The organism is Pseudonocardia wallangbongensis (assembly GCF_054486945.1).
In genome coordinates this window covers 113,392-170,622 of the sequence record NZ_JBRERS010000001.1, presented here as the reverse complement: position 1 = coordinate 170,622, position 57,231 = coordinate 113,392, and the positions used below count along the sequence as shown (strand labels likewise).

54 protein-coding genes (1 of these 54 only partly in view) are annotated in these 57,231 nt (G+C 73.3%); 29 read left to right on the top strand and 25 right to left on the bottom strand.

The window, feature by feature from the left end; all coding sequences use genetic code 11:
* Positions 1-51: 51 nt before the first annotated feature.
* A complete protein-coding gene (locus ACU436_RS00830; protein WP_459020665.1) occupies positions 52-732 on the bottom strand; it encodes a TerD family protein in 681 nt (226 codons plus the stop codon).
* A 9-nt stretch (positions 733-741) separates the two neighbouring features.
* Positions 742-1,317, bottom strand: a complete 576-nt coding sequence (locus ACU436_RS00825) for a TerD family protein (protein WP_459020664.1) — start codon at positions 1,315-1,317, stop codon at positions 742-744.
* 222 nt (positions 1,318-1,539) lie between these two features.
* Between ACU436_RS00825 and ACU436_RS00820 the strand changes: the two genes are divergently transcribed.
* From ACU436_RS00820 to polA, 3 genes are all read left to right on the top strand, one after another.
* Complete coding sequence (locus ACU436_RS00820) at positions 1,540-1,722, top strand: hypothetical protein (protein WP_459020663.1); 183 nt, start codon at positions 1,540-1,542, stop codon at positions 1,720-1,722.
* Positions 1,723-1,744: 22 nt separating this feature from the next.
* Positions 1,745-3,205, top strand: coding sequence for a flotillin family protein (locus ACU436_RS00815; protein WP_459020662.1), 1,461 nt, complete (start codon positions 1,745-1,747; stop codon positions 3,203-3,205).
* Between the two features lie 78 nt (positions 3,206-3,283).
* Entirely contained in the window at positions 3,284-6,070 is a 2,787-nt protein-coding gene (polA, locus tag ACU436_RS00810; protein ID WP_459020661.1) for a DNA polymerase I, read from the top strand.
* Positions 6,071-6,152: 82 nt separating this feature from the next.
* On the opposite strand, the gene ACU436_RS00805 is transcribed toward polA, so the two are convergent.
* From ACU436_RS00805 to ACU436_RS00790, 4 genes are all read right to left on the bottom strand, one after another.
* Positions 6,153-6,698 (bottom strand): MOSC domain-containing protein, encoded by a 546-nt coding sequence (locus ACU436_RS00805; RefSeq protein ID WP_459020660.1) that lies wholly within the window; start codon positions 6,696-6,698, stop codon positions 6,153-6,155.
* Positions 6,699-6,715: 17 nt separating this feature from the next.
* Positions 6,716-7,207 (bottom strand): pyridoxamine 5'-phosphate oxidase family protein, encoded by a 492-nt coding sequence (locus tag ACU436_RS00800; RefSeq protein WP_459020659.1) that lies wholly within the window; start codon positions 7,205-7,207, stop codon positions 6,716-6,718.
* Positions 7,208-7,329: 122 nt separating this feature from the next.
* Positions 7,330-7,905, bottom strand: a complete 576-nt coding sequence (locus ACU436_RS00795; RefSeq protein ID WP_459020658.1) for a class I SAM-dependent methyltransferase — start codon at positions 7,903-7,905, stop codon at positions 7,330-7,332.
* 64 nt (positions 7,906-7,969) lie between these two features.
* Positions 7,970-9,478, bottom strand: coding sequence for a PucR family transcriptional regulator (locus tag ACU436_RS00790; protein WP_459020657.1), 1,509 nt, complete (start codon positions 9,476-9,478; stop codon positions 7,970-7,972).
* A gap of 92 nt (positions 9,479-9,570) precedes the next feature.
* Here ACU436_RS00790 and speB point away from each other — a divergent pair, with 92 nt between their 5' ends.
* The 14 genes from speB (at position 9,571) to ACU436_RS00720 (ending at position 23,783) form a co-directional block, all read left to right on the top strand.
* Positions 9,571-10,503 (top strand): agmatinase, encoded by a 933-nt coding sequence (speB, locus tag ACU436_RS00785; RefSeq protein WP_459020656.1) that lies wholly within the window; start codon positions 9,571-9,573, stop codon positions 10,501-10,503.
* Entirely contained in the window at positions 10,500-12,080 is a 1,581-nt protein-coding gene (locus ACU436_RS00780; protein ID WP_459020655.1) for a 5-guanidino-2-oxopentanoate decarboxylase, read from the top strand. Before speB ends, ACU436_RS00780 begins: the two co-directional genes overlap by 4 nt.
* 3 nt (positions 12,081-12,083) lie before the next feature.
* Positions 12,084-13,502 (top strand): sodium:solute symporter family protein, encoded by a 1,419-nt coding sequence (locus tag ACU436_RS00775; RefSeq protein WP_459020654.1) that lies wholly within the window; start codon positions 12,084-12,086, stop codon positions 13,500-13,502.
* A gap of 13 nt (positions 13,503-13,515) precedes the next feature.
* Positions 13,516-13,956 (top strand): helix-turn-helix domain-containing protein, encoded by a 441-nt coding sequence (locus ACU436_RS00770; RefSeq protein ID WP_459022573.1) that lies wholly within the window; start codon positions 13,516-13,518, stop codon positions 13,954-13,956.
* Positions 13,957-13,983: 27 nt separating this feature from the next.
* Positions 13,984-14,412, top strand: coding sequence for a VOC family protein (locus ACU436_RS00765; protein ID WP_459020653.1), 429 nt, complete (start codon positions 13,984-13,986; stop codon positions 14,410-14,412).
* Positions 14,413-14,533: 121 nt separating this feature from the next.
* The gene (ruvC, locus tag ACU436_RS00760; protein ID WP_459020652.1) at positions 14,534-15,109 is read left to right on the top strand and encodes a crossover junction endodeoxyribonuclease RuvC; all 576 of its coding nucleotides are present in this window, start codon (positions 14,534-14,536) and stop codon (positions 15,107-15,109) included.
* Positions 15,106-15,711, top strand: coding sequence for a Holliday junction branch migration protein RuvA (gene ruvA, locus ACU436_RS00755; RefSeq protein WP_459020651.1), 606 nt, complete (start codon positions 15,106-15,108; stop codon positions 15,709-15,711). Before ruvC ends, ruvA begins: the two co-directional genes overlap by 4 nt.
* On the top strand, positions 15,708-16,739 hold the full coding sequence (gene ruvB, locus ACU436_RS00750; RefSeq protein ID WP_459020650.1) for a Holliday junction branch migration DNA helicase RuvB: 1,032 nt from the start codon (positions 15,708-15,710) through the stop codon (positions 16,737-16,739). Before ruvA ends, ruvB begins: the two co-directional genes overlap by 4 nt.
* A gap of 59 nt (positions 16,740-16,798) precedes the next feature.
* A complete protein-coding gene (gene yajC / locus ACU436_RS00745) occupies positions 16,799-17,203 on the top strand; it encodes a preprotein translocase subunit YajC (RefSeq protein ID WP_459020649.1) in 405 nt (134 codons plus the stop codon).
* Positions 17,204-17,267: 64 nt separating this feature from the next.
* Positions 17,268-18,986 carry a protein translocase subunit SecD gene (gene secD / locus ACU436_RS00740; protein ID WP_459020648.1) on the top strand — a complete coding sequence of 573 codons (1,719 nt, stop codon included), beginning with the start codon at positions 17,268-17,270 and terminating at the stop codon, positions 18,984-18,986.
* 1 nt (position 18,987) lies between these two features.
* On the top strand, positions 18,988-20,196 hold the full coding sequence (secF, locus tag ACU436_RS00735; protein WP_459020647.1) for a protein translocase subunit SecF: 1,209 nt from the start codon (positions 18,988-18,990) through the stop codon (positions 20,194-20,196).
* Positions 20,193-20,753 (top strand): adenine phosphoribosyltransferase, encoded by a 561-nt coding sequence (locus tag ACU436_RS00730; RefSeq protein WP_459020646.1) that lies wholly within the window; start codon positions 20,193-20,195, stop codon positions 20,751-20,753. Before secF ends, ACU436_RS00730 begins: the two co-directional genes overlap by 4 nt.
* A 41-nt stretch (positions 20,754-20,794) precedes the next feature.
* Positions 20,795-23,134 (top strand): RelA/SpoT family protein, encoded by a 2,340-nt coding sequence (locus ACU436_RS00725; protein WP_459020645.1) that lies wholly within the window; start codon positions 20,795-20,797, stop codon positions 23,132-23,134.
* A gap of 52 nt (positions 23,135-23,186) precedes the next feature.
* Entirely contained in the window at positions 23,187-23,783 is a 597-nt protein-coding gene (locus tag ACU436_RS00720) for a hypothetical protein (RefSeq protein WP_459020644.1), read from the top strand.
* A gap of 151 nt (positions 23,784-23,934) precedes the next feature.
* On the opposite strand, the gene ACU436_RS00715 is transcribed toward ACU436_RS00720, so the two are convergent.
* Positions 23,935-25,590: a carboxylesterase/lipase family protein gene (locus tag ACU436_RS00715; RefSeq protein ID WP_459020643.1), complete on the bottom strand. Its 1,656-nt coding sequence runs from the start codon at positions 25,588-25,590 to the stop codon at positions 23,935-23,937.
* A gap of 13 nt (positions 25,591-25,603) precedes the next feature.
* Entirely contained in the window at positions 25,604-26,476 is an 873-nt protein-coding gene (locus ACU436_RS00710; RefSeq protein WP_459020642.1) for a peptidylprolyl isomerase, read from the bottom strand.
* Positions 26,477-26,564: 88 nt separating this feature from the next.
* Between ACU436_RS00710 and ACU436_RS00705 the strand changes: the two genes are divergently transcribed.
* Both ACU436_RS00705 and hisS read left to right on the top strand, forming a co-directional pair.
* Positions 26,565-27,254 carry an MBL fold metallo-hydrolase gene (locus ACU436_RS00705; protein ID WP_459020641.1) on the top strand — a complete coding sequence of 230 codons (690 nt, stop codon included), beginning with the start codon at positions 26,565-26,567 and terminating at the stop codon, positions 27,252-27,254.
* A 17-nt stretch (positions 27,255-27,271) separates the two neighbouring features.
* A complete protein-coding gene (gene hisS / locus ACU436_RS00700) occupies positions 27,272-28,531 on the top strand; it encodes a histidine--tRNA ligase (RefSeq protein WP_459022571.1) in 1,260 nt (419 codons plus the stop codon).
* Positions 28,532-28,639: 108 nt separating this feature from the next.
* On the opposite strand, the gene ACU436_RS00695 is transcribed toward hisS, so the two are convergent.
* A complete protein-coding gene (locus ACU436_RS00695) occupies positions 28,640-29,215 on the bottom strand; it encodes a TetR/AcrR family transcriptional regulator (protein WP_459020640.1) in 576 nt (191 codons plus the stop codon).
* A gap of 168 nt (positions 29,216-29,383) precedes the next feature.
* Between ACU436_RS00695 and ACU436_RS00690 the strand changes: the two genes are divergently transcribed.
* The 4 genes from ACU436_RS00690 to ACU436_RS00675 all read left to right on the top strand — a co-directional run bounded on the left by ACU436_RS00690 (position 29,384) and on the right by ACU436_RS00675 (position 33,650).
* On the top strand, positions 29,384-29,848 hold the full coding sequence (locus ACU436_RS00690; protein ID WP_459020639.1) for a (2Fe-2S)-binding protein: 465 nt from the start codon (positions 29,384-29,386) through the stop codon (positions 29,846-29,848).
* Positions 29,835-30,797, top strand: a complete 963-nt coding sequence (locus ACU436_RS00685) for an FAD binding domain-containing protein (protein WP_459020638.1) — start codon at positions 29,835-29,837, stop codon at positions 30,795-30,797. The genes ACU436_RS00690 and ACU436_RS00685 overlap by 14 nt, the downstream gene beginning before the upstream one ends.
* Positions 30,794-32,965: a xanthine dehydrogenase family protein molybdopterin-binding subunit gene (locus tag ACU436_RS00680; RefSeq protein WP_459020637.1), complete on the top strand. Its 2,172-nt coding sequence runs from the start codon at positions 30,794-30,796 to the stop codon at positions 32,963-32,965. The genes ACU436_RS00685 and ACU436_RS00680 overlap by 4 nt, the downstream gene beginning before the upstream one ends.
* A gap of 118 nt (positions 32,966-33,083) precedes the next feature.
* Positions 33,084-33,650: a class I SAM-dependent methyltransferase gene (locus tag ACU436_RS00675; RefSeq protein ID WP_459020636.1), complete on the top strand. Its 567-nt coding sequence runs from the start codon at positions 33,084-33,086 to the stop codon at positions 33,648-33,650.
* Here the strand turns inward: ACU436_RS00675 and ACU436_RS00670 are convergent.
* The 6 genes from ACU436_RS00670 to ACU436_RS00645 all read right to left on the bottom strand — a co-directional run bounded on the left by ACU436_RS00670 (position 33,616) and on the right by ACU436_RS00645 (position 41,625).
* A complete protein-coding gene (locus tag ACU436_RS00670) occupies positions 33,616-34,920 on the bottom strand; it encodes an MFS transporter (protein ID WP_459020635.1) in 1,305 nt (434 codons plus the stop codon). The two genes, ACU436_RS00675 and ACU436_RS00670, sit on opposite strands and share 35 nt — an antisense overlap.
* On the bottom strand, positions 34,917-36,032 hold the full coding sequence (locus ACU436_RS00665) for a Gfo/Idh/MocA family protein (protein ID WP_459020634.1): 1,116 nt from the start codon (positions 36,030-36,032) through the stop codon (positions 34,917-34,919). Before ACU436_RS00665 ends, ACU436_RS00670 begins: the two co-directional genes overlap by 4 nt.
* Positions 36,029-36,769, bottom strand: coding sequence for a sugar phosphate isomerase/epimerase family protein (locus ACU436_RS00660; protein WP_459020633.1), 741 nt, complete (start codon positions 36,767-36,769; stop codon positions 36,029-36,031). The genes ACU436_RS00665 and ACU436_RS00660 overlap by 4 nt, the downstream gene beginning before the upstream one ends.
* Positions 36,770-36,832: 63 nt before the next feature.
* On the bottom strand, positions 36,833-38,854 hold the full coding sequence (locus tag ACU436_RS00655) for a YibE/F family protein (RefSeq protein WP_459020632.1): 2,022 nt from the start codon (positions 38,852-38,854) through the stop codon (positions 36,833-36,835).
* Between the two features lie 111 nt (positions 38,855-38,965).
* A complete protein-coding gene (locus ACU436_RS00650) occupies positions 38,966-39,508 on the bottom strand; it encodes a gluconokinase (protein ID WP_459020631.1) in 543 nt (180 codons plus the stop codon).
* 53 nt (positions 39,509-39,561) lie between these two features.
* Entirely contained in the window at positions 39,562-41,625 is a 2,064-nt protein-coding gene (locus tag ACU436_RS00645; RefSeq protein ID WP_459020630.1) for an intein-containing Rv2578c family radical SAM protein, read from the bottom strand.
* Positions 41,626-41,755: 130 nt separating this feature from the next.
* On the opposite strand from ACU436_RS00645, the gene aspS reads away from it, so the two are divergent.
* The 4 genes from aspS to ACU436_RS00625 all read left to right on the top strand — a co-directional run bounded on the left by aspS (position 41,756) and on the right by ACU436_RS00625 (position 46,716).
* On the top strand, positions 41,756-43,543 hold the full coding sequence (aspS, locus tag ACU436_RS00640) for an aspartate--tRNA ligase (protein WP_459020629.1): 1,788 nt from the start codon (positions 41,756-41,758) through the stop codon (positions 43,541-43,543).
* Positions 43,544-43,670: 127 nt separating this feature from the next.
* Complete coding sequence (locus ACU436_RS00635) at positions 43,671-44,606, top strand: DUF389 domain-containing protein (protein ID WP_459020628.1); 936 nt, start codon at positions 43,671-43,673, stop codon at positions 44,604-44,606.
* A 10-nt stretch (positions 44,607-44,616) separates the two neighbouring features.
* Positions 44,617-45,810, top strand: coding sequence for a hypothetical protein (locus ACU436_RS00630; RefSeq protein ID WP_459020627.1), 1,194 nt, complete (start codon positions 44,617-44,619; stop codon positions 45,808-45,810).
* 90 nt (positions 45,811-45,900) lie between these two features.
* Positions 45,901-46,716: an SGNH/GDSL hydrolase family protein gene (locus tag ACU436_RS00625; protein WP_459020626.1), complete on the top strand. Its 816-nt coding sequence runs from the start codon at positions 45,901-45,903 to the stop codon at positions 46,714-46,716.
* Between the two features lie 4 nt (positions 46,717-46,720).
* On the opposite strand, the gene ACU436_RS00620 is transcribed toward ACU436_RS00625, so the two are convergent.
* The 4 genes from ACU436_RS00620 to ACU436_RS00605 form a co-directional block, all read right to left on the bottom strand.
* The gene (locus ACU436_RS00620) at positions 46,721-46,927 is read right to left on the bottom strand and encodes a hypothetical protein (RefSeq protein ID WP_459020625.1); all 207 of its coding nucleotides are present in this window, start codon (positions 46,925-46,927) and stop codon (positions 46,721-46,723) included.
* A gap of 74 nt (positions 46,928-47,001) precedes the next feature.
* Positions 47,002-48,168: an aminotransferase class I/II-fold pyridoxal phosphate-dependent enzyme gene (locus tag ACU436_RS00615; RefSeq protein WP_459020624.1), complete on the bottom strand. Its 1,167-nt coding sequence runs from the start codon at positions 48,166-48,168 to the stop codon at positions 47,002-47,004.
* Positions 48,165-48,656, bottom strand: coding sequence for an Lrp/AsnC family transcriptional regulator (locus tag ACU436_RS00610; RefSeq protein WP_459020623.1), 492 nt, complete (start codon positions 48,654-48,656; stop codon positions 48,165-48,167). The genes ACU436_RS00615 and ACU436_RS00610 overlap by 4 nt, the downstream gene beginning before the upstream one ends.
* Positions 48,657-48,666: 10 nt before the next feature.
* The gene (locus ACU436_RS00605; RefSeq protein ID WP_459020622.1) at positions 48,667-49,845 is read right to left on the bottom strand and encodes an aminotransferase-like domain-containing protein; all 1,179 of its coding nucleotides are present in this window, start codon (positions 49,843-49,845) and stop codon (positions 48,667-48,669) included.
* Positions 49,846-50,006: 161 nt separating this feature from the next.
* Between ACU436_RS00605 and ACU436_RS00600 the strand changes: the two genes are divergently transcribed.
* Positions 50,007-50,609, top strand: a complete 603-nt coding sequence (locus ACU436_RS00600; protein WP_459020621.1) for an AAA family ATPase — start codon at positions 50,007-50,009, stop codon at positions 50,607-50,609.
* Between the two features lie 5 nt (positions 50,610-50,614).
* Here ACU436_RS00600 and ACU436_RS00595 read toward each other — a convergent pair whose 3' ends face one another.
* The 3 genes from ACU436_RS00595 to ACU436_RS00585 form a co-directional block, all read right to left on the bottom strand.
* Positions 50,615-51,172, bottom strand: coding sequence for a Uma2 family endonuclease (locus ACU436_RS00595; protein ID WP_459020620.1), 558 nt, complete (start codon positions 51,170-51,172; stop codon positions 50,615-50,617).
* Between the two features lie 72 nt (positions 51,173-51,244).
* A complete protein-coding gene (locus ACU436_RS00590; protein WP_459020619.1) occupies positions 51,245-52,051 on the bottom strand; it encodes a helix-turn-helix domain-containing protein in 807 nt (268 codons plus the stop codon).
* 34 nt (positions 52,052-52,085) lie between these two features.
* A complete protein-coding gene (locus ACU436_RS00585) occupies positions 52,086-52,322 on the bottom strand; it encodes a DUF6879 family protein (protein ID WP_459020618.1) in 237 nt (78 codons plus the stop codon).
* A gap of 619 nt (positions 52,323-52,941) precedes the next feature.
* On the opposite strand from ACU436_RS00585, the gene ACU436_RS00580 reads away from it, so the two are divergent.
* Complete coding sequence (locus ACU436_RS00580; RefSeq protein WP_459020617.1) at positions 52,942-53,925, top strand: hypothetical protein; 984 nt, start codon at positions 52,942-52,944, stop codon at positions 53,923-53,925.
* A gap of 191 nt (positions 53,926-54,116) precedes the next feature.
* Here the strand turns inward: ACU436_RS00580 and ACU436_RS00575 are convergent, their stop codons facing one another.
* The 3 genes in view from ACU436_RS00575 to ACU436_RS00565 are tightly spaced (at most 21 nt apart) and all read right to left on the bottom strand, a layout consistent with a single transcriptional unit that may run on beyond the window.
* Complete coding sequence (locus tag ACU436_RS00575; RefSeq protein WP_459020616.1) at positions 54,117-55,151, bottom strand: amidohydrolase family protein; 1,035 nt, start codon at positions 55,149-55,151, stop codon at positions 54,117-54,119.
* On the bottom strand, positions 55,142-55,846 hold the full coding sequence (locus tag ACU436_RS00570; RefSeq protein ID WP_459020615.1) for a nuclear transport factor 2 family protein: 705 nt from the start codon (positions 55,844-55,846) through the stop codon (positions 55,142-55,144). The genes ACU436_RS00575 and ACU436_RS00570 overlap by 10 nt, the downstream gene beginning before the upstream one ends.
* A 21-nt stretch (positions 55,847-55,867) precedes the next feature.
* A protein-coding gene (locus tag ACU436_RS00565) for a carotenoid oxygenase family protein (RefSeq protein ID WP_459020614.1) crosses the window boundary here: on the bottom strand, positions 55,868-57,231 show its 3' portion. It continues 91 nt past the right edge of the window; only the last 1,364 of its 1,455 coding nucleotides appear in the window; its start codon lies off the right edge, out of view — the gene reads right to left on this strand; it ends in the stop codon at positions 55,868-55,870.

Below are 57,231 nucleotides of genomic sequence, written 5' to 3'. Positions count from 1 at the left end.
TCCCTCGACGACGCCACCCGGGTGGCACGACCTGAACCGGTGGAGAGGGCGTCACTTGCGCCCGCGCGCCCACTCCATTCCCCAGCCGTACGCCGCGTCGATGTCGGCCTGGCCGCCCCGGACGTAGCGCACCTCCCGGCGCACCACGAGGTCGCCACCCTTGTTCTCCAGCAACGCGATGACGCACGTCGGCGAGCTGGGGTCGGGCTCGTCGAGCCGCACCTCGACCTCGGGCCCGCTGGCCGGGTGGAGGGTGACCACCCCGTCCGCGCTGGCCCAGTTCGGCACCCCCTCGTAGATGAAGGTGAAGACGAGGATGCGGCGGATCTCGGCGACCCGGGACAGGTCGATGAACATGTTCTCGCCGCCCGCGGCCGAGCCGGACCGGTCGTCGCCGTCGAGCCGGATGATCGGCGCGCCCTGGTAGGGCGCCTGGAACGCGTTGCCGAGTGCCTGCACCACGCCCTTGCTGCCGTCGGAGAACTCCCACAGGCAGCCGAGGTCGAGGTCGACCGCGCCGCCGCCACCGCCACCGCGGAGCTTGGCGAACAGGCCGCGGCCCTGCTGCTCGCCCGCGCTCCACCGGAGGTTGACCCGCAGCTGCCCGCCGGTCGCCCCCCGCTTGGTGAGCGAGATGCTCGGTGCGGACTTGGTGAGCGTGATCTTGGACGGGGAGGCCCCGCCCGTGTCGGCCCCGGCGGCCGAAGGCCGTTTGTTGTAGTCGATCGCCACGGCGGGCGGTCAGAGGTTGACGCCGTAGTCGCGGGCGATGCCCGCGAGCCCGGACGCGTAGCCCTGGCCGACCGCGCGGAACTTCCAGTCGGCGCCGTTGCGGTAGACCTCGCCGAACACCATCGCGGTCTCCGTGGAGGCGTCCTCGGAGAGGTCGTAGCGGGCGAGCTCCTTGGAGTCGGCGGCGTTGACGACGCGGATGAAGGCGTTGCGGACCTGGCCGAAGCTCTGCCCGCGCTCGTCGCCCTGGTAGATGCTGACCATAAAGACGATCTTGTCGGCGCCGGCGGGGAGGCCGGCCAGGTTGATCTTGACCTGCTCGTCGTCGCCCTCACCCTCGCCGGTGAGGTTGTCGCCGGAGTGCTCGACGGTGCCGTCGGGGCTCACGAGGTTGTTGAAGAAGATGAAGTGCTTGTCGGACACGACCTTCCCGGCGGTGTCGGCGACGATCGCGGACGCGTCCAGGTCGAACTCCGCGCCGGTGGTGGTGCGGGTGTCCCATCCGAGGCCGACGACCACGTTCGTGAGGCCCGGGGCCTCCTTGCTGAGGCTGACGTTCCCACCCTTGGTGAGGCTGACGCTCACGTACTGCTCCGCATCTGTCACGGGGGGTTCGAACCCCCCTGGTTCCGAGCTGGGCGCGGCGAGCATAACGGGATGAACCGGACTCATCGCCATGTATGCCACATCGGTAACGGAGCACCCATCTCTCCGGTTCCCGCGCTGCGCTCCCGCCCCGCGCGAAGGTCCATTAGGCTGCGTGCGCTCGAGGATGCGGGGGGTGGCGTGATCGGCAAGGTGGGGCGGGTGACCGGCCGGGTGGGTCCGGGGCTCGTCGGCGAGATCATGGTGTCGGTGCGGGGCGGGTCGGAGGCGTTCTACGCCCATCCGCAGCGGCCGGACGAGGTGATCGAGCCGGGCACCCAGGTGCTGATCGTCGACTTCCAGGCCCCCCGCACGGCGTACGTGGAACGCTTCAGCTCGAGCTGATCCGCATCTCCGGGGGGACGTCGTGGAACTGCTCATCACCGTCGGCGCGGTCGTCGTCGGCATCATCGTGCTGGCCCTCGTGCTCAAGGGGCTCTGGCGCGTGGCGGAGCCGAACGAGGCACTGATCATCTCCGGATTCCGGGCGCGCAGCAGCCCCGGCGACTCGGCAGACAGCCTCGGATTCAAGATCGTGACCGGCAAGGGGACGATGGTCCTGCCGGGTTTCCAGGCGGCCCGGCGGCTCTCCCTCGACACCCGCGGCACGAGCCTGCAGGTCTCCTGCGTGACCAAGCAGGGCATCCCGGTCGCCGTCCGCGGCGTGGTGATCTACAAGGTCGGTGACGACTTCGTGTCGATCGCCAACGCCGCGCGCCGCTTCCTCGACCAGCAGAACACGATGAACGACACGATCCACGAGCTGTTCGCGGGCCACCTGCGCTCGATCTGCGGCGGGCTCACGATCGAGGACATGATCCACAACCGGGAGGCGCTCACCGGGGAGGTGCGGCGCAGCTCGGCCGACGAGATGAGCAAGCTCGGCCTCGTCATCGACTCCCTGCAGATCCAGGAGATCGACGACGCGTCCGGCTACATCGTCAACCTCGGCAAGCCGCACGCCGCGGCGATCGCCGCCTCGGCCCGCATCGCGGAGGCCCAGCGCGACCAGGAGGCCACCGAGGCCGAGCAGGTCGCCGAGGCGAAGAAGGCCGCCGCGATCCGCGACAGCCGGATCCAGCAAGCCGGCTACCAGGCCGAGATCGACGAGGCGTCGGCGAAGGCCACCCAGGCCGGCCCGCTGTCACAGGCCACCGCCCGCCAGGAGGTCGTGGTCCAGGAGACGCGCGCCGCCCAGTTGGAGGCCGACCTCGCCGAGCAGCGGCTGCAGTCGCAGGTGCGCAAGCCCGCCGACGCGAAGGCGTACGAGACCCGCACGCTCGCCGACGCCGAGCGCGACGCCCAGATCGCGCGGGCCCAGGCGCAGGCCCGGGAGACCGAGCTGTCCGCGGGCGCCGACGCCACCCGCGTGAAGACGACGGCGCAGGCCGAGGCCGAGGCCACCAAGGCGCGCGGCGAGGCCGCGGCCACCGCCACCCGGCTCACCGGTGAGGCCGACGGCGACGCCGCAAGGGCCCGGGGTCTCGCGGAGGCCGACGCGGCCAAGGCACGCGGCCTCGCCGAGGCCCAGGCCATCAAGGCCCGCGCCGACGCGCTCGCGCAGAACCAGGAGGCGGTCATCGCCCAGCAGCTCGCCGAGAACTGGCCGGAGATCGTCCGCGCCGGGGCCGGCGCGCTGGGCAGCGTCGACCACATGGTGGTGCTCAACGGCGCCGACGGGATGGCGGACATGCTCACCAAGGCCCTGGCCATGGGCGGCACCGGGCTGGGCCTGGCCCGCCAGCTGCTCGCGTCGATGGGGGAGAAGCCGGAGGCGCCCTCGGAGAACGGCGCCGTTCCGTCGCCGACCCCGCGCCCGGTCGACTAGTGGCGGGGACCGCTAGTAGGCCGACCGGTGTGACAGGCGCGGTCACACTGTCGGGGACCGGTCCTACACTCGCGTCCCGTGAGCACCGCCACCACCTCCTCCAGCAAGCCCGGCGCCGCGCAGGACGCGCCGCCGTCCACGGGGCGGCGGTTGCTGCTGCTCGACGGCCACTCGTTGGCCTACCGCGCGTTCTTCGCGCTGCCCGCCGAGAACTTCCGCACGGGCACCGGGCAGACCACCAACGCGGTCTACGGCTTCACCTCGATGCTGATCAACCTGCTGCGCGACGAGCAGCCCACCCACCTCGCGGTGTGCTTCGACGTCTCGCGGGTCACGTTCCGCAACGAGCGTTACGCGGAGTACAAGGCCAACCGCACCACGACTCCCGATGACTTCCGGGGCCAGGTCGACCTCATCAAGGAGGTCCTGCGCGCGCTCAACATCCCCGAGTTCGGGGTCGAGGGCTACGAGGCCGACGACCTGATCGCCACCCTGGCCACCCAGGCCGAGGCCGACGGCTTCCAGGTGTTCATCACCAGCGGCGACCGCGACGCGTTCCAGCTGGTCAGCGACAACGTGATGGTGCTCTACCCGAAGCGCGGCGTCTCCGAGCTCTCCCGGGTCGACCCGGGAGAGGTGATGAACCGCTACGGCCTCACCCCGACGCAGTACCCCGACTTCGCCGCGCTGCGCGGCGACCCCAGCGACAACCTGCCGAACATCCCCGGCGTGGGGGAGAAGACGGCGGCCAAGTGGGTGCGCGAGTTCGGCTCGCTCGCCGAGCTCACCGACCGCGTCGACGAGGTCAAGGGCAAGGCGGGTGACGCGCTGCGCGCCCACCTGGCGGGCGTGCTGCTCAACCGCCAGCTCACCGAGCTCGTCCGGGACGTTCCGCTCGACGCGGTCCCGGCCGACCTCGTCGTGCGGCCATGGGACCGCGACGCCGTGCACCGGCTGTTCGACGAGCTGGAGTTCCGGGTGCTGCGCGAGCGGCTGTTCGCCACGCTGCAGAGCGCCGAGCCGGAGGCCGAGGGCGGCATCGAGGTGCAGGGCGGCGCGATCGAGCCGGGTGGCGTGCGGGCCTGGCTCGACGAGCACGCCCGCGACGGCCGGCGCGTCGGGCTGGCCTTCGCCGGCGTCCACGGCGGTGTCACCACCGCCGACCTGGCCGGCATCGGCCTCGCTGTCGGCGAGCCCACCGTCGAGGCCCGCGCGGAAGGCGCCGAGGCGGGCGTGCCGCAGGCCGGCTTCCTGGACGTCACGCGGCTCGTCCCCGACGACGAGGCCGCGCTGGGCGAGTGGCTCGCCGACCCGGCTGTGCCGAAGGCCGCCCACGACGCCAAGGCCGCCATGCACGCGCTGCGCGGGCGCGGGTGGGCGCTCGCCGGGCTCGAGAGCGACACCGCGCTCGCGGCCTACCTCGCCCGGCCGGGGCAGCGCAGCTTCGACCTCGCCGACCTCGCCCTGCGCTACCTGCGGCGCGAGCTGCGCTCCGACGGCGAGGCGGAGTCGGGGCAGCTGTCCCTGCTCGGTGGCGAGGAGGAGGCCGACGCGCAGCGGGCGCACGCCCAGATGGTGGCCGCGTCCGCGGTGGCGGAGCTGGCCGACGCGCTCGACGCCGAGCTCGCCGAGCGCGGCGGCACCGAGCTCCTCGCCGAGCTGGAGCTGCCCCTCGAGTACGTGCTGGCCGACCTGGAGACCGCCGGCATCGCCGTCGACGGCGATGCCCTCTCCGCGCTGGAGGCGGAGTTCGGCGGGCAGGTCCGCCAAGCCGCCCAGGACGCCTACTCGGTGATCGGCAAGGAGATCAACCTCGGGTCGCCCAAGCAGCTACAGGTCGTGCTGTTCGACGAGCTGGGCATGCCGAAGACCAAGCGCACCAAGACCGGCTACACCACCGACGCCGACGCCCTGCAGACGCTGTTCGAGCAGACCGGCCACGAGTTCCTGTCCCACCTGCTCCTGCACCGCGACGCCACCCGGCTCAAGGTCACCGTCGAGGGCCTGCTCAAGTCGGTCGCCGACGACGGGCGCATCCACACCACCTACAGCCAGACCATCGCCGCCACCGGCCGGCTCTCGTCCACCGAGCCCAACCTGCAGAACGTCCCGATCCGCACGGCCGCCGGTCGCCGGATCCGCGAGACGTTCGTCGTCGGGCCGGAGCACGCGGAGCTGATGACCGCCGACTACAGCCAGATCGAGATGCGGATCATGGCGCACCTGTCGGAGGACAGCGCGCTCATCGAGGCGTTCCGGTCCAGCCACGACTTCCACGCCGACACCGCGGCGCGCGTCTTCGCCTGCGAACCCACCGACGTGTCGATCGAGCAGCGCGCCAAGATCAAGGCGATGAACTACGGGCTGGCCTACGGCCTGTCGGCGTTCGGTCTCTCCGGCCAGCTGCGGATCTCCACCGAGGAGGCCCGCGGCCTGATGGACGACTACTTCGAGGTGTTCGGCGGGGTGCGCGGCTACCTGCGCAGCATCGTCGACGTCGCCCGCAAGGAGGGCTACACGGCCACGATCATGGGCCGCCGCCGCTACCTGCCCGACCTCACCAGCGACAACCGCCAGCGCCGCGAGATGGCCGAGCGGATGGCCCTCAACGCCCCCATCCAGGGCAGCGCCGCCGACATCATCAAGGTCGCCATGCTCGGCGTCCACCGCGCCCTCGCCGCCGAGGGCCTGCGCAGCCGAATGCTCCTGCAGGTGCACGACGAGCTCGTGCTCGAGGTCGCCGAGGGCGAGCGCGAGCACGTCGAGGAGCTCGTCCGGCGCGAGATGGGGGTGGCGGCGAAGCTGTCGGTGCCGCTGGAGGTGTCGGTCGGCTACGGGCGCACCTGGGACGACGCGGCCCACTGATCGATCACGCCGGCGAGGCGGCATGATCGTGCGTTCGGTGCGTGAGCGGCCGGATGTGGCCGGGCGTGCACCGGGCGGGTGATCACGCGTCGGCGCGCGCGGCCTCCAGGATGGACAGGCGGGCCGGGCCGAGCCGGAGCACGCCGTCGTCGAGCGGCTCGCACCGCACCCCGCCGCGGCCGCGCAGCGCCCGGAAGGCGCCGGGGGCGAGCACGACGTCCATCCAGCGGCACGGGTTGGCCGGACGGTGGGCCCGGAAGCGCACGGGGCCGTCGCCCGAGTCGAGGCCGAACAGGGCGCCCGGGTGGTCCCGGGTGGCGGCGAGCTCGTCGACCGGGAAGCCGCGCAACACGATGTTGCGGCGGGTCAGGAGGGGGTCGGGCGGGTGGGGGAGGTCCAGTTCGCGGGCGATCGCGTCGATCGACTCCGCCGCGAACACGGTCACCTCCGCCCGCCGGTGCGCCTGCCGGCCGAAGTAGCGGTCGCCGACGAGCCCGAGCCCGGCGCGCACCTCGACGGCCGCGGGACGGACGCCGTCCGGGTCGGGGCGCGGGCCGTCGTCGGGGCGGCCCTCGAAGGCGTGAACCGGGGATGTGAGGAGGCCGACGATCTCGACCGGGATCTCCACCGCCTCGACGCTACCCGTCAGCCCTTGCGGACCACCCGCTCCGGCTCGCCGGGCTTCCAGATCGTCACCTCCATCGCGCCGTCCACGATCTCCACGGACGACGCCCCGGTCAGGTCCGCGACGTAGAAGGGCCGGAACACGCGTCCCCGCAGGTCGAACCCGATCTGCGCGTAGAGCCAGTCGGCGTACCGCTGGTGCAGGGCGTCGTCCTGCTCGTCGTGGACGCGTCCGAAGAGCTTCGCGTCGCCGTCGGCCACGTGGGTGTCGACGGTGGCGGTGTGCAGGCAGAACCGCGGGTCGCGGGCGAGGTCGGAGAACTTCGTGGTGCCCGGCATGCCGCCGACGACCAGCCGGCCCTCGAAGGTCCGCGGCTCGATCGGGCTGATCCGCGGGAAGCCGTCGGAGCGAAGCGTGGCCAGCATGCAGAGGTTCCCGGTCTTCGCGTGACGGCGCATGAAGACCTCGGCGATCCGCGGGGCGCCCTCGGTGAACTCGTCCCAGGTGCTCATGGGTGGTGACGCTAGGGGCGAACGTCGCCAACCGCTGTCAGGAATGCCGTCACACACCAACATCCGCGCCCACACACGAACTGCAGTTGGTGTGTCAGCGCCACGGTTGGTGTGTGAGCGTCTCAGCGGGGATCGCGGGCGATCAACACGCGCGCCGGGGGGAGGTTTCGCCACACCGTCGGGCTCGCGGTGAGTGAGCCGAACGCCGCCCGCAGGTCCCGCGCCTGCTCCCGGGCGGGCGGGAGCAGGTGGAAGCCGCGCAGCGTGGCCTGGGTGAACGTGCCGGACGGCGCGAGGGCGTCCGCGACGAGCCGGGGCACGGGTGCGGCCGCGTACGCCGCCCACGGCAGCAGGCTCACGATGGCGTCCACCCGCTCGATGCCGTGCTCGCGCAGGACGTCCGGCAGCCGGGCCGCGTCGGCGCAGGCCACGGTGACGGCCGGGTGCCGGGCGGCGAGCCGCTCGGCGAGCACCGGGTTGATCTCGACGGCGAGGTGCCGCCCGGTGCCGCCGAGGCGGTGCGCCAGCGCGTCGGTGACGCGCCCGGTGCCGGCGCCCAGCTCGACGACGACCCGCGAGCCGTCGAGCCGGTGGGGCGCGAGCAGGGCCGTGACCAGTGCCTCCGAGCTGGCGGTCACGGTCGCGACGCGCGTCGGTGCGCGGAGGAACTCCTGGAACAGAACCCGGCCATCAGCCACGCCGAGACCCTAGGGACCGTGGTGGGCGCCGAGGTGACGCGCAGCGGAACAGTCAGGTGGAACATCAGCCGTCGGATGCGCGGGCGAGGTCGCGGGCGCGCAGCGCGAGCCACAGCTCCTGCCGGTCGTGCGCGGAGCCCAGCCGGCGGCCGGTGAGCCGCTCCACCGTCGCGATCCGGTTCCGCACCGTGTGGCGGTGGACCTGCAACGCCGCCGCGGCCGCCTCCCAGTGGCCGTTGTGCTCGAGGAACGCGGTGAGGGTGCGCACGAGCTCGGCGGACCGCTCGCCGGCGTCGAGGGGGCCGAGCACGGCGTCGGCGTAGCCCTGCAGGCGCTTCCCGGGCACGGCGGCGAGGAGCCGGCGGCTGCTCGCGATGTCGGCGGCGTGCACGTGGCGGCCGGCGATCCGGCTCTCCGGCAGGGCGGAGCGCGCCTGGCGCAGCGACACGGCGAGCGCCCCGGGCCGGACCGCGGTCCCGATGCCGGCGGGGCGCGCCGGGGCGAGCGTGCCCAGGACCGCGGCGAGGTCCACGCTGTCGGGCACCGCCATCTCGACGCAGGGCTCCTGCGCGACGTCGACCACGCGGGTCAGCGCGTCGGGCAGCGCTCCGGCGATGTCGGCGGCGAGCTCCGCCGGGTGGGCCGCGGCGACGACGGCGGCCCGCAGGTCGCCGTCGGGCAGGCCCACCGCGTCCAGCAGGCGCGCGGCGGCGACGTCGTCGACGGTGCCCCGGGCCAGCCGGGCCAACACCTGCGCGCGATCGCGCTGCCGCGCCGCCCCGAGACCGTGCACGCGTTCGAGCTCGAGCGACAGCAACGAGACGAGGTCGCCGGTGACCAGGTTGGATCCGGCCCGCTCGGCCGGGCCGGTGACGAGCAGCCAGGCGCGCAGCCTGCGCGACCCGAGCGGGTGCACCTCGCGCCGCTGCGCCGCGGTGGCGTCGACGGCGGCGCCGAGCAGGCCCTGGGCGCGGACCCGGGCGAGCATGCCGGTGAACCCGTCGGCGAGGGCCTCGTGGCCGGGGCGGGAGCTCGCGATGGGGCGCTCCAGCAGGTCGACGACGAGGGCGGCGCGGCCGGTGGCCCGCTCGTACGCGCCGAGGATGCCGGCGAGCCCGCCGGGCTGGACGGCGGCCGCGGTGAGCGCGCGCTGGGTGTGCAGCGCCCACTCCAGCTGGTGGCGTTCCTCGCGGGCCCGCCACGCGAAGACCGCCTTCGTGACGGCGATGAACGGCACCCCGTCCGGCACGGTGAGCAGCGGCAGGCCGGCGTCCGCCGCCGCGCGGACGAGGCAGGCCGGAGCCGACTGGTAGCGCAGGTCCGCGCCCAGCCCCAACCCGAGCGCGCGGACGCCCACGGCGTGCAGGCCGGCGACGTAGGCGGCGCACCCGGCGTCGGACTCGTCGAGCAGCAGCCCGATGGTGAGCAGCAGCTCCCCGCCCTGCAGCCAGGGGCCCGGCTCCGCGAGCTCGGACACGGCCGCGGCCTCGATCTCGCGGTCCAGCGCGGCGTGGCCGGCGACGACGGCGAGCCGCAGCGCCGGGTCGGCGGCGAGGTCGGCGACGGTCAGCACGAGGGCCTCCTGGACGTTTCGGCCAACCGGGTGCGATCACGTTAGACGGCTCGTCGATGTCCGGGAAGTCCTCGAGGCCTCACCCTGGGCCGATGCCGCTGGGACCAGTCGACGCGACCGTGACGCCCCGCTTCGCCGGGCCGGACACGTTCGCGCGCCTGCCGCGCCTCGACCAGGTCAGCGACGTGGACGTGGCGGTGCTCGGGATGCCGTTCGACTCCGGGGTGTCCTACCGGCCCGGCGCCCGCTTCGGCCCGGGACACGTCCGGGCGTCGTCCAAGCTGCTCCGCCCGTTCCACCCGGGCCTGGGCGTGTCGCCGTTCGCCGCCCAGCAGGTGGTCGACGCCGGGGACGTCGCGATCAACCCGTTCGACATCGAGGAGGCGATCGGCGCGGTCGAGCGCGCGTCCGACGAGCTGCGCGGCGGCGGGGCGCGGCTGCTGTCGGTCGGCGGCGACCACACGATCGCGCTGCCGCTGCTGCGCTCGGTGCACCGCACGCACGGGCCGGTCGCCGTGCTGCACTTCGATGCCCACCTCGACACCTGGGACACCTACTTCGGCGCGCCGCACACCCACGGCACCCCGTTCCGGCGGGCGAGCGAGGAGGGCCTGCTCGACCCGGAGCGCTGCCTGCACGTCGGGATCCGCGGGCCGCTGTACGCGGCGAGCGACCTGCGCGACGACCGCGCGCTCGGTTTCCAGGTGATCGGGTCCGACGACTTCCAGACCGACGGGCTCCCGGCCGTGGTCGAGCGGATGCGGGCCCGGCTCGGGGCCGGGCCGGTGTACGTGTCGGTGGACATCGACGTGCTCGACCCCGCGCACGCGCCGGGCACGGGCACGCCCGAGGCGGGCGGGCTCACCAGCCGGGAGCTGCTGCACACGCTGCGCGCGCTGGTGGGAACCGACATCGTCGGCGCCGACATCGTCGAGGTCGCCCCGGCCTACGACCACGCCGAGATCACCGGGATCGCGGCGGCGCACGTGGCGTACGAGCTGCTCGCCGTGCTGGCGGCGGGATGACCACCATCCGGACGGGCGGGTCGGCCGTCGTCGAGACGCTCGCCGCGCACGGCGTCGACACCGTCTTCGGCATCCCCGGCACGCACAACCTGGAGCTCTACCGGCACCTCGCGCCGTGCGGGATCCGCCCCGTGACGCCCCGCCACGAGCAGGGGGCCGGCTACGCCGCGGAGGGGTACGCGCGCGTCGGCGGCCGGCCCGGTGTCGTGCTGACCACCAGCGGTCCCGGGCTGACCAACGTGATGACGGCGGCCGCCACCGCCTACGCCGAGTCGCAGCCGATGCTCGTCCTCTCGCCGGGGGTGCCGACGGGTGCCGAGGGCGCCGACCTCGGCCTGTTGCACGAGACCAAGGACGCGAGCGGTGCGATGGGCCGCCTCGTGCGCTGGAGCCGCCGCGTCGAGAGCCCCGAGGACGCCGCCGACGCCGTCACCGAGGCGTTCGCCGCGTTCCGCGGGACCCGTCCGCGGCCGGTGCACGTCGAGATCCCCGTGGACGTGCTGGAGCGGCCGTGGGGCGGCAGCCCGTGGGTCGGGGCCGTCACACCGGTGCCCGCGCCCGACGCCGCCGCCGTCCGGCGCGCGGCCACCCTGCTCGGCCGGGCGCGCCGTCCGCTCGTGATCGCGGGTGGCGGCGCCGTGGACGCGGCCGCGGAGGTCCGGGAGCTCGCCGAGGCCCTGGGCGCGCCGGTGGCCACCACCGTCAACGGCAAGGGCGTGCTCGACGAGTCGCACCCGCTCGCCGTCGGGGCCGCCGTGCGGCTGCGCGCCCTGCAGGAGGCGGCCGCGGACAGTGACGCCCTGCTGGTCGTGGGCAGCGAGCTCGGCGACGCCGACCTGTGGGAGGGCCGGATCACCGCGGGCGCCGTGATCCGCTGCGACATCGACCCCGCACAGCTGCACAAGAACTGCCGCGCGGACGTCGCGCTGCTCGGTGACGCGGCGGCCACGCTGCGGGCGCTGCTCGCGGTCCTGCCGGAGCACGAGCCTGCCCCGGCCGGCGCAGGCGCGCTGAGGGAGGCGTGCCGGGCCGAGGCGCGGGCCGGTGCCGGGGACTACGAGGAGATCAACGCCGCCGTCCGGGCCGCGCTGCCGTCCGGCGCCGTCCTCACCGGCGACAGCTCGCAGGTCACCTACCTGGGCTCGGTGCACTTCTTCGACGTCCCCGCGCCGCGGCGGTTCTGCTACACGCCCGGCTACGCCACCCTCGGGTACGGCCTGCCGGCGGCGATCGGGGCGGCGCTGGCCCGGCCCGGCCACCCCGCCGCGGCGCTGCTGGGGGACGGGGCCTTCCTGTTCTCCGTGCAGGAGCTGGCCACCGCCGTCGACCTGGGGCTGCCGCTGCCGATCGTGGTGGTCGACAACTGCGGCTACCGCGAGATCCGCGACCAGCAGGAGCGGCGCGGAATCCCGCCCACCGGGGTGGACCTGCCCGCGCCCGATCTCGCCGCGCTGGCCGGGGCCTTCGGCGCCCGCGGCGTGCGCACGACCGACCCGGGCGCGCTCACCGCGCTCGTGGCCGACGCGCTGTCGGCCGACCGCCCGACCCTCATCCACCTCAAGACACGAACGGAGTGAGACGTGGACGTCGCCATCGTCGTCGCCTACCTCGTCGCCATGATCGCGTTCGGCTTCTGGGGCAAGCGCCGCGCCAGGACCGAAGCGGACTTCCTCGTGGCCGGCAGGCGCCTCGGCCCGCTGCTCTACGCCGGCACGATGTCCGCGCTCGTGCTCGGCGGCGCGTCGACGATCGGCGGCATCGGCCTCGGATACGAGTACGGGCTGTCGGGCATGTGGCTCGTGGTCGCGATCGGCGCCGGCGTCCTGCTGCTGTCGCTGCTGTTCGCCGGGCGGGTGCAGCGGCTGGGCGTCTACACCGTCAGCCAGATGCTCGAGCTGCGGTACGGGCCGGGGGCGAGCGTGCTGTCCGGGGTGGTGATGTTCGGCTACACGCTGATGCTGACGGTGACCTCGACGATCGCGTACGCCACGATCTTCGCGGCGCTGCTCGACCTGCCGCGGGTGCCGTCGATCATCGTCGGCGGCGTCGTCGTGGTGGTCTACTCGGCGCTCGGCGGGATGTGGTCGATCACGCTCACCGACTTCGTGCAGTTCCTGATCCAGACCGTCGGGATCTTCCTGATCCTGCTCCCGGTGGTGCTCGTGCAGGCCGGCGGGTTCGCGGCCGTGCCACCGGAGGCGCTCTCGCTCACCACGATCGGTGGCGAGACGATCGTGACGTACTTCGTCATCTACACGTTCGGCCTGCTCATCGGGCAGGACATCTGGCAGCGCGTGTTCACCGCCCGCAGCCCGGGCGTGGCCCGCTGGGGAGGAGCGGCGGCGGGCGTCTACTGCCTGCTGTACGGCGTGGCGGGCGCGCTGGTCGGGATGGGCGCGAGCGTGCTGATCCCCGGCCTCGAGGAGCGCGACGACGCCTTCACCGCGGTGGTGGACGCCACCATGACGCCGGTGCTCGCGGGGCTGGTGCTCGCCGCGGCGCTGGCCGCCGTCATGTCCACCGCCAGCGGCGCGCTCATCGCCAACGCCACGGTGTTCGGCCAGGACATCCTGCAGCGGCTGCGCGGGCGCGCGCCCGCCGGCGGGGAGGAGGACCACGTGCGCGGCAACCGGCTGCTCATCATCGCGCTCGGCGTGGTCGTGATCGTGATCTCGTGCCTGCTGCAGGACGTGGTGGCCGCGCTGACGATCGCCTACGACATCCTGGTCGGCGGCCTGCTGGTGCCGATCCTGGGTGGCCTGGTGTGGCGGCGCGCCACGATCGTCGGCGCCGTGGCGGCGATGGCCGCCGGCACCGTGGCCACCGTCGCCACGATGATCGCGGTCGGCGACATCTACGCGAACGAGCCGGTGTACGTCGGGCTGGCGGCCGGGCTGGTCGCGTTCGTGGCCGGGAGCCTCGCGTCGCGGCGCACGGCGCCGGAGGTGCTGGCCGAGTGGGACCGGCGCAGCGCGCCCGAGCGGACGTCCGTGGTGTGATGGCCCGGTGCCGGTGCCCGTCGTCCCAGCCGTCTTCCACCTGCGGCGGGCGCGCGACCTGATCGACCGGCACTTCGCCGAGCCGCTCGACATCGACGCGATGGCCCGGGCGGCCGGGTTCTCCCGCTACCACTTCGTGCGGGTGTTCACGCGGGCCTACGGGGAGACGCCGGGCCGGTACCTCACCCGCCGGCGGGTCGAGCGCGCGCAGGACCTGCTGCGCTCGGCCAACCTGACGGTCACCGAGGTCTGCCACCTGGTCGGGTTCTCGAGCCTCGGGTCGTTCAGCTCGCGGTTCTCGGAGCTGGTCGGTGCACCGCCCACCGAGTACCGCAGGCTCCACGCGGAGCGTGGTGCGCCGCGCGTGCCCGGCTGCTTCGTGATGGCGTGGAGCCGTCCCGGCCGGACCGGCACCGCAACGTCGGAGAAGCATCCGACGAACGGTGGGTCCTAGCGTCGTCGTACCCGACGGGAGGACGACATGATCAGAAGGTTGTCGCACGCGTCCCTGTTCGTGCTGGACCAGGACCGGGCGAAGGAGTTCTACACGGAGAAGCTCGGCTTCGAGGTGCGCAGCGACGTGCGGATGGGTGCGGACTTCGAGGGAGCGGGGGAGGGGTTCCGCTGGCTCACGGTCGGCCCGCCCGACCAGCCGGACGTCGACATGATCCTGGCCGATCCGCGGATGGTCGGCGACGCCGCCACGGCCGACCAGATCCGCGCGCTCGTCGCGAAGGGGGCGCTGGGCGCCGGGGCGATGGCCACCGACGACATCCGGAAGACCTACGAGGAGCTGACCGCCCGCGGGGTCGTGTTCACCCAGGAGCCGGCTGAGCGGCCCTACGGCGTGGAAGCGATCTTCCGCGACGACTCCGGCAACTGGTTCAGCCTCACCCAGCCGGTCGGGTGAGAAGGATCCGGCCCGGGTCGGCGCGCCCCTGAAGCGCCCCGCGGGCACGCCGGTAGCCTGCCTCTCGAACGGCTGTTCGCGGAAATGATCGGCTTGGCGAAGATCGGGTGGGGGAGATCGGGTGCGGGTGCTCGGCGTCGACCCGGGGTTGACCCGGTGCGGGCTCGGCGTCGTCGACGGTGCGGGCGGACGGCGCGTGCAGTGCGTGGCGGTCGACGTCGTGCGCACTCCGGCCGACGATCCGCTGCCGGAGCGGCTGCTCGCGGTCGGCGCCGCCGTCGAGCGGTGGATCGAGCGGCACCGGCCCGACGTGGTCGCGGTCGAGCGGGTGTTCAGCCAGCACAACGTCCGCACGGTGATGGGCACGGCCCAGGTCAGCGGCGTCGTCGCGATGCTCGCCGCGAAGGCGGGGCTGCCGGTCGCGTTCCACACGCCCAGCGAGGTGAAGGCCGCCGTCACGGGCGAGGGGCGCGCGGGGAAGCAGCAGGTGACGACCATGGTCACGCGGCTGCTCGGCCTGGAGGAGGCGCCGCGGCCGGCCGATGCGGCCGACGCGCTCGCCCTCGCCATCTGCCACTGCTGGCGCGCGCCCATGCTCGACCGGATGGCGCAGGCACAGGCGCGGTCGGCCGAGCTCGCGCGTGCCCACCGGACCCGGCTGGAGGCGGCCCGGAAGGCGAGGGGAGAGGCATCATGATCAGTTCGGTGCGGGGTGAGGTTCTGGAGATCGGCCTCGACCACGCCGTCGTCGAGGTGGGCGGGGTCGGCCTCGCCGTGCAGGCCTCGCCGGGCACCCTCTCCCGGCTGCGACGCGGCGAGCAGGGCAGGCTCGCCACCGCGCTCGTGGTGCGGGAGGACTCGCTCACCCTGTTCGGGTTCGCCGACGAGGAGGAGCGGGAGCTCTTCGGACTGCTGCAGACCGTGAGCGGCATCGGGCCGCGCATCGCGCTCGCCACGCTCGCCGTGCTGAGCCCCGAAGCGTTGCGCCGCGCGCTCGTCGACGCCGATCTCACGACGCTCACCCGGGTGCCCGGGATCGGCCGCAAGGGCGCCGAACGGCTGGCCCTGGAGCTGCGCGACAAGGTCGTCGCGCCCGCGGCGGCGCCTGCGATGCTGCCGGGCACCGCGAACGGGTCCAACCCGCGGCGCGACCAGGTCGTGGAGGCGCTGGTCGGCCTCGGTTTCGCGGCGAAGCCGGCCGAGGGGGCGGTCGACGCCGTCCTGGCCGGTGACGGGACCTCGGACGCGAGCGCGCTGCTGCGTGCCGCGCTCACGAGGCTGGGTGGCAAGGGACGGTGACCGAGGTCGCGCTCACGCCGGAGCCCGAGCCGGAGGACCTCGAGGCCGACGCCTCGCTGCGCCCGCGCACGCTCACCGAGTTCATCGGGCAGCCGCGCGTGCGCGAGCAGCTGGAGCTCGTGCTCGAGGGCGCGCGCCGCCGCGACCAGCCGCCCGACCACATCCTGCTGTCCGGGCCGCCCGGGCTCGGCAAGACGAGCCTCGCGCTCATCGTGGCCGCCGAGATGGGCGCGGCGATCCGGCTGACGTCCGGGCCCGCCCTGGAACGCGCGGGCGACCTCGCCGCGATGCTGTCCAACCTCGAACCGGGCGACGTCCTGTTCATCGACGAGATCCACCGCACGGCCCGGCCGGCCGAGGAGATGCTCTACCTGGCCATGGAGGACTTCCGCGTCGACGTCGTCGTCGGCAAGGGGCCCGGCGCCACGTCCATCCCGCTCGACATCGCCCCGTTCACGCTGGTGGGCGCCACCACCCGGTCCGGCGCACTCACCGGCCCGCTGCGCGACCGCTTCGGCTTCACCGCCCACATGGAGTTCTACGAGTCGGGGGAGCTGGAGCTCGTGCTGCGCCGGGCGGCCACCATCCTGGGCGTCGATCTGCGCCCGGACGGCGGCGAGGAGATCGCGATGCGCTCCCGCGGCACCCCGCGCATCGCCAACCGCCTGCTGCGGCGGGTGCGGGACTTCGCGGAGGTGCGCGCCGACGGTGCCGTCACCCGCGCCGTGGCCCGCGACGCGCTCGCCGTGTACGACGTCGACGAGCTCGGCCTCGACCGGCTCGACCGCGCGGTGCTCGGGGCGCTCGTGCGCTCCTTCGGCGGCGGACCGGTGGGCGTGTCGACGCTGGCAGTGGCGGTGGGCGAGGAACCGGGTACCGTCGAGGAGGTCTGCGAGCCCTTCCTCGTGCGGGCCGGGATGCTGGCGCGCACACCGCGGGGACGGGTGGCCACGGCCGCCGCCTGGTCACATCTGGGCATCGCTGCGCCACCCGACGTCACTCCGGGTGGCCCTCCCGCGTTGTTCTGAACCGGGGGCTGGCAGACTCTGGTGGCTTCTCGACGCGCGGAGAATCGGAGACCAATACCATGGAACTGCTGTTCCCCCTGCTAATCCTGCTGCTGTTCATCCCGATCTTCCTTTCGGGGCGGAAGCAGCGGCGTCAGCAGCAGGAGATGCAGAAGATGCAGGCGGCCCTCGAGGCCGGGGACGTCGTGATGACGACGTCGGGCCTGCGCGGCACCATCGTCGACGCGTCCTACGAGGACACGCTCGACATCGAGATCGCTGACGGCGTCATCACCACCTGGGTGCGGGGCGCGGTCCGGGAGAAGGTCGACCCCGTCATCTCCGAGGACGACGCCCCGGCGGAGGAGACGCCGGCCGCGCCGGCCGCCGTCACGGAGCCGGAGCCCGACGAGGCGGCGGCGCCGTCGCTCGAGAAGTCGGCTGTGGAGAAGGACGAGTCGACGAACGGCACGGCCCGCAGCTGACGGCGCCGCGCGGCCGCCGGTGAGCCGGGCGGGTCGCACCTGAGCAGGAAGAAGATCGCGAGCAGTGGCATCCACCCCGGGGCAGATCCGCCCCTGGCGCCATCTGGCGTCGTTCGTCGCCGTCGTCGCTGCGCTGTACGCGCTGGTGTTCTTCACCGGCGGCGGCAGTCCGACGCCCAAGCTGGGCATCGACCTACAGGGTGGCACCCGCGTCACCCTGGAGCCCCGCACCGAGACCGGCGCCGAGCCGCCGCGCGACCAGCTCCAGCAGGCGCAGGCGATCATCGAGGAGCGCGTCAACGGCCTCGGTGTGAGTGGCGCCGAGGTGGTGATCGACGGCAGCAACCTGACGATCACCGTGCCCGGCCAGGAGGGCGAACAGGCGCGTTCGCTCGGCCAGACGGCCCAGCTGCGCTTCCGCGAGGTCGTCGGCGGGCCGTACGCCGCGCAGCAACAGCCCCAGCAGCAGCCGGGTGCCCCACCTGCGGATCCTGGTGCGCCCCCGGCGGCGCCGGACGCGGGGCAGGCTCCTGCGCCGGGGCAACCGCAGGGCATGGGTGACGGGGTCGAGCGCGATGTCGCCCCGGTCGCCTTCAGCCGGCCGCTGCAGGATCCGCCGCCGCCACCCGCGCCACCGCCCGCCTCGGGCACCGCAGCGCCCGCCGACCCCCGGCTCGCGGCCGAGGTCGAGTCGGCCCGCCAGATGCGGCAGAGCACCGACCCGACGGTGCAGCAGACCGCGCTGCTGACGCTCGACTGCCATGCCCGCGACCCGCTGCGCGGCTACGACGACCCCACCAAGCCGCTGGTGGCGTGCAACCAGGACGGCACCGAGAAGTACGTCCTGGGGCCGTCGTTCCTCGAGGGCACCGACATCGCCGGCGCGCAGGCCCAGCAGAACACCCAGGGCGTCGGCTGGGTCGTCAGCCTGACGTTCGAGGGGCACGGCCAGCAGGTGTGGGGCGACTACACCACCAACAACGTCGGGAAGCTGACGGCGTTCACGCTCGACGGCGAGGTCGTGTCGGCGCCCAAGATCAACCAGCCGATCTTCGGGGCCACCCAGATCGAGGGCCAGTTCAGCCAGGCGGAGGCCGAGCAGCTGGCCGGCGCCCTGCGGTACGGCTCGCTGCCGCTGTCGTTCGAGTCGTCGGAGGCGCAGACGGTGTCCGCGACGCTCGGTCTCGCATCGCTGGAGGCCGGGCTGATCGCCGGCGGGATCGGGCTGCTGCTCGTGTTCGTCTACGGCCTCTTCTACTACCGGGTGCTCGGGATACTCCTGGTCCTGTCGCTGGGGCTCTCCGCGGCGATCGTCTATCCCGTGCTGGTGCTGCTCGGACGCTGGATCGGGTTCACCCTCGACCTGGCGGGCGTGGCCGGCTTCATCCTGGCCATCGGCATCACGGCCGACTCGTTCATCATCTTCTTCGAACGGTTGAAGGACGAGATGCGCGAAGGGCGGACGTTCCGCTCGGCCGTACCGCGCGGATGGGTGCGGGCGCGGCGCACGATCCTCTCGGCCGACGCCGTGAGCTTCCTGTGCTCGGCGGTGCTGTACCTGCTGGCCGTCGGGCAGGTGAAGGGCTTCGCCTTCACCCTCGGCCTGTCCACCGTGCTCGACCTGGTCGTCGTGTTCCTGGTGACGCACCCGCTGGTGTCGTTGGTGGCCAAGTCGCGCGTGTTCAGCAACCCCGGCCTGTCCGGGTTGGGCGAGGCCGCCCGCACGGGCGCCCAGCGCAGGCGGGCACTCGCCGCCGCATCCGGCCGATCGAAGGGAGCCTGACGTGGCCGGGGTCCTCAACAGGCTCTACACGGGCACGGGTGCGTTCGACATCATCGGGCGCAAGCGCCTCTGGTACATCGCGTTCTCGGTACTGGTGCTGGTGTGCATCGGCTCGATGGTGTTCCGCGGCTTCAACCTCGGCATCGACTTCACCGGTGGCACGCAGATCCAGTTCCCCACCACGTCCACGGCCGCCCCGGCCGACGTCGAGTCGGTGCGGGCGGTGTACGAGCGGGTGATCGGCAGCGAGCCGGAGGCCGTGCAGGCGGCCGGCACGGGCGACTCGGCGTCGATCCTGCTCCGGTCGGAGCCGCTCGGCCCGGCCCAGCTGGTGCCGCTCAAGCAGGCGCTCTTCGACACGTTCCAACCCGTCGGTGCGAGCGGCACGCCGGCGCTCGACGCGATCAGCGACAGCGCGGTGAGCGGTAGCTGGGGCGGGCAGATCACCCGCCAGGCGCTCATCGCGCTGGCCGTGTTCCTGGTGCTCGTCACGGTCTTCCTGGCGTTCTACTTCGAACGGGCCATGGCGCTCGCCGCGCTCGTCGCCCTGCTGCACGACGTGGTGGTCACCGCCGGCATCTACTCGATCATCGGGTTCGAGGTCACCCCGTCCACGGTGATCGGCCTGCTGACGATCCTCGGGTTCTCCCTGTACGACACGGTCGTGGTGTTCGACAAGGTCAAGGAGAACACCCGCGGTCTGCTCGGGCTCACCCGCCGCACGTACGCCGAGACGGCCAACCTCGCGCTCAACCAGACGCTCATCCGGTCGCTCAACACCTCGCTCTTCGCGGTGCTGCCGGTCGTGGCGCTGATGGTGATCGGCGTCGGTGTCCTCGGGGTCGGCACGCTCGCCGACCTGGCGCTCGTGCAGATGGTGGGCATCATCGCGGGCGCGCTGTCGTCGCTGCTGCTGGCCTCGCCGATCCTCGTCGACCTCAAGATGCGCGACCCGCGGTACCAGCAGCAGGCGGAGCGGGTGGCGGCGCGCAGGCGGAAGGCGGCCGGCGCCGCCGCCGCTCAGGCCGAGGGCGCGGCACCCGGCAGCGACCCGGACCTCGCCGACGACGCCGTGCTCGAGGGCGAGCTGCGCCAGGAGCGCGCCATGGCCGCGGCCGGCACCGTGCCGGCGCGGCACGCCCGCGGGCAGCAGCGGCCGGCGCGGCCCTCCGGCAAGTCGGGCCGGCCGTCCGGCAAGCGGCACCGGTGACCGGCCCCGTCGTCGTGGCGGGCGCCGACACCGAGTCCGGGCCCGAGCTGGAGCGGGTGGCCGGGCTGGTCCGCGACGTGCCCGACTTCCCGTCGCCGGGGATCCTGTTCCGGGACATCACGCCGGTCCTCGCGGACGCCGAAGCGTTCACGGCGGTGACCACCGAGCTCGCAGCGCTCGTGCGGGATGCCGACGTGGTGGCCGGGGTCGAGGCGCGCGGGTTCCTGCTGGGCGCCGCGGTCGCGGTGGTGGCGGGCACGGGCGTCGTCCCCGTCCGCAAGGCGGGCAAGCTGCCGCGGGTGGCGGCGGCGCGCAGCTACGACCTGGAGTACGGCACCGCCACGCTGGAGCTGCCCGCCGACGCCGTCGCCCCGGGCGCGCGCGTCTTCCTCGTCGACGACGTGCTCGCCACCGGCGGCACCGCCGCGGCGTCCGCCGACCTGTTGCGCGAGGTGGGCGCCACCGTCATCGGGTTCGGCGCGCTGCTGGAGCTCACCGCGCTGAACGGCCGGTCACGGCTGGGTGACCTCCCGGTGCACGCCCTGCTGGCGGTCTGATCGGGGAAGCCTAGACTGGTGCGGGTGAAGGGCAGGACCGGATGACGGAGCTGCACCAGCCCGCGCCCCCGGCCGCGAGCCCGGCCCCACCCGCTCCCGAGACGAACGGAAACGGGGCCCGGCCGTCGGCCACGCGCCGGGTGCGTGCCCGTATCGCGCGGCGGATGACGCCGCAGCGGGTGGCCGTCGTCGGCCCGGTGCTCGAACCGCTCGCCAGCGTGCACCGCACGCTGCACCCGAAGGCCGACCTGGGGCTCCTGCAGCGCGCCTACGACGTGGCGGAGGCCAAGCACGCCGGCCAGAAGCGCAAGTCGGGCGACCCGTACATCACCCACCCGCTCGCCGTGTCCAGCATCCTGGCGGAGCTGGGCATGGACACCACCACGCTCGTCGCGGCGCTGCTGCACGACACGGTTGAGGACACCGACTACTCGCTCGACCGGCTGCGCAAGGACTTCGGCGAGGAGGTCGCGCACCTCGTCGACGGCGTCACCAAGCTGGACAAGGTCGAGCTGGGCACCGCCGCCGAGGCGGAGACGATCCGCAAGATGATCGTCGCGATGGCCCGCGACCCGCGGGTGCTGGTGATCAAGCTGTCGGACCGGCTGCACAACATGCGCACGATGCGCTTCCTGCCGCCGGAGAAGCAGGCGAAGAAGGCCCGGGAGACCCTGGAGGTGCTCGCCCCGCTGGCCCACCGGCTCGGGATGGCCACCATCAAGTGGGAGCTGGAGGACCTGTCCTTCGCGATCCTGCACCCGAAGAAGTACTCCGAGATCGTGCGCCTCGTCGCCACGCGGGCGCCGTCCCGCGACACGTACCTCAAGCAGGTCATCGACGAGGTCATGCAGCAGCTCGACTCGGCGCGGATCACCGCCACCGTCGAGGGCCGGCCCAAGCACTACTACTCGATCTACCGCAAGATGATCGTCAAGGGCCGCGACTTCGACGACATCCACGACCTCGTCGGCGTCCGCGTGCTCGTCGACGAGGTGCGTGACTGCTACGCGGCGATGGGCATGGTCCACGCCCTGTGGCAGCCGATGCCGGGCCGGTTCAAGGACTACATCGCCCAGCCCCGGTTCGGGGTTTACCAGTCGCTGCACACCACCGTGATCGGGCCGGACGGCAAGCCGCTCGAGGTGCAGATCCGCACCCGCGAGATGCACAACACGGCCGAGTTCGGCATCGCGGCGCACTGGCGGTACAAGGAGTCCCGCGGCTCCCACAACGGCCAGGCCGTCGAGGTGGAGCAGATGGCGTGGATGCGCCAGCTCCTCGACTGGCAGCGGGAGGCCGCCGACCCGGGCGACTTCCTGGAGTCGCTGCGCAACGAGCTCGGCGCGCAGCAGATCTTCGTGTTCACGCCCAAGGGCGACGTCGTCACGCTGCCCTCCGGGTCCACCCCGGTCGACCTCGCATACGCCGTGCACACCGAGGTGGGCAACCGCTGCATCGGCTCCCGCGTCAACGGCAAGCTGGTGGCGCTCGAACGCAAGCTCGAGTCCGGTGACGTCGTCGAGATCTTCACGTCGAAGGCGGAGAGCGCCGGACCGAGCCGTGACTGGCTCTCGTTCGTCGCATCCCCCCGCGCGAAGACGAAGGTCAAGCAGTGGTTCGCGAAGGAGCGCCGCGAGGAGGCCATCGAAGCGGGCAAGGAGTCCATCGCCCGCGAGGCCCGGCGCACCTCGTTCCCCCTGCAGCGGCTCGTCTCGGCCGACGCGATGACGGCACTCGCGCGCGAGATGCACTTCCCCGACGTCTCCGGCCTGTACGCGGCCGTGGGCGAGGGCCACGCCAGCGCCCGGCACGTCGTGCAGCGGCTGGTCGCGCTGCTGGGTGGCGAGGACCAGGCCGAGGAGGACCTCGCCGAGCGCGCCACCCCGTCGATCGTGCGGTTGCGCCGCACCACGGGCGACGCCGGCGTCGTGGTGCGCGGCTCGGACGGCGACGTCGGCGACATGTACACCAAGCTCGCCCGCTGCTGCACGCCGGTGCCGGGCGACGACATCCTCGGGTTCGTCACCCGCGGCGGCGGCATCAGCGTGCACCGCACCGACTGCACCAACGCCAAGGAGCTGCAGGCCCGCTCGGAGCGGCTCGTCGACGTCACCTGGTCGGTGCAGCCGGGCTCGGTGTTCCTCGTGGCCATCCAGGTGGAGGCGCTCGACCGGCACCGCCTGCTGTCCGACGTCACCAAGGTGCTCGCCGACGAGCGGGTCAACATCCTCTCCGCATCCGTCCAGACCTCCCGCGACCGGGTGGCGGTCTCCCGCTTCACGTTCGAGATGGGCGATCCGAAGCACCTCGGGCACGTGCTGCGCGCGGTGCGCAACGTCGAGGGCGTCTACGACGTGTACCGGGTGACCAGCGCGAGCTGAGTGCCGCACGGCTGACCTGGGTACCTCCTTCCCACAGAGGGAGGAGACACCCATGAGCACCGTCCCCGACGCGGAACGCACACAACCCTTTCCGAACTTCACGCGGGCGCGTACCCACCTGACGTCCGAGCAGGCGCGGCGCTTCGGCGGCATCCGGTGGGGCTCGGCCTTCTTCGGCTGGGTCACCGCCATGGGCATGACGGCGCTGCTGAGTGCCCTCGCGACGGCCGCAGGCGCCGCGCTGGGACTGGTGGACCCGGCCGGCGGCCCCGCCGCCGTGAGCCGGGCGGCGGGCGTGGTGGGCGCGGTCGTCCTCCTCGTGGTCATCCTCGTCGCCTACTACTGCGGGGGCTACGTGGCCGGGCGAATGGCGCGGTTCGCCGGCGCGCGGCAGGGCGTGGCGGTGTGGCTGTGGACGTTGTTCGTCGCGGTGGCCGGGGCGGTGACCGTCACGGTGACCGGCGCCCTCCCGGGGCCGAGCGTCGACGAGCTCGTCCGGCTCCCGATGGGCGGCGGAGTGCTGTCCGCCGGCGCCGCGGCGCTCGCCGTCGGCGTGCTGGTGGTGACGCTGGTCGGCGCGGTGCTCGGCGGTCTCGCCGGGATGCGCTACCACCGCAGGGTCGACCGGGATCTGGCGGCCGCGAGCTAGTGTCCCGAACCGAAAGTCCACCACATAACTCGACGGCCCAGCTTCCGCTGGCCGCACCGGCGAACCGTCCGAGTACGCCCGGTACGAGGCCGGCGCACCCGGCGGAAACCTGGATCCGCCGATTCATGCACCGGACTTCCGGTTCGGGACACTAGCCCACGCCCCAGAGCGCGCAACGGTGGGCCTCGGCGAAGGCGGCGGCGGAGCTGACCGTCGTGGCCGGACCCGGTCCGGTGATCGTGAGCAGGTGGCCCTCGCCGGTCCAGGGCGGCCAGGCGGTGGCCGAGCCAGGGTGACGGTTGGGGTCGCCGGTGGCGGCGAACCCCGCCCACCGGTCCACCAGCTCCACCGCGAGGGGCTGCTGGTCGGCCGTGAGCGCCGTCGGGCCGGGCACGAGGTCGAACAGGTAGGGCATCTCCGCGCCGTGGGGCGAGCCGCCTGCGAGGTCGGGCGGCAGTGCGACGTACGGCGACGGCGCGGCGGGGTCGGCGAGCTCGTAGGCGTACACCGGGCCGCGCTCGGCGAGCGCCCGGTAGTTGACCAGCCCGGGACAGGAGTACGCGCGGTCGGTGATGACGTCCGACCACGCCCGCCCGGGGGAACGGTCCACGGTGGGGTAGGCCGAGCCCGCCTCCGCGGCCCGGGCGGTGGAGGCGCCCGCGAGCAGCGCCTTGAGCCCCGCGTCGGAGATCGGGGTGCCGGCGCGGTCGAAGAACGCGACGGTGAACAGGGTGCCCTCGTCGCGTGTGGTGCCGGCGAGGACGGGGATGCCCGGGCGGGTGTCCCGGTCCACGATCACGTCCGACGGGCGGCGCGGGAGCGTCGGCGTGCCGGTGGCCGGGCTCCAGTAGTAGCCCGCGCCCCCGACGAGCGTCGCCGTGGGAAGCGCGCGCAGGCATGCGAGCACGTCGGTCATGTCCCTGGCCGTGCCCGGGCCGTCGCCCGGGGCGGGGCAGCCGAGTGTGCTCGCCGCCGCCACGCCCGCGGCCTCGAGCAGGGGGAGCGGTTTCCAGGTGTCGCCGGCCGGACCGGAGCTCGGGCGGATGACGTCGACGAGGTCGGTCGCGCCACACTCGCCGCTCTGCATGATCACCCGGTGGAACAGCCCGGTGGACGCGGGCGAGGTGAGGTGGGCGCAGACGCTGTCGGCTCCGGCGGACTGGCCGGCCAGCGTCACGCTGTCCGGGTCGCCGCCGAACGCGGCGATGTTGTGCTGCACCCAGATCAGGGCGGCCCGCTGGTCGAGCAGCCCGAACGAGCCCGACCCCGGCAGTCCCGGCAGGCCGAGGAACCCGAAGATGCCGAGCCGGTAGTTCACGGTGACCACGACGAGGGGGCCCGCCTCGGCGAGGCGGCGCGGGTCGGTGTCGGTGCCCGCACCCGCGTTGAAACCACCGCCGTGGATCCAGACGAGCACCGGCAACCCCGCATCGGCGGTGGTGCCGGCCGGCACGGTGACGTCGAGCGTGAGGCAGTCCTCGGTGTCGCTGCCGGTCGTCAGGTGCGGCGTGCCGGGCGCGGCCGGCAGCTGCGCGCACCGTGCGCCGGGTTCCGTCGCCGGCCGGGTGCCGCTCCACGAAGGTGCCGCGGCCGGGGGTGCGAAGCGCCGCTCGCCCAGCGGCGCGGCCGCGTACGGGACGCCCCGGTAGCGCAGCACCGAACCGTCGGTGGTGCCGAGCAGCTCGCCCTGCTCGACGGCGACGAGCTCGGCGAGCGGGGTCGCGACGGCCGCCACCGGCGCCGTGCACCCGACGACGCCCAGCGCGATGGCCAGCCCGGCGGCGCAGTGGAGGAGGCCGCTGCGCATTGCTGCTACCGGGTCAGCTCAGGACCGCCTTGTCGATGGTGACCGGCTCGACCGGAGCGCCGTCCGTGGCGTCGCGGCTCTGGTCCTGGCCCTTGTTGGCGATCCCGTCGACCACCTGCAGCCCCTCGGCGCCGATGGTGCCGAAGGCGGTGTACTGCGGCGGCAGCTGGGCGTCGCCGTAGACCATGAAGAACTGGCTGCCGTTGGTGTTCGCGCCGGCGTTCGCCATGGCGAGCACGCCGCGCCCGTACGTCAGCTCGGGGAAGACCTCGTCCGCGAACGTGTAGCCGGGCCCACCGCTGCCGGTACCGGACGGGTCACCGCACTGGAGCACCTGCAGCGAGGCGCCCGTGGTGAGCCGGTGGCAGGTGGTGCCGTCGTAGTAGGCCTGCCGGACGAGGCTCTCGAAGCTGTTCACCGCGCAGGGTGCGAGCGCCCGGTCGAGCGTGAGCGGCACGGCGCCCGCGCTCGTCTGCAGGGTGACGGCCACGGTGCCCTGCGAGCTGACGTCGCCGCCCGGCGGCGGCTGGACCGGCTTGGCCGCCGGCTCGCTCCCCGCCGGGTAGTCGCACGTGACGCTGGCAGGCAGCGGCGTGGGCCGCGCGGGCGCCGCGGCGGGCTCGGTCGGGATCGAGTCCGGGACCCCCGCGGCGGCGGGCGCGGACGTCGGGTTGGGGGCGTCGGCGGGCGGCGCGGCGCTGTCGTCACCACCACCGGGCAGGCCGACGGTGGACAGCAGCACCACGGCCACTACGACCACGACGACGACGGACGCGGACGTGATGATCGCGGTGCGCTGCCGGCGCCGCACCCGCTCGGCCCGTCGCTGCTGCTGGTGCTCCAGCTTGCGCTTGGCCGCCTCACGTCGCATCTGGTTGGTCGACACCGACACTCCCTCACTTCCGCCGATCGGCGCAGGATAGCGATCGACCCTGAGAGACTTCGGTGAGGTCGTGTCCCTCTACCCTGGAGACGTGCTCGTCGCAGGATTTCCCGCCGGTTCGTTCCAGACCAACTGCTACGTGGTGGCAGCGGGTCCGGGCGAGGCGTGCGTCGTGGTCGACCCCGGCCAGGACGCCGCCCCGCCCTTGGACGCCTTGCTCGCCGAGCATCGGCTCACGCCGGTCGCGGTCCTGCTGACCCACGGCCATTTCGACCACACGTTCAGCGTGGCGCCGGTGTGCGACGGGCACGACGTACCGGCCTGGATCCACCCGGACGACCGCGATCTGCTCGCCGACCCGCTGAAGGGACTCTCGGCCGATGCGGCTGCGCTCTTCGGTGGGCGGCTGGAGCTGCGGGAGCCGCGGGAGGTGCGCGCCCTCGCCGACGGCGCCGCGCTCGACCTGGCCGGGCTCACCCTGCGCGTCGACCACACGCCGGGCCACACCCGGGGCTCCGTCGTGTTCACCACCCCCACCGAGGAGGGCGTCGATGTCGTGCTGGCCGGTGACACGCTCTTCGCCGGGTCGATCGGGCGCACCGACCTGCCCGGCGGCGACCACGAGCAGATGCTCGCGAGCCTGCGGGACAAGCTGCTGACCAGGGCCGACGACACGGTCGTGCTGCCCGGCCACGGCCCCACCACCACGGTGGGGCGAGAACGGGCGTCCAACCCGTTCCTGCAGGGCATGGACGTGCCGGCGAGGGGGAGGGGGTTGTGACGGCGCTGGAGGAGAAGGTGACCGCCTTCGCGGCGCCCAAGGGAATCCCGGAGTACTACCCGCCCGAGTCGGCCGGGTTCGCGCACGTGCGCGCCACCCTCGAGGCTGCCGCGGACCGGGCCGGGTACGGGCTGCTGGAGCTGCCCGTCTTCGAGGACACCGCGCTCTACGCCCGCGGCGTCGGCGAGTCCACCGACGTCGTGAGCAAGGAGATGTACACGTTCGCCGACCGCGGCGACCGGTCCGTCACGCTGCGGCCGGAGGGCACCGCGGGCGTCGTCCGGGCGGTGATCGAGCACGGCCTGGACCGGCACGGCCTGCCGGTGAAGCTGCGCTACGCGGGCCCGTTCTTCCGCTACGAGCGGCCGCAGGCCGGCCGGTACCGGCAGCTGCAACAGGTGGGCGTCGAGGCGATCGGCGTGGACGACCCGGCGCTGGACGCCGAGGTGATCGCGATCGCCGACGAGGGGTTCCGCGCGCTCGGGCTCACCGGCTACCGGCTGGAGATCACCTCCCTGGGCGACGCCGAGTGCCGCCCCGAGTACGGGCGGCTGCTGCGCGAGTTCCTGGCCGGCCTGCCGCTCGACGAGCCCACCCGGGCCCGCGCGCAGCTCAACCCGCTGCGGGTGCTCGACGACAAGCGACCCGAGGTGCGGGAGCTGCTCACCGCCGCGCCGCTGCTGGTCGACCACCTGTCGCCGGCCTCGGCCGAGCACCACGCGGCCGTCAAGCAGCACCTCGACGACCTCGCCGTGCCCTACACCGAGAACCCGCGGATGGTGCGCGGCCTGGACTACTACACGAAGACCACGTTCGAGTTCGTGCACGACGGGCTCGGTGCGCAGTCCGGCATCGGCGGCGGCGGCCGCTACGACGGCCTGATGGCCACGCTGGGCGGGCAGCCGCTGTCGGGCGTCGGGTTCGGGCTCGGCGTCGACCGCACGCTGCTCGCCTGCCGGGCGGAGGGCGTCACGCCCTGGTCGGAGGCCCGCTGCGAGGTGTTCGGCGTGCCGCTGGGCGGTACCGCCAAGCGCCGGCTCGTCGGGCTGGCGGCGCAGCTGCGCCGCGCAGGCGTCCGCGTCGACCTCGCCTACGGCGGCCGGGGCCTCAAGGGGGCCATGAAGGCCGCCGACCGTTCCGGCGCCCGCCTCGCCCTCGTCCTGGGTGAACGCGACCTGGAGGCCGGGACCATCGGGGTGAAGGACCTGGCAACGGGCGACCAGCAGGCCGTCGCCCTCGACGCGGCCGTCGACACGGTGGTCGCGGCGCTGGCCTGACGGCGTCCGTGCAGTGTCGTCGGCGAAGGCATCACACATGAACTCCGGTGCTCGCATACCAACTGCAGTTCATGTGCGAGCACCGAAGTTGGTGTGTGACGAGCCGGGTCAGTCCGCTCGGGGGGACATGCCGCGCCAGAGGAGGTCCGTCAGCGCCTCGGCCTGGCTGCGCCAGTCGCCGTGCGGGTCGAGCTGGAGCAGGCCGAAGAGGCCACGCAGCACGGTCTCCGGTTTCAGGTCGGCGCGCACGGTGCCCGCCTCGACGTTGGCGGCGAGCAGGGTGGCCACCGCGCCGGCGATGGCCTCGTAGGCCTTGCCTGCGACGTCCTCATGGGGGCTCGTGGCGGAGCGCAGGGCGTCGCCGAGGCCGCGCTTGGTCATCATGTAGCGGGCGAGGTGATCGGTGGTCCACCCCTGGAACGCCTCCTGGGGGGACCTCTCCCGCAGCAGGGTGGGGACGACGTCGATCAGGTGCTGCACCTCCCGGCGGTAGACCGCCAGCACGAGCGCCTCCGGCGTCGGGAAGTGCCGGTAGACGGTGCCGACGCCGACGCCCGCCTTCTTGGCGATGGCGTTGAACGAGAGCTCGCCCGAGCAGGTCAGCGCCGTGGCCGCCGCGACGAGGATGCGCTCGTTGTTGCGTCGGGTGTCCGCACGCCTGGGGCTCACCGACCCCGTCGTCATCGTCGTCACCTCCCGGCTGGTCCCCGCACGGTAATCGACGCGCTGCGGGGCCGGCACGTTGCTGAGCGGATAAGTATCCGCTACGGTGGCGGCATCGACCGGATAGTCATCCGGTTCCAGCGTACGAGCTCGACGAGCCACCACCACAACCGACCGGGAAGAAGTCCCGTGCAGATCTGCATCGAAGTGAATGGCAGTACCGAGAACCTCGACGTCGAACCGGGCGTCACGCTGCTCGACGCGCTGCGCGAGCGGCTGGACGTCACCGGTCCCAAGAAGGGATGCGACCGCGGCCAGTGCGGCGCATGCACGGTGCACGTGGGCGGCCGCCCGGTGCTGTCGTGCCTGACGCTCGCCGCCACCGTGCGGGAGCCGGTGACCACCGTGGACGGGCTCGCCACCGGCGACGAGCTGCACCCGGTGCAGCAGGCGTTCGTCGACCAGGACGCGCTGCAATGCGGGTTCTGCACGTCCGGCCAGATCATGTCCGCCGTCGCCGCGGTGGAGCAGGACGTCGCGGACGTGCGGGAGTTCATGTCCGGCAACATCTGCCGCTGCGCCGCCTACCCGAACATCGTGGCGGCGATCAACCAGGCGGCCGACCAGGTGAGGCGGGCCGATGCGTCCGTTTGAGCTGACCGCCCCCGCCACCGTCGAGGACGCGCTGGCCGAGCCGGGCACGTTCCTCGCCGGCGGCACCACCCTGGTCGACCTGATGAAGCTCAACGTGCTGACGCCGCAGCACGTGCTCGACATCAACGCGCTGCCCCTGCGCGGCATCGACACCGGCGACGGCCTGCGGCTGGGCGCGCTGGAGCGGATGGGCGACGTCGCGCGGCACCCCGGCGTGTACCCCGCCGTGTCGCGTGCCCTGCTGCAGAGCGCGTCCCAGCAGCTGCGCAACATGGCCAGCATCGGCGGGAACCTCCTGCAGCGCACGCGCTGCACCTACTTCCGCGACGTGGCGATGCCGTGCAACAGGCGGGAACCGGGCAGCGGCTGCCCGGCCCGCTCGGGCGCCAACCGGATGCACGCCGTCCTCGGCGCGAGCGACTCGTGCGTGGCGACGCACGCCAGCGACGTCGCGGTCGCCCTCGTCGCCCTGGACGCGCGCGTCACGCTGGCCGGCGCCGACGGGACCCGGACGGTGGAGCTGGCCGACTTCTACCGGCTGCCCGGCGACACGCCGCAGGTGGAGAACGACCTGCGGCCCGGCGAGCTGATCACCGAGGTCGTGGTGCCGCGGCTCGACTGGGCGGCCAACTCCACCTACGTGAAGGTGCGCGACCGCCAGTCGTACGAGTTCGCGCTGTGCTCGGCCGCGGTCGCGCTGGACGTGCGCGACTCCCGCATCGTCGACGCCCGGGTGGCCGTCGGCGGGGTGGCGACGGTGCCGTGGCGCCTGCACGGGGTCGAAGCGGCCCTGCGGGGCGCACCGGTGTCGCAGGCCGCCTTCGAGGACGCCGCGGCCGTCGCGACCGAAGGCGCCGCGCCGCTGTCCGGGAACGGCTACAAGCTGCCGCTGATGCGGCGCACGATCGTCCGGGCGCTGCTGGAACTCACCGAAGGGAACCGCGCATGACCAGCCGCATCGACGGTCCGCTGAAGGTCACCGGCCGGGCGCGGTACGGGCTGGACCACAACTTCCCCGGCATGCTCCACGGCTACGTGGTGACCAGCACGATCGCGGGCGGCGAGATCGTCGCCATGGACGTGACCGCCGCCAAGGGCGCTCCCGGCGTGGTCGCCGTCTACTCGCCGTTCGACCCGCTGACGCTGCGCAGGCCGAACAGCCCGATGCTGGGTGAGACCTGGGTGCCGCTGCAGGACCGGGACGTCGCCTACTACGGGCAGCCCATCGGCTTCGTCGTGGCGCAGACCTACGAGCAGGCCCGCGACGCGGCGATGCTCGTGGAGGTCTCCTACGACGAGCGGCCGGCCCGCACGACGCTCCAGGACAACCTCGACCGGGCCGAGGACGGGCCGCCCGCCATGGACGGGACGCCGCCGACGCACGCCGTGCTCGCCCCGGGCGTGGAGTCCATCGAGGACGCGCTGGCCGCGAGCCAGGTCGTGGTCGAGGGCACCTACTCCACCGCGGCCCAGAACCACGCGGCGATGGAGCCGCACTCCGCGGTCGCGCTCTGGGACGACGACGGTCTGACGATCTACAGCGGCAACCAGGGGGCGAGCTTCCAGCAGGAGGACATGGCCGCCGCGCTCGAGGTCGAGCCGTCCTCGGTGCACACGATCAACCCGTTCGTGGGTGGCGCGTTCGGCGGGAAGGGCAGCACCTCGGTCCCGGCGTTGCTGGCGGCGGCCGCGGCCCGGGCCCTCGGCCGGCCGGTCAAGGCGGCGCTGAGCCGGGAGCAGGTCTTCACCGCCACCGCCAACCGCGCGGAGACGTTGCAGAAGATCGCGCTCGGCGCCGACCGGGACGGCACGCTGAACGCGGTGCGCCACGACTCGTGGTGCAGCGCGGCGCTGGACAGGTCGTTCGTGGAGCAGACCTCGCACACCACGTCGGGGGAGTGGTACGCCACCCGCAACCTGGCCATCAGCCAGAAGGTGGTGCCGCTGAACATCCCGCGGACCACGTTCATGCGGGCCCCGGGCGAGGCGCCCGGGTCGTTCGCACTGGAGAGCGCGATCGACGAGCTGGCCGTCGCGCTGGACATGGACCCGATCGAGCTGCGGCTGCGCAACAGCTCGACCGGCCCGGTCGGCAGCGACCTGCAGTGGTCGAGCAAGTACCTCGACGACTGCTACCGGATCGGCGCCGAGCGCTTCGGCTGGTCCGGCCGCTCGGCCACCGGCCGCGAGGACGGCGACTGGCAGGTCGGGATGGGCATGGCGACGGCGTTCTTCCCGGCACTGCGGTTCCCGGCCACCACCGAGATCACGCTGCGGGCCGACGACACGGCCGTGGTCTCGGTCGGCGGCGCGGACCCGGGCACCGGGCTGCTGACCGTGATGGCGCTGATCGGCGCCGAGTCGCTGGACATCGCCGTGGAGCGGATCACGCCGCGCCTGGGGCGCTCCGCGTACCCGCCGGGCGGGCTGTCCGGCGGCTCGACCGCCACGGCCAGCGTGGGCTCGGCGATCATGATCGCCGCGTCGGCGGTGATCGACGACCTGCAGGCCCTCGCCGGCGCGCCGGGTGCGCCGTTCGAGGGCCAGGACGTGACCTACGCGGACGGGCGGGTCCTGGCCGGCGGCCGGTCGATGACCTTCGGCGAGCTGCTGACCGCGCTTCACCAGGAGTCGGTCTCGGCGAGCGGCTCGTCCGCGCCCGGCGAGGAGCTCACCAAGCACTCGTTCAGCTCGTGGGGCGCCCAGTTCTGCGAGGTCCGGGTGCACAGGTGGACGCGTGAGGCGCGCGTGTCCCGCATGCTCGGCGTGTTCGACGCGGGCCGGATCATCAACGAGAAGGCGGCCCGCAGCCAGCTGATGGGCGGCATGATCTGGGGCGTCTCCGCGGCGCTGCACGAGGGGCTGGAGGTCGAGGAGAACGGCCGGTTCGCCAACGCCGACCTGGCCGGATACCTGGTGCCGGTCAACGCCGACATCCCCGATGTCGACGTGCACTTCGTGCAGCACCCGGACACGCTGCACAACCCGGTGGGTGCCCGGGGCGTCGGCGAGATCGGCACGGTCGGCATGGCCGCGGCCGTAGCCAACGCCATCCACAACGCCATCGGTGTCCGCGTCCGGCACATCCCGATCACGATCGAGGACCTCCTGGACTGAGCCGCAGCCTCCCCGATGCCAGCATGGTGGCCATACTTGCGTCTTATCGCAGTATGGCCACCATGCTGGCGTTGGAGCGGGGCCTAGCGGCCATGCCCTCGGCACTAGCGTTGTCGCGGTGACCGACGCCGACCGGGAGCGCTGGGATGCACGCCATGTCGTCGCTGTGGCGGCGGGTGCGGTGGGACCTGCTCCGCCCGACGCGCTGCGCGGCCGCACGGACCTGCTTCCCCCGGGCGGCCGGGCGCTCGACGTGGCCTGCGGCCGCGGCACCGTGGCCGTCTGGCTGGCGGCGCGGGGGTTCGCCGTGGACGCGGTGGACGTCTCCCCGGTCGCGCTGGATGCCGGGCGTGAGCTCGCCGCGCGGGAAGGCGTGACCGTGCGGTGGATGCGCCACGACCTCGATTCCGGGCTGCCGGGCGGGGCCTACGACCTGGTCGTGTGCCAGCGGTTCCGCGACCCCGCCCGGTACCCGGAGCTGGCCGCCCGGCTCGCGCCGGGCGGGCTGCTCGTCGTGACCGTGCTGTCCGAGGTGGGGGAGGGGCCCGGCCCGTTCCGCGCCCCCGCCGGTGAGCTGCGCGCGGCGTTCGGTGCGCTCGAGGTGCTGCACCACGTCGAGCGCGACGGCGAGGCGAGCCTGGTGGCCAGGGTCAGCGGGCCCGGGTCGGAGCCAGCCCGTCCGTGAAGTCGGCGTCCTTGGTCTCGCGCAGCGGGACCAGGCAGACGATGCAGATCACCGCGATCACCACGACGTACGCCGACACCGCCGCGCTCGACCCGGTCCGGGCCAGCAGGTCGGTGGCCACGAGCGGGCTGATCCCGCCGCCGACGATCCCGCTCGCGCTGTAGGCGAACGAGGCGCCCGAGTACCGGTAGCGCACCCGGAACAGCTCCGGCAGGAACGCGCCCATCGGCCCGTACAGCATCGCGAAGCAGAGCAGCCCACCGGTCATGCCGAGCGTGATCAGCAAGGGTTGCCCGCTGTCGACCAGCCAGAAGAGCGGGAACGCCCACACCGCCGCGAGCACCGCCGCCGCGAGGCAGAGCCGTTTGCGGCCGTAGCGGTCGGACTGCACGGCGAACCACAGCGTGGCCGCCCCCATGATCGCCACGGCCACCATCGCGGCCAGCAGCATCGTGGTGCGGTCCACGTGCAGGGTCTTGGTGCCGTAGGACAGCGTGAACGTGGTGACCGTGTAGAAGAGCGTGTGCGCGAGGATGAACGACAGCGTCGCGAGCACCAGCACCATCGGCTGGCTGCGCAGCAGGTCGGCGAACGGCACGCGGGAGCGCTCCTGCCGGTCCATCGCGGCCTGGAACACCGGGGTCTCGGCGATCCGCATCCGGATGTAGTAGCCCACCACGAGCAGCACGGCCGAGGCGAGGAACGGGATGCGCCACCCGATCGTGCGGAAGGTCTCGTCGGACATCGTCGCGTCCAGCAGCAGGAAGAGCCCGTTCCCGAGCACGAACCCCACCGCAGGGCCCAGCTGGGGGAACGCCGAGTAGAGGCCGCGCTTGCCGGGCGGGGCGTACTCGGTGGCGAGCAGCACCGCGCCGCCCCACTCGCCGCCCAGCCCGATGCCCTGCAGGAACCGGGCGATCACCAGCAGGATCGGGGCGAGCACCCCGATGCTGTCGTACGACGGGATCAGGCCGACCGCCACCGTGGCCCCACCCATCAGCACCAGCGAGACGATGAGCATCCGCTTGCGGCCGATCCGGTCGCCGAAGTGCCCGAAGAGGATCGCGCCCAGCGGTCGGGCGATGAACCCCACGGCGAACGTGGCGAGCGAGGCGAGCGTGCCGGCGAGCGGGGAGAACGACGGGAAGAACACCGCGCCGAACAGGAGTGCCGCCGCCGTGCCGTAGATGTAGAAGTCGTAGAACTCGATCGCGGTGCCGATGAAGCTGGCGACCGCGATACGCCGACCGGACGGTGTGGCTGCGCTCATCGGCCTAGTGTGGATGCCGTCGGGTCCCAGCCCTCCGGCAGGGCCGGGCCGATCTCCACCGTGCTCGCGAGCTCCACCGGCGCCCCGCGGTCGGCCGCCTCGATGGTGGAGATCATGACGTCCAGGACGTGCTCGCCCAGCTCGCCGGACGCGCGCTCGGGCCGTCCGGCGCGTACCGCGCGGGCCAGCTCGAGCACCCCCGTGCCGCGCGTGGCCCGCGCGGCGACGGCCGGGACGGTGAGCACCTCGCCGTCCATGCGGTGCACGACGATCTCCCCGGCGAACGTGTTCGGGTCGGGCACGGCGATCGTGCCCTCCGTGCCGGCGATCTCGATCTGCTTCCGCTTCACCGCCGAGTCGAAGCTGAAGAGGCTCTGCGCGCTCGCCCCGCCGGCGAACCGGTAGATCGCGCCGACGTGGGTCGGCACGGTGACGTCGAAACGCTCCCCCGCCCGTGGCCCCGAGCCGATCGTGCGCACGGCCCGCGCCCGGGAGGTGACCGCCGAGACCTGCGAGACCGGGCCGAGCAGCTGGACGAGCGCGGTGAGGTAGTAGGGACCGAGGTCGAACAGCGGGCCCGCGCCCTCGGAGAACAGGAAGTCCGGGTTGGGGTGCCACGACTCCGGTCCCGGGCCCTGCAGGAGGGTGAGGGCGGTGAGCGGGGTGCCGATCGCGCCGGACTCGACGAGCCGGCGCGCGGCCTGGATGCCGGGACCGAGGAACGTGTCCGGCGCGGTCGCCACGCGCAGCCCGCTCGCCCGGGCGGTGTCGAGCAGCGTGCGGGTGCTGCGGCGGTCGAGGCCGATCGGCTTCTCGTTCCACACGTGTTTCCCGGCGGCGACGGCCTGCAACGCGACGTCGACGTGCGCCTGCGGCACCGTGAGGTTGACGACGAGCTCGACGTCGTCGTCGGCCAGCACGCCGGCCACCGGGCCGCCGCGGGCCACGCCGAACGCGGTGGCCTGCGCACGGGCCCGGTCGGAGTCCAGGTCGCCGACGACGCGGACGTCGAGGTCGGGCAGCGCGGTCAGGTTGCGCAGGTACTCCGTGCTGATCACGCCGGCGCCGATGACGCCGACCCGGACCGGGCCCGACCCGTTCGCACCGGTCATGCGAGGCCCTCGGCCCGCAGCCACGCGACGCTGTCGGCGACGGCCCGGAACCGGTCGCCGCGGGTGTCGTCGAGCTCGACGACCCGCAGCGCGTCCGGGGCGGCGCCGAGGATCTCGCGGACCGGGAGGCCGCCCTGCCCGACCGGCACCTGGTCGGCCGGGTCCGGCGTGGCGGGTCCGTCCTTGACGTGCACGGCCGTGACCCGCTCCCCGAGCCGCTTCAGGAGCGCCACCGGGTCCTGCCCGCCGACCGCCGCCCAGTACGTGTCGACCTCCAGCACCACCGCCTCGTCGAGGTGCCCGGCGAGGAGCTCGAGCGCGGGCGTGCCGTACAGGACGATCTCCAGCTCCTGGGCGTGGTTGTGGTACCCGAGGCGCACCCCGTGCTTCGCGGCGACGGCGGCCGCGGCGTTGAGGTCTGCGGCGACGGCGGCGACCCCGTCCGCGGTCTCGAAGCGCTCCCGGTCGATCCGCGGGTCGAACACGGTCCTCACCCCGAGCGCGGCCGCCGTGGCGAAGATCTCCTCCTCCGCCCCGGTGCCGACGACGTGCTGGTGCGCCGTGGGCGCCGTGAGCCCGCTCGCCGCGAGCGCCGGGCCCAGCTGCGCGGCGTGGTCGGTGAGCCGGAAGGGCTCGACGTGGTCGAGGCCCAGCCCCGCCAGGCGGTCGAGGGTGCCGGGCAGGTCCTCGGCCAGCAGTTCGCGGACCGTGTAGAGCTGAACGGAGAGGGGAGTCACGGTCCGAGGATCACCGCTGGTGGGCGTCCGGGGCAAGCGTTGTCCCAGGGGACGGACGCCGCGTCAGCCGGCTTTCCCGGCAGCGGGCACGGTCTCCCGCACCGCCACCGCCGCCGCCAGCGCCGTGGTGATCGGCACCGACGCCACGAGGCCGATGCTGCCGACGAGGGTCCGCACGATCTCGGTGCCGACGTCCTGGGACGTGACGATGTCGCCGAACGCCCGCCCGGACAGCGAGAACAGCAGCAGCAGCGGCAGCGCCGCACCGGCGTAGGCGAGCACGAGGGTGTTCACGGCGGAGGCGACGTGGTCGCGCCCGATCCGCATCGCCGCCGTGAACAGGCGGCGCGCGCTCAGCTCGGGGTTGGCGTGGCGCAGCTCCCACACCGCGCTCGTTTGGGTGACCGTGACGTCGTCGAGCACACCGAGCGCGCCGATCACGACCCCGGCGAGGAGGAGCCCGCGCGCGTCGACGCCGGTGCCGAGCGTGGCGATGAGGTTGCTCGTCTGGTCGTCGAGGCCGGTGAGCCGGGCCGCCACGGAGAACCCGGCTCCGAGCGCGCCGATGAGCGCGAGTGAGAGCAGCGTGCCGAGCACGGCCGTGGACGTGCGGGCGGACGGGCCGTGGGTGAGGTACAGGACCGCGAACATGATCAGACAAGCGCCGACCACCGCGACGGCCAGGGGGTCGCGGCCGGCGAGGATCGCCGGGACCACGAAGAACAGCAGCACCACGAAGCCGAGACCCAGGGCGGCGAGCGCCGCGAGCCCCCGCCACCGCCCCAGCACGAGCACCGCCACGGCGAACAGGCCCGCGAGCCATACCAGCGGGGTGCCCCGCTGGAAGTCCACGACCTGGTAGGAGCCGGCGTCGTCCGCGTCGGCGCCGGACCAGCTCAGCACGACCTGGTCGCCCACCCCGAACGTCGGCGTGCCCGGCTCCACCGGCACCACCTGCACGAGATCCCGGCCGGGGCGTGGCCCGTCCGCCATGTGCACGACCAGCGCGACACAACCGCCGCTGCCGGAGCCGGGTGAGCAGTCGGCCGGGGTGGTGGCCGTGACCTGGGCCCGCACCGGCTGCTGGCTGCCCGGGCGGGCGGTGTCGGGCGGGCCGCCGGTGGGCCAGAGCAGGACGAGCCCGACGAGCGTGGCGAGCGCGCAGGGAACCAGCAGGGCGGCGATGAGGATCCGCACCCTGCGCCCGGCGGGACGCGCCGGCCCGTGCCCGTGCCCGTGTCCGTGCCCCGGCGTGGGGTCGTCCGGCGTTCGCCGCACCAGCCGGTCGGCCCAGGCGGGCAGCGCGAACGGCAGCGGCACACCGAACACCCTCGGCCGGCCGGGCGGCTCGTCCGCGTCCGCCTCCGCGGTGGCGCGGGCCTCGTCGTGGCGCCCCAGCACCTCCGGCGTCATCGCGGGAGTCTCGGTGGTGGTCTCGACGAAGAGCTCGGCGGGCGCGCCGGGCGGGTCACCCGGGCGGCGGTCGGGCATGGCGGCCGGTGGGACGGCGGCGACGGGGCCCCGGCCGGGGCGGTGGGGCAGGCCGCCGACCCGGGGGCGGTCGGGGCGGTCGGGGGGTGGCCCAGCCGGCTCGGGGCCGGCCTCGACGTCGCCGTCGAACTCGGCGGCCCTGGGCCGAAGCGGGGCGGGCTCGAAGCGGTCACGCTCGGACGGGCCTGCGTAGGGGTCGGCCGCATACGGATCGTCGTGATGGTTGCGGGCGTACCGGGTGTCCGGGTAGCCGTCGTCGCGGCGCCGGGCCCCGCGCTCGGGCGCCGCACCGCGCGGGTCGCCGGGCCGGTCGTCGCCGTTCCAGCCGTCGGCCCAGGCACCGTCGGCCCAGGTCTCGCTGCCGCTGTGCCAGTCGTCGTACGCGCTCTCGTCGCGGGTCGCCGGGCCGCGGGTCACCGGCCGGCCGCCCATCGCGTGGCGCGGGCGGTCGGGTGGGCGGCCGGGCTGGTGGACGGCGGGGAAACCGACCTCCGGTGTCCGTGGCGGCTCGGCGGGCCGTTCGGTCCGGTGCCGGCCGGGCGCGCGTCGGGCACGCACCACGCCGGTGGTCTGGTCCGGATCGTCAGCGGGCACGCTTCCATCCTGTCAACGCATGCGGCGTGCTTCTCGTCCCGTCCGTTCGCCGGTGGGTGCTGCGCGGCCACCGGCCCGTCAACTGTGGGTAAGCGGTCGTGCGTACGACCGTCAGCGCTGCTCGCCTCCGCTTGGCGCATCGGGGCTGGTCCGGTCGCCCCCGACGCGGGCGAGGACGTCCTCGGCGATCTCGGACGGTGTGCGGTCGGTGTCGACGCCGAAACCGGGCTCGTCCTCGTCGAGCGGTTCGAGCGTGGCGAGCTGGCTGCCCAGGAGGGCGGGTGGCATGTAGTGGCCGCGCCGGTTGTCGACCCGGGTCTGCAGGAGCGCGGGTGCGGCGAGGAGGTGCACGAACCGCACCGACGGGTGCCCGTCCCGCAGGAGGTCGCGGTAGCTGCGCTTGAGCGCGGAGCAGGTCACCACGGCGCTGCGCCCGGCGGCCTCCTGCTCGCCGGTCCAGGCCGCGATCCGGCGCAGCCACGGCCAGCGGTCCTCGTCGTCGAGCGGGGTGCCGGCCGCCATCTTGGCCCGGTTGGCCTCGGGGTGCAGGTCGTCGCCCTCGACGAACGCCCATCCGGTGCGCGAGACGATCTCGGCGGCGACCGAGGTCTTGCCCACCCCGGAGACGCCCATCACCACCAGCGTGAAAGACATGCCAGCAGCTTGACGCAATGTCTGCGGAAACGCTCGCACCAGGGTGCCGCGACTCAGCCCGCCGGCGGGCCGACCGAGGGAAGTGGTAGGAGGCTCAGCTGCTCGCCGCCCGGCTCGGGTGGCGGGGGCGTGGCCGGCCGGATCGTCGGTCCGCCGCCCGCCAGGCCGTACCTGCGCAGCAGCGGCCCGACCCGCTCCGACAGCGCCCGCCGGTACCCCGGATCGACGTACGCGCCGCGCCGGTACAGCCGCTGGTACGCCGGCACGAGATCGGGCCGTTCCCGGTTCAGCCAGCCCAGGAACCACTCGCGGGTGCCGCGGCGGAGGTGCAGGGCGAGCACGGTGGCACCGCTCGCGCCCGCCTCCGCGATGCGGGCGAGCAACGCGTCGAGCGCCTCGGTCGAATCGGTGAGGAGGGGGAGCACCGGAGCCACCATGACCCCGCAGGGAAGCCCGGCATCGGTGATGCGCCGGACGAGGTCGAGACGTGCTTCGGGTGACGGGGTGCCGGGCTCCAGCCGGCGCTGCAGGCCACGAGCGAGCAAGGTGATCGAGACGCCGAGTCCGACCGGCACATCGCGGGCGACGTCGCCGAGCAGCGGCAGGTCCCGGTTGAGCACGGTGCCCTTGGTGAGTATCGACATCGGCGTTCCCGCGCGGGCCAGCACACGAACGATGTCCGGCATGAGCCCGTAGCGCCCCTCGGCCCGCTGGTAGGGGTCGGTGTTCGTGCCCATAGCGACCGGTTCCCGTCGCCACCGCCGCGAACTCAGCTCCTTCTCCAGCACACGCGCCACGTTGACCTTGACGATGATCTGCGAGTCGAAGTCGTGGCCGGCGTCGAGGTCCAGGTAGGTGTGCGTGTTGCGGGCGAAGCAGTTGTGGCTGATCACGCCGTTGGCCACGAAGTCACCCGTGCCGGTCGTGATGTCGATCATTTCCTGGACGTGCCCGAGATCCTCGACGCTCATGACCCGGAGCGAAGTCGACGTCTTGACCGCGTCTCCGAGGATGCCGAGCTTGCGGGTGATCACGGGACCGGTGAGCGCGAAGAACCGGCGCCGGGACGCCAAGCCGCCGGTCACGCGGATGGTCGCGACCCCGTTCGCTCGAGCTCGTTCCCGGACATGGGGGATGTCGAGGAGTCCCAGCGCGGCTGTCGTCCTCGTGAGGATCTCGTCGTCTGCGTTCGAGATCCGCAGGACGCCACGCGAGCAGGAACCCTCGGCGTCGAAGATCCCGGCGAGGAACCCGGCCGCCCAGCTCGGCGCGAGATCTGCCGGCCACGAGATGATCTCGCGGATTGCCTGGGTGTCGGCTCGGCGTGAGGTGAAGATCGCATCGATCGGACGGCGGGTCGGAGTGCCGGGAGCGAACGGGCGTCGGGTCGTGTGAATTCCGGCACGAACGAGGTATGTCTGAGTGCGCACGAGCCCTTCGTCGTCGGCGAGCGCGAGTCGGAACATCGTCACGCGGGATCCGCCCCGGCCGGTGCGCTGCGGATAGTTGCCGTCGAAGAGCATGCCGTCACCGCGGATCATCCCGGTGAGGTAGCCGGTCTGGTACTCGACGGTCCTGACCGGCGCTGTACAAGTGCCGACGGGTATACCCAGACCGAAGCCGAGCAAGCGGTTGCTGGTGGTCAGGTACGGACGTTGCGGTTCGCCGGGTGCCTGGCGCGCGACGTGCTTCCATCCTCGCTCGGTGAGGAACCGGTGGTCGCCGCTGGCGATGAGCTCTGTGCCGTCCTCCAGGATGATGCGGTAGGCGCGCTTGCGGGTGGGCCATTTCGCGAGTACTCGCGTCTCGATGTACCGCCGGTAGGCGCCGCGCCGCTGCGTGCCGACGATCTCGTCGCCGAGCGCCAGGTCCCCGATGGGCTTGTGACGACCGTCGGCCATCAGGACGAGTGTCGACGGATCCAGGCAGTAGGTGCATGCATGACTGCAGCCCCGGTAAGGGTTGACGGTCCAGCGGAACGGCAGGGGAGACGGGCCCCGCACCTCGTTGAGGGCAGATCGGGCCTCGACCTCGTGGAAGACCGTGCCCGCGAACTCCGGCGTGCGGACCGATCGCAGCAGGCCGCGCAGTCCCGGTAGGGCTTGCTCCTGCCCCACGCCGTCGGCGGATACCTGTTGGGCGTCCCATCTCACCCCACCATACGAACATTTGTTCGAGCAATGCGCAAGCGTCCGACACGTGGGGTGCGGGGAACCCGCCCGCCCTGCACGGATAACCTGTTTCGTCGTGATGCGCAGCCACCCCGCCGGCACCCTCCGTGCCGACCACGCAGGACAGTCCGTGACCCTCGCAGGGTGGGTGGCGCGCCGCCGGGATCACGGCGGCGTGATCTTCATCGACCTCCGGGACGCGTCGGGCTCGGCGCAGGTCGTGTTCCGCGAGGGCGAGATGGCCGAGCGCGCCCACCGCCTGCGCGCCGAGTTCTGCGTGCAGGTCACCGGCGAGGTCGTGCGCCGCCCGGCGGGCAACGAGAACCCCGAGCTCGCCACCGGCGCGATCGAGATCACCGCCACCGAGCTCACGGTGCTCTCGGAGTCGGCGCCGCTGCCGTTCCCGCTCGACGGGCACGGTGACGCGAACGAGGAGATCCGGCTCAAGCACCGCTACCTCGACCTGCGCCGCAGCGGCCCGGCGGCCGCGCTACGGCTGCGCAGCGAGGCCAACCGGATCGCGCGCACCGTCCTGCACGAGCGGCGGTTCGTCGAGGTCGAGACGCCCACCCTCACGCGGTCCACGCCCGAGGGCGCCCGTGACTTCCTCGTACCCGCGCGGCTGCGTCCTGGCTCCTGGTACGCGCTGCCGCAGAGCCCGCAGCTGTTCAAGCAGCTGTTGATGGTGGCAGGCGCCGAGCGCTACTACCAGATCGCCCGCTGCTACCGCGACGAGGACTTCCGCGCCGACCGGCAGCCCGAGTTCACCCAGCTCGACATCGAGATGAGCTTCGTCGACCAGGACGACGTGATCGAGCTCGGCGAGGAGGTCGTCGCCGCGCTGTGGTCGCAGCTCGCCGGTTACGAGATCCCGCGCCCGATCCCGCGGCTCACCTACGCCGAGGCGATGGCCCGCTACGGCTCGGACAAGCCGGACCTGCGCTTCGGTGTGGAGCTCACCGACCTCACCGAGTACTTCTCCGACACGTCCTTCCGCGTGTTCCAGGCGTTGTACGTCGGGGCCGTCGTGATGCCCGGCGGCGCGTCCCAGCCGCGCAAGCAGCTCGACGCCTGGCAGGAGTGGGCCAAGCAGCGCGGCGCCCGGGGCCTCGCCTACGTGCTCGTCGACGACGACGGCACGGTCAGCGAGCGCGGCCCGGTGGTGAAGAACCTGTCCGAGGCGGAGCGGGAGGGCCTGCCGAAGGCCGTCGGCGCCGCGCCCGGCGATGCGATCTTCTTCGCCGCCGGTCACCCGTCCGACGCCCGCGACCTGCTCGGCGCGGCCCGCGGCGAGGTCGCCCGCCGGTGCGGGCTGGTCGACGAGAGCGCGTGGTCGTTCGTGTGGGTCGTGGACGCGCCCATGTTCGAGCGCGTGCGCGACGACAAGGGCGACGAGGTCGGCTGGACGGCCGTGCACCACCCGTTCACCTCGCCCAACCCGGACTGGGTCGACCGCTTCGAGGAGGCGCCGGACCAGGCGCTGGCCTACGCCTACGACATCGTCTGCAACGGCAACGAGATCGGCGGCGGCTCGATCCGTATCCACCGCTCCGACGTGCAGGAGCGGGTCTTCGCCCTGCTCGGCATGGACGACGCGGAGCAGCGCGAGAAGTTCGGCTTCCTGCTCGACGCGTTCGCCTACGGCCCGCCGCCGCACGGCGGCATCGCGTTCGGCTGGGACCGCACCTGCATGCTGCTCTCGGGTGGTGAGTCGATCCGCGACGTGATCGCGTTCCCGAAGACCGGCGGCGGCTACGACCCGCTCACCGCGGCGCCCGCACCGATCACTGCCGAGCAGCGCAAGGAGGCGGGCGTGGACGCGGTGCCGCCCCCCGCAGCCGACGAGCCGCCCACGAAGCTGTGACGGTCGCGGCCGCAGGCGGCGACGCCCGGCCGCGCGCCCACCGCACACACCGCGTGGTCACCGCACACACCGCCGACGGTGTGTGCGAACCGCGCTCGGTGTGTGCCGTCGCTCCGGGGGCGCGTCGATGCTGCACATGAGGATCATCGCGCCCGCGGAGCGGACTGGCGCCGTGCGCTTGCTTCTGCTGGACGCTCCGGGGGCCACGCATGTCACCGTGCTGCCCGGGGTGGCCGTCCAGCCGCCGGGCGACGTGGTGGAGGCGGACGTCGCGCGGGAGGCCGTGGACGACCTGCTGGGGGAGCTGTGCGCGCTCGGCGTCGACCGGGCGGGCGGCGTGACGCTCGGGGTGATCGACACGACCCTCTCCGACGCCGCCGACGCCGCCGAGGAGGCCGCGCCCGGGGATCCCCAGGACGCGGTCATCTGGGACGAGGTCGTGGCCCGCACCGGCGACGAGTCCCGGCTCTCCCTGAGCTTCCAGACGTTCCTGACCATCGCGTGCCTGCTCGCCGCGATCGGCGCCATCACCGACTCGCCGGTCACGGTCGTGGGTGCGATGGTGCTCGGGCCGGAGTTCGGGCCGCTCGCCGCCGTTGCCGTGGGGCTCGTCCTGCGCCGCGGTGACCTGATCCGGCGCGGCTCGCTCGCGCTGGCGGCGGGGTTCCCGCTCGCCATGGTGGTCACGGCGATCGGGTCGCTGCTGCTCGACGCCGCCGGGCTGCTGTCCACGGCGCAGCTGACCGACCTCGACCAGGTCGCGTTCATCTACGAGGTCGGGCCGTTCTCACTGATCGTCGCGCTGCTCGCCGGGGCCGCCGGGATGCTGGCGCTGACGTCGGCGAAGTCGGCCTCGCTGGTGGGGGTGTTCATCTCGGTCACCACAGTGCCGGCCGCCGCGTTCGCCTCGGTGGCGGTCGTGGAGGGCCGGTACGTGCAGGCGATGCAGTCCGGACTGCAGCTGGCGATCAATCTCGTCGGTATCGTCGTCGCCGCCGCGGCCGTGCTCCTGCTCGCCCGCAGCCGGTCCCGGCGGGGTAATCGGAAGCTTTCCGCGGGGTAGGGTCTGACCAATGGTTCGCGACCTGGGCAGCTTTCCCAGGCCGGTGCTCGCTGCGCTGGCTGCTGCCGAGCGACTGCTCACCCGCCGGTCCGGTGCCGGTGTCGTGCTCGCCGATCCCGAGGACCTCGGGGGCAGCGAGCGGTCGGTGGTGGCGCGTGCGCGGCTGGCCCGCAACCCGTTCTCGCTGCCGCGCACGATCGTCGTCAAGCACTACCTCGGCGAGCCCGATCCGGACCGGCCCGACCCGTTCCACTACGAGGTCGCCAGCTGCCAGCTGTTCACCGCGCTCCCGGAGGACGCTCGTCCCAGCCCGGTGCTGATCGCGCACGACCCGCAGGCCCGCCTGCTGGTCCTGGAGGACCTGGGACGCAGCTCCACGCTGGCCGACAAGCTCTTCGGACCCGACGCGGCCGCCGCGCGGCGCAACATGCTCAGCTGGGCGCGGGCGCTGGGCCGGATGCAGGCGGCGACGGCCGGTCGTGAGGGCGACTTCGGGGCGCTGCTGCGGCGCCTGGGGGAGCGGGCCTGGCGCGATCCGGTGGCCGAGGACGCGCGCGTCGCGCTCGCCAAGGGACCCGCCCTGCTGGCCCGGGAGCTCGGGGTCGACGCCTCGTCCGCCGCGGTGCTGGAGGCCCACGAGACCGCCCGCCTGCTCGGCGGCACCCGCTACCGGGCGTTCAGCCCGTCCGACACCTGCCCCGACAACAACCTCGTCACCAGCAGGGGCGTGCGGTTCGTGGACTTCGAGTGGGGGTGCTTCCGCGACGTCGCGCTCGACGCCGCGTACTTCCGCGTGCCGTTCCCCGGCTGCGAGGCGAGCTTCGCGCTCCCGCCCGGGCTGTCGGACACGATGCTCGACGCGTGGCGCAACGAGATCGCCGCGGTCTGGCCCGACCTGGACGAACCCGCCGTGCTCGAACGCAGGCTGCTGCACGCGCAGCTGCTGTGGGTGTGGCTCACCACGTGGTGGCTCCTGCCCCGGATCCGGGAGCGGGACCGCCCGATCGGCCCCGACGCCACCCGCTCCCCGCGGATCAGCAGCGCGCTGGGGCACTACTGGCGCCAGATGGCCCGGGCCGCCGAGACCGGCGGCCTGCCCGCCACCGCCGAGCTCGGCGACGCGGTGGCCGACGCGCTCGCGAAGCGGTTCCCGGACGCCCCCGGCACGCTGCCGCTCTACCCCGCGTTCCGATCCGTCGCCTGATCTTCGCTGGTCACAAGCGTTCGCCCGCCCGTCCTCGACACGTCATCCCGCGAACACCCCGGGTGAGCCGGCGTCGGTGATCGTGTCGGTGTGAGTGTGCAGCCGACGACTGTGCCACCCCCACTCTCCCTCGTCCCGCCGCGCGTCCGAACGCTGGTGGCGCTCGGCGACTCCACCGCCGCCGGGCTCGGCGACCCGATGCCGGGAGGCGGGTGGCGCGGCTTCCCGGTGCTGCTCGCGGAGGCACTCGGCGCGCGGCTGGTGAACCCGGCGGTCACGGGCGCGCGCATGGCCGACGTCCGCCGCGACCAGCTGCCGGTGGCGCTCGCCGCGGAGCCGGACGTCGTGGTGGTCTTCGTCGGGATGAACGACACCCTGCGCTCGGACTTCGACCCGGTCCGGCTGCGGGCCGACCTCGCCGCGACGGTCGGCGCGCTGCGGTCGGCAGGCGCGCACGTCGTGGTGATGCGCTACCACGACCACACGCGGGTGTTCCCGCTGCCGGCGCCGCTGCGGCGGGCGTTGTGGCGACGGGTCGTGGCGCTCAACATCGTCGTCGACGGGATCGCCGCGGAGACGGGCGCCGGCATCGGCGTCCTCGACCTGGACGCCCTGCCCGGCGGCTACGAGCCCGCGGCCTGGGCGATCGACCGGCTGCACCCCTCCGAGCTCGGGCACCGGATCCTCGCCGCCGGCCTCGCGGCGCTCGTCTCCGATGCCGGCTTCGCGGTGCCGGGCCGGGTGAGCCTGCAGTGCGGCGGCGGCCGGGAGGTGACGGCCCTGCACCGGGCCGCGTGGCTGGTGTTCAAGGGCGTGCCGTGGCTGGTGCGGCGGGGCCGGGACCTCGGCCCGGTGATCGTCCAGGGGTTCGCGGGGGAACTGCGGGCGGCGCGGGCCGGGCGCTGATCCGTCAGGCGGCCCGGGCCACGAGTCCGGTGGGGGCGGCCACCGCGAGCAGCGCCTCGATGCGCCACACCTGCGCCCGGGTGCAGGTGGGGCAGATCCAGGTGATCGAGCCGTCCGGCCCGTGCTGGCTGCTCCAGGCGAGCCCGGCGGCGTCGGCGGGGGTGCGCTCAAGGGCGCAGAGCGGGCATGCGGTGCTGGCCGTGCTGTTCATGACACCCGAGGTTGCCGGACCCTGGTTGCAGTCCGATGAACCGACGATAAAGGTTACGCTCCGTGGAAGTCCGACTACTTGTCGTCCTTCTGTGTGCGGAGGAAACGGTCGATGCGCACGAGGGCTTCCTCCAGCAGCGGTAGCGCCGTCGCGTAGGAGCAGCGGATGTGCCCCTCGCCGGACGGGCCGAAGACGCTGCCGGGCACCACGGCCACGTGCTCGGCGTGCAGCAGGCGCTCAGCGAACGTCTCCGAGTCCAGCCCGGACGAGCGGATCGACGGGAACGCGTAGAACGCGCCGCCGGGCTCCGGGCACTCGAGGCCGGTCTCGCGCAGGCCCTTGACGAACACGCGCCTGCGCCGGTCGTAGTCGGCGACCATGGCGTCGACCTCGTCGTCCGGCGCCGACAGCGCCTCGACGGCCGCGAGCTGGGAGACGTGCGGGGCACACAGCATCGTGTACTGGTGCACCCGCACCGCCAGCTCCGCGACGGGGGCGGGCGCGCAGATCCAGCCGACCCGCCACCCGGTCATCGCGTGGGCCTTGGAGAAGCCGCCCAGCAGCACGGTGCGCTCGCGGGCGCCGCGGAGGGTGCCGAGGCACGTGTGGCCGCCGGTGTAGGTGAGCCGGTCGTAGATCTCGTCGGAGACCAGGTAGAGGTCGTGCTCCTCGGCGAGCGCGACGAGCGCCTCGAGCGCGGCGACGGGCTGCACGGCGCCGGTCGGGTTGGCGGGCGAACCGATCAGGATCGCCTTCGTGCGCGGCGTGATCGCGGCCGCGACGACGTCGGCGTCGACGGCGAACCCGTCCTCCCAACGCGTCGGGACCCGCACCGGCGCGCCGCCCGCGAAGGCGACGCACGGTTCGTAGGCCACGTAGCAGGGCTCCGGCACGATCACCTCGTCGCCCGGGTTGAGCAGCACCCGCAGCGCGAGGTCGAGGCCCTCGGAGACGCCGGTGGTGATCAGGCACTCGTCGCCGGGGTCGTAGTCGGCGCCGTAGCGTCCGGCGAGGTCGGCGCAGATCAGCTCGCGCAGCCGGGGCAGCCCGGCGTTGGAGGTGTAGGTCGTGTAGCCCTGCTCTAGGGCGTAGATCCCGGCCTCGCGCACCCGCCACGGCGTCACGAAGTCGGGCTCGCCGACGCCGAGGGAGATCACGTCGTCCATCTCGGCGGCGATGTCGAAGAAGCGCCGGATGCCCGACGGCGGGCACGCGGCGATGACGTCGTTGAGCGGCTTCACGGCGTGACCGGCAGGCGGTGGTCGGCCTCCTGCGGGGTGAACGCGTCGCCGTCGCGCTTGTAGGTCTTCAGCACGAAGTGCGTGGTCGTGGACTGCACGCGGTCGATCGTCGACAGCTTCTGGGACACGAAGTCCGAGACGGCCCGGATCGTGCGGGCGATCACCGTGCAGCGCAGGTCGTGGCTGCCGGACACGAGGTAGACGCTGCGCACCTCCGGGAACCGCGCGATCCGCGTGGCCACGTCGTCGAACCCGACCCCGCGGGCCGGTGCGAGTGAGACGTCGATGAACGCGGTGACGGTCTCGCTGGTCGGGTCCTCGTCCACGACGTCCCAGTCGACCACCGCCTTGTACCGGCGGATAGCCCCGGACGCCTCCCAGGTCGCGATCGCCGAGCGGACCTCGGCGACCGGGAGGCCGGTCATCGTCGCGATCGTGTCGTGGGAGAGCTGGGCGTCGCGCTCCAGCAGTTCGAGGATCTCGCGCACCTGGGAGACCCTACGTCGCGGTCCAGCGCCAGGCGGTGCCGAGCCGTTCCACGGCGGTGTGCAGCTCCCCGGGTGGGTTCGAGGCGAAGCAGAGCCGGGCCGCGGCGGACAGGTCCTGCCCGACGGCGAAGGCCGTGCCCGGCACGTACCCGACCCCGTGCTCGAGGGCGAGTGGCAGCAGGTCCGCCGGGCGGGTGCCGTCGGCGAACTCCAGCCAGCAGAACATGCCGCCGGTGGGGACGGACCGGTCGACCGCGTCGCCGAACACCGTGGCGACGGCGCCGGTGAGAGCCGCCGCCCGTTCGCGCAGGGCGGCGCGGAGCTCGTCGAGGTGCGCGGCGAACCAGGCGTGGTCGGCCAGCAGGTCCGCCGTGACGGTCTGGGTGAGGCTGGACGTGCACAGGTCGGTGCACTGCTTGAGCCGCTCGACGGCGTCGCAGAGCGTCGCGGGCCCGGTGAGCCAGCCGACCCGCAGCGCGGGGGCGAGCACCTTCGACGCGCTGCCCAGCCGCACGACGAGGTCGCTGTGGGCGGCCACCGGCAGCGGTGGTGGGCCGTCGAACGCGAGCAGCCCGTACGGGTCGTCCTCGACCACGAGGAAGCCGTAGCGCTCGGCGAGCTCCGCGAGGAGTGCGCGCCGCGGCGCGGCGAGCGTGGCGCCGCGCGGGTTGTGGAAGCTCGACACGGTGTGCACGAGCCGGGGGCGCAGGCCAGCGGCGAGCCGGTCGGCGAGCACGTCGACGGCCATGCCGTCGGCGTCGACGGGCACCGGGTGCAGCGCCGCGCCCGCGGCCTGGAACACCTGGAGCGCGCCGACGTACACCGGGTCCTCGACGACGACCGGGTCGCCGGGGTCGAGCAGCGCCCGCGCCACGAGGTCGAGGGCCTGCTGCGATCCGCTGGTGACGACCACGCCGTCGGCCGGCACAGGGCGTCCGAGGCGCTCGGACTCGTGCTCCGCGAGGACGTCGCGCAGCCGGCGCAGCCCCGCGGTCTCGCCGTACTGGACGGCGGCGGGGTCGGCCACGGCCGTGGCGAGGGCCGTGGCGATCCGCTCGCGCGGGAGCAGGTCGGTGCCGGGGAGCCCGCCGGCCAGGGAGATCACCTCGGGCCGGGCGGTCAGGGCGAGCAGGTCGCGGATGGCCGAGCCGCGCACGTCGCGCAACCGGGTGGAGAGGGTGATGGACATGCGGGTCGCCTTCGAGCTGTCGATCCAGGAGGGTGGGTCGTCCTGGGTCGGCAGGGCGAGCGGAGTGGCGGGCCGGGTGGCGCCCGCACCCCGAGCATGCCGGATGGATCCTGGGATGCGGAACTGATTCCCGGATGTTGAGATGCCCTAGGGTCTGCCGCGTGCTGCTGTGGATCAACGGGCCGTTCGGCGGTGGGAAGACCCAGACCGCGTACGAGCTGCACCGGCGGTTGCCGGGGAGCGTGGTGTGCGACCCGGAGCACGTCGGCTTCGGCCTGCACCGGATGACCCCGCGGGCGCTGCGCGGCGACTTCCAGGACCTCACGGCGTGGCGGCACGGCGTGCGGGAGGTCCTCGACCTGGTGCTCCGCAAGCACGACGGCCCGGTGATCGCGCCCATGACGCTGGTGCACGGCGGCTACTTCGATGAGGTGGTCGGGCGGCTGCGCGAGGACGGGCACGACGTGCGGCACTTCGCGCTGCTGGCCGAGCGCGCCACGGTGCTGCGCAGGCTGCGCGAGCGCGGGTGGGGGCGCGGGGTGCAGTGGGACAGCTTCGCCGTGGCCAGGCTCGACGAGTGCCTGGACCGCCTCCGGGCGCCGGAGTTCGCCGAGCACATCCGCACCGACCACCTCACCGTCCCCGACGTCGCAACCCACATCGCCGGTTCGGCCGGGCTGTCGATCGCCCCGAACCTCGACGGCCCGCTGCGCCGCCGGATGCGCCGCTACGCGGTGAGCCTGCGGCACGTCCGCTTCGACTGATCGCGTCAGCGGCGGGTGAGGGCGGGGAGGTCGATCTCGATCCGATGGCCGGCGACGTCGAGATCGGCCTTGCCGGTGTGTTCGGCGGACAGCTCGTAGTTCCCGTCGATCAGGACGTAGGCGAGCGGGCTGGTGGGCTCGTCGAGGTCGACGACCCAGTACTGCGGGATGCCGGCCTCGGCGTACTCGGAGAACGTGAGGACCCGGTCGACGCGGCGGGTCCCAGTGGAGAGGATCTCCACGGCGAGCCGCACATCCGAGGCGTGGCACCGCGGTTCGTCGCTGTCGACGAGCTCGCTTCGTGTGACGATCACATCCGGTACCCGGACAGTGAGCGGTTCGTACGTCAGCAAGACCTCGGAGTCGGTCACGCCGGTGAGCTCGTGGGGGAGCTGCGTGTCGAACAGCGTCCCGAGGCGCATGCCCGCCTTCTGGTGCCGCAACAGCGGTCTGGGAGACATCACGAGCATCCCTTCCGCGACCTCGAGCTTGTTCGCCGAGTCCTCCGGCAGTGCCTCCCACTCCTCGAGCGTGATCGGGTGGTTCGGCCACGAGAGGGTCATCGCCGTCTCCTTCCACGGACGCGCCGATCGTCCCACGGGTCACCGACAACCCTGGCGAAGCGCGCCTTGTGGTCAGTGCTCGTACTGCTGCGCAACCCCAGTCAGCAGCTCGCGGGCGTCGTCGCCATGGAGCGCCGCCGCCTCGAGGCGGGTGAGGAGGCCGTCGAAGTGCTCCACGTCGGCCGTGTCGGTGAGGAAGGACGTTCCGACCTCCGTGGCGACGGAGACGACGCGGTCGTACACGTGGAAGGCCGCGGGCGGCGCGAACGGCTTCGGTGTCGAGAGCTCCAGCACCCCCAGCCGGACGGTGGGCAGCTCCGAAGCGGCGACGAGGTGCGCGATCTGGGCGCGCATCGTCGCGGCCGAGCCGAGCGTCCACCGGAGTGCGGCCTCGGAGACCAGGAGATGCCACGACCGGCCGGGCTCGCTCAGCATGGCGGTGCGGGCCCGCCTCGCCGTCCACCACGCCGGACCCGGGTCACCTTCGCCGTCGCCGGCGAGCAGGGCTGCGGTGTACTCGGGTGTCTGCAGCACCCCCGGGACGAGGTTCGGTTGCCATGCGCTGATCACGCGGGCATCGCGCTGGAGCAGCTCGATGCGTTCCTGGACGGAGGCGGCGACCCGGACGAGCGCGACGCGGCCCGAGACGTGTTCCGCGGAACGCGCCGCGGCGAGCTCCACCAGCCGCTCGCGCTGCTCGGCGGTCGCTCCGAGCCGCTCGGCGTATTGGCCGGCTTCGTCTGGGGACAGCGGGAACCGGCCCCGTTCCGCTCGGCTGATCTTCGCCTGCGACAGCCCCGACAGTGCCGCGGCCTCCATCTGCGTCCGGTCGCCCCGGACGAACGTCAGCAGCCGGGACAGCTCGTCCCGGCTGCTCACGCTGCTGCTCCTGCGCCGTGCCACTGCCGTCGGGTCAGCGGCCGGGCCGACGGTGCAGTTCGGGGTGCCGCGACCACCACGAGTCGAACGGTTCTGCCGCGGCCCAGGCACGATCGCGATCCCGCACGAACTCGGCGAACCGGTCCGCGGACGCGACGTCGGCTCCGAGGAAGCGCCCGTGCGGGTCGTAGTGCATCGGCACAGCATAGGTATCGGCCACGATCCAGTAGTCCGTGGTCAGGAGGCCGGATGGGATGTCGTGCTCGCCCACATGATCAGCGCGGGTGGCGCGTCAGCGCGGACGCGCTCGGCGCCCGAGGTGACGGCGCCCGCGCTGATCCCCCGGCGGATCCGCCACTACGCGGTGGGCCCGCGGCACATCCGATTCGGCTAGAACTCGCATCGATCGTCCTGGGTCCAGACGGCTCGCTCCAACGGGTGACATTCGTGCGGGAGCGCCGCACACTGGGAACGGCGGCGCGGATCGCGTCGGCGAACGGTTGCTGGACGGGCGGGTCCCTCTGCCGACGCGTTCGGCGCTTGCGGTCGGGTCGTGCGGGAGGAGCACTGCTCGCCTCTCGTGAGATCGGTGCCCGCCGGTCGGCCGCTCGCCGACTTCCGGTCGTGCCGTCGACCACGTGATTTGGGGGGCGTTGATGCAGATGCGGGCGCGGTGGTACCAGGACCGAGGCACCGAGTACAGGCCGAGCTGGACCACGGGGCACGGCACGAAGGCCGGTCGGAGGGTCATCGCCACTCTCGTTGGCGTCGCCGTCGCCAGCAGCAGCGCTGCGGTGATCGCCTCGTCCGCTGCGGCCCCGCGCCCCGGGCCGAACCTCGTCCCGCCCCCGGTCGCCGCGGCTGAGCCGCGGCTGCCGAACGGTTCCGCCGTGGGGGAGAGCGACCCGGACTCCTGCCCCTCGGGCATGGTCCGAGTCGCTCTGTCGAACGAGCCGGACGGCAGCGGCTGCGCAGCACCTGATGTTGCGCAGGCTGACTGGAAACAGGAGGCCGCGCAGGCCGAGCGGGATAACGCGGCCGCGCAGGCCGAGCGGGATAACGCGGCCGCGCAGGCCGAGCGGGAGAAGGCGGCTGCGGCGGCCGAGCGGAAGCGGGTGGCCGCGGCGGCCGAGAAGAAGGAAGCCGAGCAGGCCGAGCGCAAGAAGGCGGCCGAGCGGGAGAAGGCGGCCGCGGAGGCTGAGCGGAAGCGGGTGGCCGAGCAGGCCGAGCGGGAGAAGGCCGAGCAGGCCGAGCGGGACAAGGCCGAGCAGGCCGAGCGGGACAAGGCCGAGCAGGCCGAGCGGGACAAGGCCGAGCAGGCCGAGCGGGACAAGGCCGAGCAGGCCGAGCGGGACAAGGCCGAGCAGGCCGAACGGAAGAAGGAAGCCGAGCGGGAGAAGGCGGCTGCGGAGGCTGAGAAGAAGAAGGCCGAGCAGGCCGCGCAGGAGAAGGCCGCTGCGGAGGCCGAGCGGGAGAAGGCGGCCGCGGAGGCTGAGAAGAAGGCCGAGCAGGCCGAGCAAGCCGCGCGGGAGAAGGCGGCCGAGCAAGCCGCGCGGAAGAAGGCGGAGCAGGCCGAGCGGAAGAAGGCGGAGCAGGCCGAACGGAAGAAGGAAGCCGAGCGGGAGAAGGCGGCTGCGGTGGCCGAGCGCAAGAAGGAAGCCGAGCGGGAGAAGGCGGCTGCGGTGGCCGAGCGCAAGAAGGCCGCTGCCGAGGCGGAGCGGAAGCGGAAGGCCGCGGAGGCCGAACGGAAGAAGGAGGCTGCGCAGGCCGAGCGGGAGCGGGCCGGGAACGGTGCCGGACGAGTCGGCAAGCAATCGAGGTGTGACGACGGGTTCGTCTACGACCCCAGCGCCGGGAGATGCGTCGAGCGGTAGGGGGATCGGCCCGGAGGGTCCGACGGCGGCACCGGTAGGTGCTACGACCGCGCGGTGCATCCAGCGCCGGCGTGCTGCGGTCGCCGACCGGGCGCACAGGTTGGCGACCACGAACGCGACCATGGCCGGCGGGCGCAGGACCGGTGCTTGCGGCGTGCCCGTGCTCGTGTCCGCGCTGCTGACGAGTGGGATCAGATCGTCAGGTGGAAGAGGCGGGTGGCGATGCCCTCGAAGAACTCGCGCAGCTCGTCCGCGTCGAGCGGGAGCTCGTCCTGGTGCCGGACCTCGTCGGCCACGTACTGGTAGGGGTAGTCCATCGCGTAGAGCACGCGGTCGGGGCCCATGACGTCGCGGACGAACATGATCCCCGGCTGCCAGGCCATCCCGCTGGTCGTGTACCAGACGTTGCGGCGCAGGTACTCGCTCGGGCGCAGCTGCAGCGCCTTCATCGCGGGGTAGCGGCCGGACGCGACCTGCGCGGCGTGGAAGTGGTCGATCCGCGGCAGCCAGAACGGCAGCGCCTCGCCGAGGTGCCCCACCACGAGCCGCAACCGTGGGAACCGGTCGAACACCCCGGACGTGATGATCCGCAGCAGGTGCATCCCGGTCTCCACGGCGAAGCCGTAGATCGCCCCGTCGAGGCCCGCCTCGTAGAGCGGGTCCAGCATGCGGTCGTTCGGGGTGTTCGGGTGCAGGTAGACGGGCACGTCGAGGTGCTCCGCGGCCTCCAGGACCGGCCAGAACCGCTGGTCGTCCAGGTAGCCGCCCTGTATGTGCGAGTTGGCGATCACACCGCACATCCCGAGGCGGCTGACGGCCCGTTCCAGCTCGGCGACCGCGGTCGCCGGGTCCTGCCAGGCGACCGCGGCGAGCGCGGTGAACCGGTCGGGGTGGTCGCGGACGGCCTGAGCGGCCATGTCGTTGGTGAGGGTCGCCATCGTGCGGGCGGTGGCGGTGTCGAGGACGTTCGTGCCCGGCGCGGTGAGCGCGAGGACCTGGTGGTCGATGCCCGCCGCGTCCATGTCGGCGATGCGTTCGGCGCCCAGGTCGGCCAGCCTGCGGACGACGGCGCGCGGCCGCTCCGCCGCGCTGCCGAGGTAGAAGCCCCAGAGGCTCTGGAACCCCTTGTCGCCCTCCCCGTCGTGCAGCAGCCCGCGGTAGAGCTGCAGCAGCTCGGGCGGGGCGAAGGCCTCCTCGGTGGCGATCCGCCGGTACGTCACGTCCACGGCTGTCCCGTCACGGGGTGCGGGTAGTGGAACGGCACGACGTCGGTGGCCGGGAAGAACGCGAAGTCGGGCAGCAGCTCGTCGGGGCCGAGCGGGTCGTCCGGGAACGTGGTCGTCGGGATCAGGTGGGTCATCGGCTCGGTGCGCGCCCAGCCCTTGTCGTAGTCGGCGTGCCAGAACGGGTTGTAGTGCAGCTTCTGGATCTTCCAGGAGCCGTCCTCGACGACGTAGCTGTTCTCGTAGACCCCGCCCTCCCACCACTGTTCGAACGAGGTGCGGCCGGCCAGCTCGGGTGCCGAGTGGTGCACCCCGGCCTGCATGAGCGCGCGGATCCGCGCGTTGGCCGACAACGCGTCCGGTGCCACCGTGACGATGTCCTGCAGCATCGGGTGGTCGAGCAGGAACCCGGGGAGGGGGCCGTTGTGCCCGCGGGTGAAGCGCTCCCGGAACCGCTGCAGGTACAGCCGCTCCACCCCCGCGCGGCCGCGGTACCGGCCACCGATGAACACGACCTCGCCGTCGCGGGCGAACAGGTCCGCGACCTCCTGGTAGAGGCACTTGTCGAGGTAGTAGCCGTACTTGTGGTGCAGCGTGCGCACCTCGTGGCGCGCCTCCGTGACGGCGAGGCGGCGGGCGAGCTCGTCGACCGTGCGCCGCAGCTCTTCCAGCTCGGTGGACGCTTCGGTGGTGGACATCCTTCGGGAACTCCTTCGTTCTCAGGCGGTGCGGGCGGCCAGCTCCGCGCTGCTCACCCAGTTGCCGTGCAGGCCGCGGCGGATGCGGATGGGCAGCGCCACCGTGGCGACGGGCGGGGCGTCGAGGCGCTGGGCGTCGAGGATCACCAGGTCGCTGCGCATCTCCTGGTGCCGCCCGACCACCACGAACACGTAGCCGTGCCCCTCGGGCGCCTCGTCGTTGCCGGGGACGAACAGCGGCTCGGCGACGGAGCAGTCGTCGCCGGGGTAGAAGACCTGCGGCGGCGTCGCACCGCTGGTGTCGAACGCGCCGACCCAGCGGAAGCCGGCGCCCGGCCGGGGGTCGCCGGGCACGTCGTTGAGCGCCAGGAACCCGCGCCGGTAGGGGAGTGTCTCGAAGCGGTCGTCCATCCGCGGGAACTCGCCGGGGACGTCGGTCAGCCGCTGCTCGGTGAACGTCGCGCCGTCGGACGCCGTGTCGATCGTCCATCGGGACAGGTAGCCGCGGGCGCGCACCGGGTCGTACGGCGCGCCCGTGACGTCCGGGAAGAACGGGAAGAAGTTGCTCTGCCCGACGGGGGTCTCGACGTGGATGCGGCGCCCGTCGTCCCAGGCGCCGAGGACGTGGCTCGCGAACCGGTTGGACCCGCGCAGCCAGCGCACCTGCGCCGCCGTGCCCTTGCGCGGCAGGACGCCGAGGTACACCTCCCGGTCCGGGTCCCACTGGAAGTGCGGCTGCCGCTGCTCGAGCCACCCGGGCTCGCTGCGCATCGGGATGATCGGGAAGACGACGAAGTTCTGGGTGACGGCCCAGTCGTGCACCATGCTCGAGTACGGCGCGCGGATCCAGGTCTCGTGGACGATCCGGCCGTCCGGATCGGCCTCGTAGTAGGCGATGTCCGGGGTGGTCTCGCCCTTGGCGGCGTAGCCGAAGAACACCATCTCGCCGGTGCGCGGGTCCATCTTGGGGTGTGCCGTGCACGTCTGCGACGTGAGCGTGCCCTCGAAGGTGTACTCGCCGATCGTCTCCAGGGTCATCGGGTCGAGCAGGACGGGCGCGCTGTCCTCCTTGGACGCGTAGAGCTTCCCGCCGTGGTAGAAGACGTTCGTGTTGCCCAGCCCGCGGGAGAGGCCGGCGACGGACGGGTCGTCGGTCAGCGGGTTGCGGTAGGCGCCGAAGAGTGCCCGCCCGGCCTTCGCCTCGGCCTCGTACCGGGGCGTGCGGACGTAGCGGCTGCGGAAGTCGACCCGCCCGCCCTGGAAGCGGAAGTACATGGCCATGCCGTCGTCGTTGAACGTCGGCACGTCCGGCTGCACGGCCGGGGGCCACTGCCGGTCGGTGACCACGCGGTAGTAGGTGCCGGACAGGTGTTCGGGCACCTCGC

What these genes read in the sequence shown, in the direction of transcription:
- ACU436_RS00670 (WP_459020635.1), bottom strand. Translation starts at nt 34,920, where the DNA reads ATGAGCGCAGCCACACCGTCCGGTCGGCGTATCGCGGTCGCCAGCTTC.
- ruvA (WP_459020651.1), top strand. Translation starts at nt 15,106, where the DNA reads ATGATCAGTTCGGTGCGGGGTGAGGTTCTGGAGATCGGCCTCGACCAC.
- ACU436_RS00605 (WP_459020622.1), bottom strand. Translation starts at nt 49,845, where the DNA reads ATGTCCATCACCCTCTCCACCCGGTTGCGCGACGTGCGCGGCTCGGCC.
- ACU436_RS00715 (WP_459020643.1), bottom strand. Translation starts at nt 25,590, where the DNA reads ATGCGCAGCGGCCTCCTCCACTGCGCCGCCGGGCTGGCCATCGCGCTG.
- ACU436_RS00620 (WP_459020625.1), bottom strand. Translation starts at nt 46,927, where the DNA reads ATGAACAGCACGGCCAGCACCGCATGCCCGCTCTGCGCCCTTGAGCGC.
- ACU436_RS00800 (WP_459020659.1), bottom strand. Translation starts at nt 7,207, where the DNA reads ATGAGCACCTGGGACGAGTTCACCGAGGGCGCCCCGCGGATCGCCGAG.
- ACU436_RS00695 (WP_459020640.1), bottom strand. Translation starts at nt 29,215, where the DNA reads ATGACGACGGGGTCGGTGAGCCCCAGGCGTGCGGACACCCGACGCAAC.
- ACU436_RS00685 (WP_459020638.1), top strand. Translation starts at nt 29,835, where the DNA reads ATGCGTCCGTTTGAGCTGACCGCCCCCGCCACCGTCGAGGACGCGCTG.
- ACU436_RS00725 (WP_459020645.1), top strand. Translation starts at nt 20,795, where the DNA reads ATGACGGAGCTGCACCAGCCCGCGCCCCCGGCCGCGAGCCCGGCCCCA.
- speB (WP_459020656.1), top strand. Translation starts at nt 9,571, where the DNA reads ATGCCGCTGGGACCAGTCGACGCGACCGTGACGCCCCGCTTCGCCGGG.
- ACU436_RS00630 (WP_459020627.1), top strand. Translation starts at nt 44,617, where the DNA reads ATGGTTCGCGACCTGGGCAGCTTTCCCAGGCCGGTGCTCGCTGCGCTG.
- ACU436_RS00765 (WP_459020653.1), top strand. Translation starts at nt 13,984, where the DNA reads ATGATCAGAAGGTTGTCGCACGCGTCCCTGTTCGTGCTGGACCAGGAC.
- ACU436_RS00665 (WP_459020634.1), bottom strand. Translation starts at nt 36,032, where the DNA reads ATGACCGGTGCGAACGGGTCGGGCCCGGTCCGGGTCGGCGTCATCGGC.
- ACU436_RS00680 (WP_459020637.1), top strand. Translation starts at nt 30,794, where the DNA reads ATGACCAGCCGCATCGACGGTCCGCTGAAGGTCACCGGCCGGGCGCGG.
- yajC (WP_459020649.1), top strand. Translation starts at nt 16,799, where the DNA reads ATGGAACTGCTGTTCCCCCTGCTAATCCTGCTGCTGTTCATCCCGATC.
- ACU436_RS00780 (WP_459020655.1), top strand. Translation starts at nt 10,500, where the DNA reads ATGACCACCATCCGGACGGGCGGGTCGGCCGTCGTCGAGACGCTCGCC.
- ACU436_RS00570 (WP_459020615.1), bottom strand. Translation starts at nt 55,846, where the DNA reads ATGTCCACCACCGAAGCGTCCACCGAGCTGGAAGAGCTGCGGCGCACG.
- ACU436_RS00595 (WP_459020620.1), bottom strand. Translation starts at nt 51,172, where the DNA reads ATGACCCTCTCGTGGCCGAACCACCCGATCACGCTCGAGGAGTGGGAG.
- ACU436_RS00720 (WP_459020644.1), top strand. Translation starts at nt 23,187, where the DNA reads ATGAGCACCGTCCCCGACGCGGAACGCACACAACCCTTTCCGAACTTC.
- ACU436_RS00635 (WP_459020628.1), top strand. Translation starts at nt 43,671, where the DNA reads ATGCTGCACATGAGGATCATCGCGCCCGCGGAGCGGACTGGCGCCGTG.
- ACU436_RS00650 (WP_459020631.1), bottom strand. Translation starts at nt 39,508, where the DNA reads ATGTCTTTCACGCTGGTGGTGATGGGCGTCTCCGGGGTGGGCAAGACC.